Source organism: Sebaldella sp. S0638, from assembly GCF_024158605.1.
GTDB lineage: Bacteria > Fusobacteriota > Fusobacteriia > Fusobacteriales > Leptotrichiaceae > Sebaldella.
The window spans coordinates 1-54,525 of sequence record NZ_JAMZGM010000019.1 but is presented as its reverse complement, the minus strand read 5'-3'; the positions used below and the strand labels follow the sequence as shown (position 1 = coordinate 54,525).

The following is a 54,525-nucleotide window of genomic DNA, read 5'->3' as shown; positions in this document are numbered from 1 at the left end:
TTTTTAAGCATTTGTGCATAAGGTATTCTTGTAAGTGTAAGAACATAACTGTTCAGGTCTTTGTCAAAATACTTTTCTGCAAGAAAAGATACTGACTGTGATGTTAATCTTATTGTTTCCGTAGTCGGGTTATGCAGTCCGCCGAGAAGCTGTACATGATACATATCATAGTTATTTCCCAGTGTTGCTCCCGGACTAAGTATAATATGACCTGTTCCTGATATTCCGCCTACATTTATAGTTCCTGTTTTTCCTGGTGTTGTCTCCAGAAGGATATTATCAGTAAAATTAACTGTCCCTGTTATTTCTATTTTCCCTGTATTATTTATTGTAATTCCGTTTATTGTGGCAGTAGGCCCGTCTATAACTATATCCCCGATATTGGCAAGTGTTCCGCCTCCGTCAAGTACCACAGTCCCGCCTGAACTTATTGTAATTCCGGCAGTATTCACAAACGAACTTCCCATTCCTACAAATACGCCTATTCTTCCTGCTCCGTTTACATTTATCTGACCAGTATTTGTAAGTGTAGCGCCTTTTTCGATATATACTCCCTGTGCATTACTGCCATTTACGTTTATTATACCATCATTTATCAAATGTGCTTCATTTGTACCTACGATACCTTTTGCTCCTGTACCGTCTACATTTATAATTCCGTTTACGTCATTATATACAGTTGCCCCGTTTGTACCGAGCATTCCATAAGCCTTTAATCCTGTCACATCTATAGTCCCGTAGTTTTCGGCTCTTCCTGACGGTCCGAAAGTAATTGTCCCGTCGGGGTGTTTTACTTCCACACCGCTGGCAAACATACCTACTCCGGCTTCATTCCCCACTGTTATCAAGGCTCCCGGAGAATTTACTATTTTTCCTGTTTCTGTTGCCATTCCCACAGAGAATTTCCCTGCTGCCACATCTGATTTCCCTACAGTTATCACACTGTTATTTGTCATTATTCCAGACTGCCCGTACATTCCAACACTGTAATCCGTTAATGTCAGAGCTGTATTTGTCGTACCGTTTCCGGCTTTACTGTAAATATATGTAGTTCCTTCACCTGTAGACAGAAGTGTACTGTTATTTATTATATTTCCGCTTTCAGACGCCAGAATTACAGAATCTGATCCCGCACTTACAGTTCCTGAAATATGATTTATATCTGCTGTTCCTGAAGTAAATATTCCCGCTGACTTATCATTCCCCACAGTTATATTATTGTAGTTATTTACCAGACCGTTATCAGAATAGATACCGTTTGATGTATCTCCTAAAACTATAGTTCCTCTGTTTTCTACCATTGAACCTTTGGCAAATATCCCTGTTCCTTTTTGACCGCCGTTATTTGTAAGCAGTCCTCCTGCTTTATTCTCGATCAAAGATGTAATATTCTCACCGTAAATTCCCACAGCTTCATTTCCAAATTCTATTATTCCTTCATTTATAATATTATCTGAATTAAGTCCGAAAATCCCCACTCCTGATTTGCTGTTTGCAGAATCTCCGTCTCCAATTTTTATTATTTTTCCGCTGCTGTTCTTTAACTGGGCTATTCCTTCACCATACATCCCTACACTTGCTGCTCCTGATAAATCAATAGTTCCGGAATTTTCTATCCATGTTACGGCAGAATTTTTAGATGCTATTCCTTTTGCACCGTATGCCGCTGATATAATACTTCCGTCAAGCTTTATATTTCCCCCGTTTTCTCCGTATATTCCCGTTGAACCTATACCTAAATTTATTGTTCTTGACAATGGTGAAACTACATTTGTAAAATCAGCAAGGTATATACCTACAGCTTCATTGCCTACTGTTATATCATGAAGTGTATTATTCAGCTGTCCGCCGTTTTGAAGCATTATTGCTACAGACTTATTACCTGTTGTTATATTATTTCCGCCGAAATCAATTACACTTGCCGCTCCGTCTATCAAAGCTCCGTATCTTTCATCTCCGAGACTTATTGCACCAATTTGATAATTAATTTTCGCTCCGTTTGCTACTGCGAGCAGTGTAGAGTTTTTACCAATGCTGCTTATACCATTTACTGTCATTTCCCCGTTTATTCCGTCAGCATAATAAGCCACTGATTTTTCACCTATATTAACTTCACCTGTTGTAATTCCATCTGCATCTTTTACATACATTCCTATAGATCCGTCGCCGCTCAGGTTTATTTTCCCTTTATTTTCAATGTATGCTTTATCCAGTCCTGTCATTGCTACTGCATTTAGTGTTGTTGAATTTATAATACCAGTTGTATCATTTAATATTGTTGACGGTACCAGAGCCAGACTTTCACCTGTTGCCTGAAGTCCAGTTTTTCCTGTTGCTATTGTTGTCTGATTTACAAGACTTCCTCCAGAAGCTACTATTACATTGGCGTAATTAATATTTGTTCCTCCGCCTGTAAAAGTCATATTTCCGCCTTCAAGATAGGCAAATATCCCGTCCTCGGTATTAGTTACCGTTCCTCCTGCTACATTGAGGACTCCGCCTGATTCCACATAGAATCCTATATTATTTGTCCCGCCTATTTTGATTTCTCCGCCGGCAGTAAGATTAAACTGGCTCCCTGCCTTAGTATAGACTCCTATTCCCTGATCAGCTGCTGTACTTGTTCCTTTTAGATCTAATTTACCGGAATATGTAATATCAGTTCCGCTTTCCTGATAAATCCCTATTCCTCCTGAACCGGTCATATCTATACCAGCTGTGATTGTTCCTGTTCCAAATGATGATGAAGCAAGAATTCCTATTGCCCTGTATTTATTCAGGCTGTCATCATATACTCCGCCTTTCAGCTCCATTGTCCCAGTGTAACTCACTGCATTTTTCAGATATATTCCTATTCCGCCGTCTATATCGAATTCATATCCTGCTGATCCTGATATATCTCCGCCGTTTACATAGACACCTATCTTATCGTGTTTTCCGTTTATTCCTGCTATTTTCCCAATACCTGTTACTGCTGACCCCGCTTCTGTTACTATACCCACAGAATTGCTCCCAGCCAATGATAATAACTTTTTATTTTCCACGGTTGTGGTTGATACAGGTCCTTTTACAAAGATTCCTATACCATTCTGCGATACTTCCTGATCTGCATTATTTACAAGAGTTATATCCTGTGCATAAATATTAATCAGATTATTATTTCCCGCATGCTGTTTTATTGTTACTTTATTTTCCTGAGTTCCCCCGTCATAGAATATTCCCACACCTTTATTTGATCCGTGTGAGTATGCTGTTTCCAGAGTTCCTGCACTTATCGCCGTATCTTTATCAGCATATACCCCTGTTCCTTTTTCTCCAAGTGTAATTAACCCTGTATAACTGCTGTCTATATTTATATTTCCATTCATGGAATATATTGCAGTACCTTCTTTACCTACAGTTATATCTCCTGATTTTAGTTCCAGAACAGATTTATCTGTATTCAAAGCACTGTTCCCCAGTATTATTGCATTTGACTGGTCACCTGTAAGCGATATATTTGTTCCGTTCAGTAATACACCAGCCTTATCATAAGCCATTACACCTGACAGATTATTCGCAGTACCGTTTATTGTTCCGCCTGCATTAAGGTTTATCTGTGTTCCTGTATCTTTGGCATATATTCCTATACCGTTATTTATAGTTATAATTCCTGTATGATCAGCTATTGTTGATGAAGATGCCAGACTGCTGTCTTTTTCAGCATATAATCCTACATAATTTGATGTTATATTTCCTTTGTTTTCTGCGAGACCATTTTTTATATAAATTCCTACACTTCCCGGATTAGTCCCCGCAGCAGCAATAGTGGCATTTATATGTCCTGTTGTATCATTTATAAAGTTCCCCTGATTTGTTACATATACTCCCATAGAGCCGTTCTGTGCTGCATTTCCTCCGGCAGTTGAATTTATTGTACTTGTATTAGTCAGTTTGGCTTTATCATCAAGAATGATTCCTACTGCTTCTTTACTGTTAACATTTATCAACCCTGCATTAGAAGAATTTGTTGCTGTTATTCCGTCTGACTTCAGATAAAGACCGTATGCGCTGTCTGCATTTACAGTTACTGCACCGCTGTTCACGAGATTAGTATCTTTAAAATAGCCTCCGATACCTTTTGAATTTGCACTTATTGTTATATTTCCCGTATTTGTCAGGCTGTTAACTTTTTCTGCATATACCCCTATTGTTTCTTTATTCAGATTTATACCGTCATTTGTCAGGGTAATATTCACACCGTTATTTAAAGCTCCGGTATTTTCAGCATAAAATACACCTATTGGTCTCAAAGGATTCCCTGAACCATCAGTTGCTGTCCCTGTACTAAGCACAGTTATATTTCCCGCCAGTGCCTGAGCACCATTTTTCAGATATGCTCCTATTGCCGGTGTAGATAATGCTGTTGATTTCAATGTAAATCCGCCGTTAAATGCATTAACGGAATTTCCCAGTGTTGAAGCACCGTCAACATAAATACCTATGCCATTTTCACTGACTTTTGTCACTGATGAAACTGACGAAACGTTTATATTCTGACCCTTTGCATATACTCCTAACGGAATATTCGAATCTGTCAGAGGATCTGAAGCTGTTACATTTATTCTTCCCGAAGACAGATTTATATGACCTGTATCTCCGGCATTTGCTGTATCTTTTATTTCAGAATATATCCCTATATTTTTCAAACCGTTTACTTCTATCGTTCCGCTGTTTGTAATAAGAAAATTATCTGCTGCGGCATCATTTGATGTTACTGCATATATTCCTATATTTTGTGCAGCTGTGGTATTCTCCACTGACAATAAACCTGTTCCCTTATTTTCAAATCTGGAATTTAGCGAATACACCCCTATATTATTTTTATTTACTCTGATTATACCTGTTGATTCATTGGCAGTATCAGAATTTTTTAAATATACTCCTGTTTTTCTCAGAATTTCTCCGGGCAATGCCCCGGGTGTATTAGAATCAGCTAATTCTATTATCCCTCTGTTATCAAGTCTTGCTTTACCCTCAAGATACACTCCTATACCTTCTTCACCTGTTACTTCAAGCTTATTGCTTACTCCTGATGAAGTTATAAGAACATCTCTGTTATATGTTCCGTTTAAAGCTCCGGCATAGATACCGATACCATTGTCACCTGTTACTTTTATCTTATTATCTGCTGTTTCTACACGCCCTTCATCTGACAAAATCCCGATTCCGTTATCTTTTACTTCTATATTTCCTGTATTTATTGTGTAAATATTCTTTCCGTAAATTCCGTAATCATAATTACCCACTGAAATATTTCCGTTATTATACAGTTTTGTGATATTAGAAGCATTTGTCTCAGTTCCTGCCGCATAAATTCCCACAAGTGCATTATTATCATCAGATATTGCTCCTGCTGCCTGTAATACAAGATTCAGATTATTTGTTACTATTTCACCAACTTTGCCTGTATAATAAATTCCTGTCCCGTATTTTGGTGCTGTTGTTATTCCCAGATCGTTATAGTCGTAATTAACAGTCAGAACATCAGATGCACCGGCAGTGCTTACAGTGCTGTTTCCTGACAGATTCAGCGCCACACTTTCTCTGCCCATTTCCACAGTATAATTTCCGTCGAATTTCACATCAGAATAATCTGCTGATATCACAAATGAAGTTTCACCAACTTTTATATCCGGCCCGCTCACTCCTGTTTTATGTTTTAGTGTAAGAGTTCCTCCTTCTGTTATTCCTGCTGCTGCTTTTACTTTTATTCCCACACTTTCATTACCCAGAATTATTGCGTTACCTTCATTATATATTTTTACTCTGCTTCTTGCACCGCCTGTGTTATTTTCCGCGAATATTCCCGTTGCATTTGAAGCTGGTGTTGTTCCTGCTGAATATATATTTAATGTACCTCTGTTTATAATATCTACCAATGGCAGAGATGCCATCGCCGGATTTGAAGTGTTATCAGTCCCGTAATTTTCCGCAGTATCTACAGTACCGTCAGCTTTTACCTTTCTTGTAACACCTACCAGTCCTATTCCGCCCAGACCATTATTTGTTTTTGTAGAAACTTCCACTATTCCGTCGTTTATTATCTGACTTCCGTTTACTCCGTAAGCTCCCACACCTTTATCTACTTTTATCAAACCTGTATTTGTATTATTTATATGTCCGAAACTAACATAAACACCAACATTTTCTTTAGCTCCCGAACCTGTTACAGTAGGATCTTTTATATCCACAGTTCCTCTTATTGTGTAGCCTGTCTCACTATTGCTGGCCGCACTTGTATTGGAAGCCATTTTCAGTCCGTTTCCTTTATCAATTGACTCTGCGGTTACACCCGAAGATACAATTACTTTTGATCTTTCTATTGTTATATCATTGAATTTATCCGGTGTTCCTCCCAGATCATCAGAGGCATAATCCAGATTTACATCTCCGTTTATATTTACTATTGCCCCGTCTAAAGAAGACTTAAACCAAAAACCATTATCATTTATAGTTGCATTTCCTACTCTTGTCTTCAGACTGTTCAGATATGTGGAAATATTTGAACCTGTCCAGTTGATCGTTCTGTCTGTATCGCTTTCACTTGAATTATACTGGAAATATCCCAGATTTATGCCATTATCTCTTAGATTTACAGTTACATTATTCATTCCGAGATATCTTCCCGAAGTTCCGTTAAAATCATCTTTTGATCCGTAAAAAGCTATCCCCTTATACATTTCAAACGTTGTTGCACCTTTAAAATCTATGGTAGATACTGTTGTCCCTGCTTTAGCATCAGAATAAAAAGCTACTTTATCGTCTATCTTATGAGTAATTGTTCCTCCGCCAAATTCGACTTTTCCGCCTTTTTGGGCAACAAGACCTCCGTTTTCCCCTGTATTTATGACACTGTTTGTTCCCTGAACTTTTATTACGGCTTTATCTCCTTTAGCAAAAGCTCCTACTCCGTTAACAGTAAGGTTTCCTGTAGCTGTTACAAGAACACTTCCTGTACCCTTTGTAAGTTCGTCATTTGACATACTTAAAGCTGCTATTCCCACGTTGCTGTTACTTCCGTCATTTTTGTTAGCTGCCGAACCAAGTCCTGTTGCGCTCACATTTCCAAGAGTAATTGTTGTAGACGCCTGGCTTCCCGCACCTGTATTATTAGCTAACACTGTACTGCCTGCAGCAAGGTCATTTGCTCCGTATGCGAAAGCACCTATAGAACTATGCCCTGTCATGCTTACATTTTTACCTGTTATTTTTCCTCCGTTTTTAGCAAAAAAACTTATTGCTTCATAACTAGACATGGAAACATCATTACTTACATTTATTGTAGAATTAAAGTCGACTATATTTTTTTGTCCTGTCTGGCTTTCACCTCTACCGTATGCTTCCTTGTTATATACTCCCCCTGTAAGTGCTTTTCTCGGATTAAACCATACGCCCTCTGTATAGAACATAATTGTCCCTGTTGCTCTATCTGTTCCTGTTCCTGCATTATCCAGTATTGCAGAACCTTTATTTACATTAACCACACTTCCGTTTTTGGCTATAATTCCTATTCCCCTTTCGGAAAATTTACCAAATTCCAGATTGAAATTCGTTACGCTTAAGTCTTTTATCGGATCACTTGTCAGATACTGATATCCTATTTGTGTGTTATTGTTTATTCCCACAAGATTAGGAGTGACAGATTTATCAATTTTAAAATCCAGTGTGGCAGGAAAATATTCCTGATAAGCAGTATTAACTGTATTATTCATTCCGGCTCTCTGACCTGACGACACATAAAGTGCTACGTTATCTTCACTTTTTGTATTGCTGTTTCCGCTTATATTCCCTGTTCCTGTCTGTGCAGTTCCGCCTTTTCCGTCTATATCTGTCCCCAGTTTTACATTTACATTAATATTCCCCTGAAATATCCCGTTTGCATCTGGTCTTGTATTATGCGACGCTAGGTAAAAACCTACGTTTTTATCTCCCTGAAGTTTTACGGTTCCCAGATCAAGAGATGGTTTCAGCCCTGTAGCCCACTGTGTTCTGTCAGGAACATAACCTGCTACCCATATTCCTACGTTTCCGCTTCCTGTATACTCTACATCTCCGCCTGTATTCTTTACATTGACATTTCCCATTACAGGTGCAAACATATAGTATTTCTCAGAATTTATATCATAGACTTTAGGATCAGTTGTCCCGGGTAACGGTACCATTTGAGAATACCCAAGCCATCTGTGCATCTCTGACGGCGCTACATAAAATATGGTATTCTTGCTTCTGTCTGCCACAAGTTTTGTTCCGCCGAAATCCACTGCTGTGCTGCTTGCTGTATTATCAAGATAACTGGCTCCCCATGTCGTTCCATTTCTTCCATCATTAGACTGCCAGTATAAATGTGCATTAGGATAAACCTGTGTTGTCAAAAGACTGTTTGAATCTCCTGTTATATTTATATCCACATTTGTAAATTTTACGTTATAGGCACTTCTTATACTAAGCTGTCCTATTATTGTTCTTCCTTTCAGCTCTATTCCCACTCTGTTCATCTGAATTGAGCCTGTCTGTGCAAATAGTGCAGTGGAATATGACTGAGAACCTCCTACTATTATATCCATGTCCTCTACTATAGGTGATCCCTGAAAAATCCATGATTGTTGATATCTTGATGTACTGAATCCCTGCAAAGCATCATTATCAACTGCCGAAACCCATTCATTAGCCACATTAGACGGAAATGCCGCCGGGCTCACTACTACTGTAGGATATGGTATTGCACCATACTGGTTTGTCGGTTTTCCTCCAGCCGCAGCATTGCTCAGCTGGATATCAGTATATCTGTTATTTACTACTCCTAAAGAGTCTGTAACAGCATAAATTTTACTTGTCGTATTCTTTCCATGCCCTCTTATTGTTCCGCCAATATTAAACATAGGCTGGCTGTTTATTCCTCTTTGCGACGGTGCTGGTGATCCCTGTTCCCATGCCAGTATTTTTCTGTCAAAATTGTTTCTTCCTACAATAAAAGAGAAACCTCCCAGCCAGTCACCTCTTCCTCTGGTAAAAGCTTCAAAGCTTGGAGCCGGAGGAGAAACAGGAGCTGTTACTGTTGGTGTAGGAACCTTTATTTTAGGCGGTACCTGCGGAGCCACACTTAAATTCGGAGGCGTAAACGAAATAACAGGCTGGTTTACTGTGCTTATCACAGGACCGCTTACTTCATCCACAGATACATTTATATTAGGCGATATTGTACTTATGCTTACATCATTCGGCGAGTTCAATGTAACTGCCGGTACTGCCCCGGTAATAGTCGGAGCTGCCACACTTATGGAAATAGTCCCTATATTTACAGGCGTTAACGTTATCGCCGGTGCTCCCGGTACTACAGGTACATTAATACTCGGCAGATCCACCTGCGGTGACAGAGGAGTTGTTACTTCCGACACTTTTATCGTAGGAATTATTGTAAACTGTGCTGTATTATCATAGACTGATGTATTAACAGTCCATGCATTTCCGTTTCCGTCTCCTGTGTTAGTTTCAGTAATCCATCCTGTAGTTCCGCCGCTGCGCAGGCTCGACAGCCCGAAGAAACTTCTCAAAACTGCTCGGTCTATATCCTGTACAGTATCTTTTCTGTCGCCGTATTTCCACTCTTTACTCTGTCCGTCCATATCCTTATATCCGAACAATGTCGAAAATATATAGCTTTCCCATGGAGATTTTATTACCTGATCTCCTTCTTTTTCCAGACGTTCCAGTTCTAATCTGCTGTATTTCAGATTTTTTTTGTTTTCATTACGCAATTTCGTTATCTTTTTTTGCAGATTTTCTGCTACTTTTCCCATATCGGGATTTTCATTTGCGCTTAAAATTTTACCTGTCATCAGAAAAATCAATGGCAGGCTTTTTGAAAACTTTACCCTTTTATTCCTCTTAAGACATGATTTCAACTGTCTTTCAGTATATCCAAGTATATTTTTCATCTTTCACCTTCCTGTACACATTTTCTCATTACCTTTTTCAACATATTATCAGCCCGATCAAAATTAAGCCGTTTAATTAACAGCCGTTTCACAAGCAAAGAAAATATACCGAAATATTCTTAAAACCTCTTTTTATTAAATTCAAAATAAATAATTAATATGTGAATTTTGTTATAATTTTTGTTATAAATTTAAGAATACATAATTATTTATAACTAAAATTCTGCTTATTGTCAAGTGATTATTCACTCGTATGATCTTTTCCTTATTTTAATTTTACTAATTTACTTATTTCCTCATTTGTTTTTTTTGACAGCTTACTCCTGATATTTTCCCGTCACTAAAAGAATCTCTCACTGTTGTTTATCGCTTTTCTGTTTAAAAAAATATCACCTCCTATAAAATTAAATTTTATTCTGATTATTCCGGGAAATTATTTTCAAAATAAAATAGTCGCATTTATTTAATAATACGACTGAAATAATCATGTATAACTCTCTATTTCTAAGTATCAAATCAAAACTTATGCATAGTCATTACCTATTTTCAATTTTTAAAAAAATATATATTATTACTGTACTATAATCATTATATAATTTTCGTATTATTAAATTTATACGAATATTATGTCATACATTAACTTTATCAAAACATATAATTTTTAATTTACATTAAATAACATAACCTATTTGAACAATAAAAAATATAAATATTCTGAATCAAACCCCGGATATTTGTACTACATATTTGAAATTCTATGACCCACAGAATATTTCAATAAAAATATATATTTTACAACCAATAAATTATAACATAATTTTTTTTTAAAAACAATGTAAAATAATCAAAAAATTTCATATCCTTGTAAGTAAAAAATCTGTTATTTGACTTTTAGAAATAAATACTTTTTATAAATACGGCAAACAGAACCTCTTTCTGCTATTCCAAAAATACTGGCAATAACAAAACAAAGGTTCTGTTTTTTTTATAACTGTTTCAATTAAAATACTGCTTTAAATACTACACCTGCTCTGTAGTCATTTTCCTTATCATTTCCCTTTGAATACTCTCCTGTGAGGAATATTCCATATCTGTCCTCTACCTCTACCCCTATTGATGCTCTCGTTCTGAATATCCCTTCTTCATCCTGCGGTTTTGATAAATTATGATATCCGTCTTCTATTGCTACCAGCCTTGCTTTCTCTCTTTCGTTCAGATCAGCAAGTTCATATTCATAAGCCAGATCCAACACACCTTTCAGCTGCCATGCCGTATTTGCTCCAAGCGGTACCGCACCTTTTAATTCCACTCCTGCTCTAGGCTTAACGCTCCATGCGTCATTTCCTTCTACTTCCAGTGCTTCCAGACCTTTTTCACTAAATGCCGGTCTTGTTACATACATTGCTTTAAATGCTCCATATGGCATTATACTTGCTTTTTTCCCGAGTCCGAATTCTTTGCCAAGTATATTGTCACTTGTTATACTGTACGTCTCGTAAGTACCGTTCATTTCTGATCTTCCAAGAGGAGACGGCCAGTCTATGTTTCTGTCAATATTATGGAAGCTCACTCTTCCTGTAAGATCATTTCTTAACTGCCAGTCATTTGCTTTATATTTATTATGCACTCCGAGCTGTATTGTGTCCACCCATTCTTCACTGCTGTTACCGTCATTAAATTCAAATCCTGTATGCAGATATCCCAATGAATAACCAAATGTATGTCTGTATGTTCTCTCTACTTCACGTAAAGCCAATGCCCCTGTAGTGCTATAGTCATAACTTGTTACACCGTCTGTTTCTTCTTTATTTTTACCTTTTCCTGCTATTATATTTACTTTTACATTTTCTTTTGTATTATTTACTGAATTCTGCATTAAGTGTAATGAATTTTCAAGTGCATTTGCTATATCATTCTCTCTCTGATTTATGTTAGCATACACATTTCCTGCAAGACTTCCCATTATATTTCTAAAACTCTGTTCGTCTGCTATATACCCGGTTTTATTGTATATTGCTATCCCGTCCCCTGTTGCAGTAGCATAATTTTTTTCTAATGCTGTTCCAAAATCTTCAAACCATAAGCCGTCAGTAAAATCAGTAAACGACTTTCTTGACATATATATGTCAGCACCTGTTGCAGTTACTTTCGGAGTTGCTTCCCATAATAACGAACCGCTTACAAAATCATATCTACCCGCTGTTGCCTGTATCAACCCTTCCAGCTTATACACATCTGCATTTGTCCCATCTGCATAACCCGGCATTATTACTATAGGGTTTGATGTTAATATTTCATCTGCTATCAATGATGTCCCGGATACCACGAAATCATAATCAGGGTCACTTGACGGCTGCCTTGTGCTGATATCTGTTTTAATTAATATCTGAATTCCGTTCAGAGCAAGTACTCCGTCAGTTTTTATTATTCCTGCATTTATAAGCGTAGGCAATGCATATGTATTTCCAGTCCCCTGAATCACATTATCCGCTACTCCGTTTATAGTAGCAGTTCCTCCTCCTACACTGTGGGAAGTATTATCAGGTTCTGCCGATACAAATGCCTGACCGTTTCCTGAAATATTAATTATTCCTGTGTTTGTAATTATTGTTCCTGCATTACCATACATTCCTATAGTTTCATTACCTGTTATATTTATCGTTCCGTGGTTTGTTATATATGAATTAGCCCCTTTTCCTGCCATTCCTATTGCATTATCACCTGTTACATTAATTACTCCGCCGAGTTCATTGGTAACTGTTCCGCCTTCAGTAAACATTCCCACTGAATAATCCCCGTTTGTTGTTACCGTACCGAAGTTGCTTCCTGTTCCGCCTTTAGCTACTATTCCGTATCCTCCGTAACCAGCTGAAACTGTTGCTCCATTGTGGTTTATAATTGCAGCATTTTCTCCGTATATTCCTACTGCGTATTTACTCTTGTCAGTATCTACTGCGCCTTTTGAAAATACAAGATCAGAACCGCCTACAGATACTGTTCCGTAGTTATCAACTGTTCCGCCGTAATTATAGATTCCTACGTTATTATTTCCTGCGATCCCTGTTATAGTACCGTTATTAGTCATTACAGCACCGCCGACATTGTTTGAATCCTTATCCAGATAGAATCCTACATTATCTGTTCCTGTCATTGTGAGGTTTCCTGTATTTGTTACTGCTGTTCCCTGCTGGCTGTACATAAATACTGAATCTGTACCTATAGTACTGTTTGTCCCTGTATTATTTGCAAATGATCCGCCTTTTAGTATAAATCCGTAATTATGATCACCTACAGTAAAATTTGTTGAACTTGTTACTGCAGAAAATACACCGTATACACCCACTGCTCCGTTTGTTCCAATATTAAATGCCGAACTTCCGCCTAAATTAACCGTACCGTTCATTGTGTAGATTCCTACACCTGAATCACCTGTATTTACTACGCCGTTATTATTAACTATTCCGTTGCTGCTGTATATCCCTATTGAATTTGCTCCTGATGTTACAGTTCCTGAATTTGTTATTGTATCTCCGGCTGTTTCACTGTATATTCCTATTGCGGGATCCAGTGCATTTGCAGAAGCACCGACTTTTATCACTGCTCCTGTATCATTATTTATTGCTGCAGAGACAGCTCCTTTTGAATATATCCCGATTGATTTGTCACCGCCTAAATCAATTATTCCGCTGTTTGTGACATTCATTACTGTTGCAGCATTATTATCAGCAAATAATCCCACTGTTCCGGTTCCTGTACTTATGATATTTCCTGTTGCTGTATTGATTATACTTACTCCGTCTTTTAGATATATCCCCTGAGAACCTGTTCCCAGATTTATCGTTCCATTGTTTTCAGCGCTGGAACCTGTTCCCGAAGTCATTACCCCTGCTGATGCATTGGCGACAGTTATTGTCCCTCTGTTGATTAATCTTGAGCCGTTTTTACCATATAGACCTACTGAACTGTCTCCCAAAGTTATGATTCCGTTGTTATCACCGTCTGTTCCTGCTGTCATTCCCGCCGGAAGTATTCCTGTATACTGTCCGTCAAGGGCTACAGCAGCTACATTAGTGGAACCTGAAGCGGAAGTTATTGCAGAGCCGTCCAGATATATTGCAGAATTTTTTCCTGTTACCAGTGTTCCATTTGATGCAAGGTTACTGTTTCCTGTATATTTAAATGCTCCTCCTACTATATTCCCCAGAGTATATGATGATCCCGCAGTAATAGCTCCCACATTAAAGTTATTAGAAATCGTTCCGCTCGAATTCATATTAAATAATACTATATTTTGCCCGCTTATATTGACATTCCCTGTCCCTGTAAAACTTGTTGTTCCGTCAAGATAGAGTCCTAGTGCATTATCACCATATAAATTAATTGTAGCTCCTGTTAATGCTACATTACTGTCTTTGGCATAAAGAGCCACGCCGTTTTTACCTACAGTTATTATTGATCCTGTATCTGTTATTGTTCCTTTGTTTACATACACTCCTACTGCGTTTTCAGAATCGCTTACATCTACAGTTCCATTAGATAAATTAAGTTTAGAGTCACTAACAGCTGCTCCTGAATTATTATTAAGATATATTCCTATTGCATTAGCTCCCGTTCCTGACTTTATGAGTCCGCTATTCTTTATATCAAGTTTCCCGTCTCCAAAAACCTGTGCTGTTCCTTGTTTATATCCCTCTGCGAATATCCCTACTCCATTTTTACCTATATTTATCACTGTCCCTACTGCTGTATCTACTTTAGTGCCGTTTACTGCATAAATTCCTATTGAATTATCCCCTGTTGTATTTATCTTTCCTGTTCCATTATTATAAATTTCTCCATTGCTTGTATACATCCCTATTGAATTTGCTCCTCCAAGAGAAATTATTCCGTTATTATTTGTCAAAGTTACAGTTGATCTTACTAATGGCATTGATGTAAGGTCAAGTCCGTTTTCCTGTGCCATTCCAGTTTGACCTGCGGTAGTTCCCGTTATGTTAAATCCGTTATTTGTTATTTTTGAAGTCACTATTTCTAAATTATTATAATCATCTGTTGCTGAATCCAGATTTATTGCTTTATCTATTGTCAAATCACTCTGATATAACATAAATGTTTTATATGAACTTCCATTTATTATCGGTGCATTTGTCACAGAACCCATTGATATATTTGTACTTGATAGATTCATTGCCACATTATCCACAATAAACAGTCTCGAACCAGCATCCATATTAAGTGTCAAATTTCCCAAGCTTGCGTTGTATCTATTTGTAAAATATGTAGAAATATCAGTTGAATTAAATGTTCCATATGCTGTAGGGGACTTATAGTAAAATGCTGTTCCTCTGTCAGTTGCATTTGCAGCTCCAGTTATTTTGGCAGTAGTTGGTGATGTTATCTCTATTTTCCCTGTATTATCAAGGTAAAACATTAATGATTTTTGCCCTGTTTCTATATAGTTACCAGCATATTTAATAGTACCGTTATTAATAGCAGTCATTGCAAATGCACCATCCAGTGCTTTTATACTTGAACCTGTATTTTGTAATGTAACTGTCGAATTATCAGCATAAACAGCTATTGACTCCTTACCATAAACATCCGCTGTTATTAATCCCGTACTTGTTAATGATGAATTTCCCATTGCACCTATTACTACTGAACCCGTTTTTACATTTGATGAATCTGTATATACTCCTCCATTTGTAAGAGTTATCTTTCCGCTGATTGTTGCCTGTGCATTACTGTCAACAATTATTCCCTTTGCTCCGTTGCTTCCAGAGATTGTAATATCACCAGCACTTGTTATTTTAGCTTTTTTTTCTCCAAAAATAGCTGTCGATAAATCAGAATTTGTTATCATTATCGGAATATAACTTTCTATCTCTGATTGTGTTGATGCTGGAGTTCCTGTTGCTCCTGCATATATTGCTATATTGTTTATTCCGGTTTTTGAAGTACCTCCGTCTATTTTCATTCTGTTTGCTGTATCCGTACCGTCTAAAATTACTTTCCCCTTAACTATTGATACCAGTGTGGCTCTTTTTGCATATTCCAGAGCATCAAGCTGTGCATGCATTATTTTATAATCTTTCATTGTTCCGCTTGAATTATTGAAATACAAAGCTGTTGCTTCTTCTACCAATGCTGTGCTGTTTCCTAATATTGCAGTATCATTTGAATCTGCATCACTTGGATTAGATTTTTCACCTATTTTTATATTAAATACTGAATCCTGAACCTGAGCTCTTTCATAATTAACTACAGGTGCTGGTGAAGCCCCTGCTCCGGATGCTGCGTTTGTATTAAAGTTATATGTAAATGCAGCTCCGACACTTTTGTCCCCGTTCAAATTTAAAGCATTTTCAAATCTAACCCATGATCTTGTGTATTCTCTTGCAAATACCGCACCCATAGATTTTGTACCGTTAAGTTCTATTGTTCCTCTGTTCTCAAAATATGTTCCACCATAGCTAGTACTATCTTCAGAAGCAAAATTCATCAATGTATCTCCAGTTCCGTTAAGATAAATTTTCCCTCCTGATTCATTTTTAAAATATAAATATCTGTTTAATGTCCCAGTGGCAGCTATTGTAACAAATACATATCTATTCTTTGCTGCATAAGTTTTTGTACTACCATCATACAAAGTAGTATACGATGTGCTATTATCTGCTGTTAATGTTCCATTATCAAATACCATTCCTGAGTCTCCGCCGCTGCCGCCGCTGTGATATTGAACATCATACAAAATTGCACCTTCTCCTTTCAAAGTAACATTTGTATTGTTCAAATCCCATATAGAACTTCCGTAATTATTATGAGAATCTGTATGAAAAAGTGCGAGGTTACTTGTTCCTGACAGCCTTAATCCTGTCAAATCCATATTTGTAATAGGTATATATTCTCCACCTACCAGAAGCATACTGCCAAATGAAGTTGTTCCGCTGAATGTGTAACCATTTTCTGTATGTTCAGCTCCTGATTTATTCGTATGCCCTGACATATAACCTTGTAACGTTGTATTATTGATATATTGATTTACTGTTGATCCACTTGGAAACAATGTTTCAAAAACACCTCTTCCTCCTCCGGCACCTACCATAGATTGTTGGCTTATCGGTGCATTATTTCCACTTACGCCAAACCATGTGTTATCTCCATTTCCGCTTCCCGGAAATGATAAACTTATAGGATTCACGGAAATAGGTGTTGGAGCAGTTAAATCCGGAGCTAGCGGCTGAAATTCTATTACACTTACTTGTGGAATTGTCACACCTGATGGTACAGCAAAATTATAGGTGATAGGATTAACCTTTATTTCCCCTGTTGGCGCCAACACCAGATCCAAAGGCTCCTTAGTCATCCCTTTCATAGGAATACTGACCCCTAAATTTATATTTTTAGGCTGCTGCAAAGCCTGATAAGGTTTACCGTCCATCCCGTTTATTGAACCGCTTGTTGTCACATAATTCCCGTCTTCATCATAGTATCCCGATATCTGTGAATGATATCTTGCATTTTCCTTTGTGTTATCTACACCTTTTCCATGCTCTTCATAAAATGCACCGGCAAAAATCTGCCATTCCAGATATTCCGGTTTTACAATATAATCACTCTGCAGATACAAATTTTTTAATTCTTTATTTCTCTGATTCAGTGCTTTTTCTATAAGTTCATAATTTTTCCCGTTTGATTTTCCCTGTTCCAGATTTTTTGTCATATTATTATATAATCTGTCATAATTTAATGTTGCTGTATTGCCTGCACCTGCAGCATATCCTGGTAGTGCTGCATTCAGTGCTAGAAATGATAATAATAATTTTTTACTTCTTTTCATTTTTCCTCCTTGATCCACTATTAAAGTTATAATTTTTATTGTCTTTAAATTTATTCCCCCTTATCTTTTTTCTATATCTTTCAACATCCCAAAATTACACTTTTTTATTATTTTCTCTTCATTATAAAATCTTTCAATACATTCCGGTAAGTCCGGTAAGACAAATAAATGAAAAACTACAATACCTTATTTACACCTCCTTATTTTTATATAACTAAAATTTTACAATATCTTTTTATCTTCTGCCGATATTCTAACAAAATCATAATTTGTATGCATTTTAAATAATAGCTGAAAATATTAGAAAATCTCACTTTTCTAATATAAATTCTATATATCTATAAAACAAATCAACTTAAATGTTCTTACTAAAACTCCCTTACATTTTTTAACATAGCCGCATATAATAATTCTTATAAAATTTACAGACTATTAAAAAAAATCCTGTCAGAAAATTTTTATATTAGATTTTATTAATTGACAAAATTTTTACTTATCAAATTAAAAATATACAAACAAAATTCATCAGACTTAATTATAATTATACCAAAAATACATAAATAATCTAACGTTCATTTTAATTTTTTGATCTGTATTTCTTTATTATATTTTTTTTTATCAATATAATAATCTATTTTTATTGTAAAAAATTCAATTTATCTGACAATTTCATTATTTAAAATATTAGTATTAATTTATTATATATTAATTTATTTTATGATTTTCATTACAATTACAAATGTATATGCACTATATTTCAGATATAATCAAGAAAATAACATTAATATAAAATTATAAAATATCGCGATTTTGTCAATTAAATTTTAACAAAAATGATATTTGAATTATTTAAACTTTTCTTGAGTTTTTTATTCTGATCATTGTATTATAATTTTTTATAAAATAAAAAAGGCAGTTTTGAATAATCCAAATAACTGCCTTTCTATTTATTTCTTTAAAATACTGCTTTTAATGTTACTCCTGCTCTGTAGTCATTTTCTTTATCTTCTCCGGTTAAGTACTCCCCGGTAATGAAAACTCCATACTTATCTTCTGCTTCTATTCCCACTTCTGCTCTTGTTCTGAATGTCCCTTTTTCATCCTGTGGTTTTGATAATTTATGATACCCGTCTTCTATGGCTATTAATTTTGCTTTTTCTCTTTCATTCAAATCTGCAAGTTCATATTCATATGCCAGATCAAGTGTACCTTTTAATTTCCATGCTGATTTTGCACCCAAAGGCACTGCACCTTTCAGCTCCACTCCTGCTCTGGGTTTTGCACTCCATGCATCATTTCCTTCTACTTCCAGTGCTTCAAGTCCGTTTTCACTAAATGTCGGTCTTGTCACATACATTGCTCTGAACGCTCCATAAGGCATTATACTTGCCTTTTTGCCCAGTTCGAATTTTTTCCCTATAACATTGTCACTTGTTATACTGTAAGTTTCATATGTTCCGTTCATTTCTGATCTTCCCAGAGGCGACGGCCAGTCTATATTTCTGTCCACATTATGAAAACTTACTCTTCCAGTGAGATCATTTCTTGCTTCCCAGCCTTCTGCCTTATATTTATTATGTACTCCGAGCTGAATAGTATCTACCCATTCTTCACTGCTGTTCCCGTCATTAAACTCGAATCCTGTATGTAAATATCCCGCAGAATATCCAAATGTATGTCTGTATGTTCTTTCTACTTCCCTAAGTGCCAGTACTCCCGTTGTAGTGTAATCATAACCCACCACTCCGTCTGTTTCTTCTTTATTTTTCCCTTTTCCGGCTATTACACTTATCTTTACATTTTCTTTAGTATTATTTTTTGAATTTTGTAACAGGTGTAATGAATTCTCAAAAGTTTCCGCTATATCATTCTCTCTCTGATTTATATTAGCATATACATTTCCTGCAAGACTTGCTGTTATATGTCTGAAACTTTCTTCATTTGCTATATAGGCTGTTTTATTGTATATTGTCATTCCGTCACCTGTTGCACTAAGATAATTATTTTCCAGTGCTCTTCCAAAATCTTCAAACCATAGTCCGTCTGTAAATTCTGTAAATGACTTTCTTGACATATACACATCAGAACCTGTTCCTGTTGCTTTAGGCGTAGCTTCCCATAACAGCGATCCGCTTATAAAGTCATACTGTCCTGATGTTGCCTGTATTAGCCCTTCCAGTTTTAACACATTGGCAATTATTCCGTCTGAAAATCCCGGAAGTATCACTATAGGCTTCGATGTTGTTATCTGATCAGCTATTATTGATGTCCCCGATAATTCAAAATCATAATCAGGACTTGTTGAAGGCTGTCTTGTTGCAGGATCTGGTTTTATCATTACTTGTAATCCGTCTAATGCAAGTACACCATTTGACTTTATTATTCCTGCATTTATCAGTGTTGGCAATGCATGTGTATTTCCTATTGATTCTATTATATTCCCACTCATTATTCCATTTACGAATGTTGCTCCGCCGCTTACACTGTGTGATGAATCTGCAGGATCAGCCGATACAAAAGCCTGACCATTCCCTGTTACATTTACAATACCTGTAGAACTGTTAATAATCACAGTACCCACATTACCATACATTCCTATCGCTCCGTCACCGTCTATATTTATCGTTCCGTGATTTATCAGCTGTGAACCTATACCTTTTCCTGCCATTCCTATTGCATTTTTACCTGTTACATCTATAATTCCGCCGGCGAAGTTTGTAATTACCCCGTCTTCTGTATACATTCCGGTAGAATGATCTCCGTTTGTGATTATCATACCATAGTTATCCGCAGTTCCGCCTTTAGCCACTATTCCAAAACCGCCGTAACCTGCCGTTACTAATCCGCCGGCAAAGTTAGTGATTGCAGCATTTTCTCCATATATTCCCACTGAATATTTACTGCCTTTGACATCTACATTTGAAGTACCGTCGACAAATTTAAGCTCTGAGCCGCCTACCATAACTATACCATAGTTATCCACTGTTCCGCCGTAGTTATAAATCCCTATGTTATTATCCCCTGCTGTGCCTGCTATGACAGCTCCGGCATTGTTAATAATATTTCCTCCGCCTATACCGCTCACAGGATCTTTAGCCATATAGAAACCTACATTATTCGGCCCTGTCATTGTTATATTACCGTCATTAACTACTGTTATTGCTTCTGTACTGTACATATATACAGAATCAGTCCCCAGAATACTGTTTGTTCCGGCTCCGTTTGTGAAAGACCCGCCTTTTAGAATAAATCCGTAATTATTACTTCCTATATTCAAATTAGTTGAATTAGTCACTGTTGAAGAAGTCCCGTATACAGCCACTGCTCCGTTTGTCCCCATATTCATTGCAGAACCGGTATTCAGATTAACAGTTCCGTTTGCCGAGTATATTCCTATTCCTGCGTCACCTATATTAAATACTCCGTTATTGTCTGCCGTTCCACTGTTACTGTAAACACCTATTGAATCAGCACCTGAATTGATAGTCCCGTGATTTGTTATTACACTTCCTGCCACTGACCCGTAAATTGCTATTGCCGGATCTGAAGCATTTGTTGAAGCACCCACTGTTATTATTCCTGTAGAATTATTGTCTATTATAAAACTATTTGTTCCTGTTGTATACACTCCTACAGACTTATCTCCCGCTAAATTAATAATTCCGTCATTGCTTATCTGCATTATTCCGGTATTATTGTCTGCATATATTCCTATTGCTCCTGCACTGCTGCTTACTATATTTCCTGTTCCTGCATTATCTGCATTTGTTCCGTCTTTAAGATAGATACCCTGTGAACCGGCTCCCACATTTATCATTCCGCTGTTCAGAGCCTTTGATCCAGTTCCTGAAGCCATTAATCCCGCAGAAGAATTACCAACAGTAATTATCCCTTTATTACTCATTCTTGAGCCGTTCTTTCCGTATATTCCCGCTGAACTGTCCCCCAGAATAATAGTTCCGTTATTTTCTCCGTCAATTCCCGCTGTCATTCCTGACGGCAGAGGAGTTATCCCTGTGTATTGACCATCAAGTGCTATTGCTGCTACATTTGTCGAACCTGCTCTTGAAGTAATTGTTGATCCATTTAGATATATTGCTGACTGTTTGCCTGATACAAGTGTCCCGTTTGCAGTAAGTTCACTGTTTCCAGTATATTCAAATACTCCTCCTGCTATGTTCCCGATAGTATATGTAGATCCTGAAGCAACACTTCCTACTATGAAATTATTACTTACAGTTCCGCTTGAGTTCATATTAAATAAAGTAACATTCTGTCCGTCTATATTTATAGTATTTGTTCCGGCAGTTGTCATAGATGATGTCCCGTCCAAAAATATTCCGAGAGCATTGTCCCCGTTTAAGTCAATTGTAATTCCGTTTAATGAAACACTGCTGTCTTTGGCATATAATGCCACACCATTTTTACCTACTGTAATTCTTGAACCCGCATCTGTAACTGTCCCTTTATTTACATACACTCCAACAGCATTTTCAGAATCTTTTACATTTATTGTCCCGTTTGAAAGAGCAACAACAGCATCAGCAGCAGTTCCTCCAGTTCTGTTATTATCAGCATATATTCCTATTGCATTCGTTCCTGTTCCCGCTTTTATTGTTCCGGTATTTGTTATATCTATAAGTCCCCCGCCGTGTGCAGGAACAGTCCCCGGATTTTGATGTGATATTCCGTATATTCCTACACCGCCGTTACCTGTATTTATAGTTCCGGTATTTGATGTCACTGTCCCATTCTCGCTGAATATCCCCAGTGAATCGTCTCCCAAAACATTTATTATATTATTATTTGTTATCTTCCCGTTATTTGCATATATTCCAATTGATGAAAGACCTGTGAGATTAATTGTTCCGTTATTTTCCATTTTCACATGCAGAGCAGCTTCGTAAGAATTATCATCAGCTAAAGCTACCTGTCCGCCGTTTGTTCCTTTCACTGTCACACCGGCATTTACTGTTATTCCTAACAGGGCTTTATCTATATTCAGATATAATTCTGACGGACTATCTAAATCCACTAAATTGGAAGAAGGATTAAGTACCAGTGTTCCTTTAGTCAGAAAAGCATTTTTCCCGCCGTTATTATTTATCTGGCTGAATATTCCAGTACCAGCTGCCACAGTATTAACATCATCAAGACTTATAGTCCCGAACTCCTGTATTACAAATAAACTCGCATTTGAGCTTAAGTTTACAGTCATATTACCGTGACCGCTGTAATTATTGTTAAAATATGTCTGAATATCACTTGCAGCCACTGTTGTATTATTTCCTGTATATATAAATCCTCTGGCTCCGTCAGATAAATTAAGTGTTGTTCCGCCTGTATTTGTAAATTTTATCTGAGGGGAAGTCAGTTTATTTTCTATATATGAAAATAATCCTCCGTTTTTCACAGTAAAAACCGACCCTGATGTCTCTATGGAATTTGCTGCATTTGTAGTTTTATTATAGAACAAAACGCTGTTTAATCCGTCTGCCTCATAAGTACCTGTTCCTGTACCCGAAAGACCCAGTTTTACCACTCCTGATGAATTATATACCCCTACAGCTTTTTCGCCGACTGCTTTTATATTTATCTCACCGGAATCACTAAAATCAGCTGTTGCCTGATTTACATACAGCGCTATGCTTCCTTTTCCTTTTACTTCAAAACTATGATCCAGTCCTGCTGTGGTATTATTCAGAACAGAACCGCTCTGTATTATCACTGCATGGCTGTTTTCCCCGTATGTTTTTACACTGTTTGAAGCTCCGAAATGTATTTTTCCGTTATTTATTCCCAGAATTCCTATTGTTCCGTCTACAGGTTTTGCATCAGTTCCTATATTTAAGTCAGGATTCAGTGTCAGGTCTGAATCTGCTGTATCACTTATAAATACATAGTTATCTTTTCCTGCTGTTATATTTATAGCTGAAGTTTCTCTGTTATCCAGGTACAGGCTCCCTGCTTTCAAATACACCATTTTTCCGTATCTGGCATATTCCCCGAATTCAAATCCAAAATCTTTCAGTCTGTATGTTAGTCCGGATTTATTTACAAATAACCCCACAGAATCTTCTACATAGCTGCTGTCAAAAGAAGTTCCCGCTGAATTAGTTCCTGTACTGTTTCCGGCATATTTATTTTCTTCATTACCTATGATCACTCTTATTGCTGAAGGACGTGCATCATAAATCCCGGTTCCTCCGCTTGGATTCTCGCTTACCGGAGTTTCATACCCGTCATCCATCAATTTTGAAATTTCTACCCCTATACTCTTGTCCCCGTTTATTTCTACAGGTTTATCAAGAACTATCTTCGAGCCTTCCAGCTCACGTGTTGCTCCATTGGTAGAAATCCCTATATTTTCACTTCCGTAAAGAACAATACGCCCTTCGTTAAAAATATTATAATGCGGTGTTTTGTTGGTAGAATAAATATTTACATCGCCATAATAATATGCAATACTGTTTTTTGCCCGAAGTTCCACTAATGCTCCGGCTTTATTGTAAAATTCGAATCTTCTGTGATTATAGCTGTTTGCCTGCGCTGCTATAAAAGCATGTCCCACATGATTGGTAGAACTGCTGCTGTCATTAAGCCCTATCATTTCACCGTAATTTTCATAAATCGCACTTACAATTCCGTTATGAGACTGCAGACCTATGAGCAGTCCGTTGCTTCCTTTAAGCTGGAGCAGACCGTGATTTTCCAAAACATTATAATAATACTGTACTCTTTTATCTCCATCTGATTCCATATCCGAAGTATTTGTTCTTCCCGTTGCATTTCCATAATGGTCTTCTGCATATGCTGCATATTTTCTGCTTGTTCCCGTATGAGGATCAAACTGTATTAAATGCGGCATATCATTTCCTGTGGCTTTTGACTCTAATGTCATAACCAGATTATCTGCTGTTCCCCCTATTGGATTCCCGGGGATTCCCAATACTATCTTTTCAGCCGCTGTTATTTTATACAAAGCTGTTACACTGTCATAAACCACTTTTCCTACCCCTGGAGCTGAACTTACTGTAAGATTGGTCAATGTTGGATCTGTAGCCCCGTAATTAGCACCGTTACCAATTCTCCAGTCAATTGTTCCATTCAGATTTTCCACATCAAAACTTGTTAAACATCCTCCTGAAGTACAATTGCTTAATCCGCTGTATCCGCTTCCCGAAAAATGTGCTGTCATATTCCCGCTTGTAAGATTATACTGTGATATCATTGCTGTATAACCACGGTAATTAGTTCCTATATCAGTTGGTCTTAATGCTGTGTATGTCTCATCTCCGTTCCCTGTTCCCGGCGGCCTAACTGAAAACGGCGCCTGAACAGTAGGTGGATTAATTACTATAAGCGGTATGTCTATATTAAATGTATTGGTAGTAACTGCCGGATTAATTGAAAATACCGGCGGTGTTATATTTTGCGAACCGGGATTTATATTAATTTCCCCTGCCGGCGTTAGTGATAAATTCAGCGGATCTCTTGAAAGACCTTTCAGAGGAATACTTACGCCCAGATTTATATCCTTAGGCTGCTGAAGCGCTTTGTAGCCTTTGCCTGCAAGTCCTCCTGTGTTTCCGCCTGTAATTACATAATTCCCGCTTGTATCATAATATCCTGATACTTTTGAATGATATTCTGCATTTTCTGCACTGTTATCCACGCCTTTTCCATACTCACCGTAAAAGCCCGTAAAAAACACCTGCCATTCAAGGTATTCCGGCTTTACTATATAATCTCCCTGTAAATACAGATCTTTTAATTCTTTATTTTTTTTATTAAGTATTTTCTGTATTGCCTGGTGATTTTTTTCATTAGTCTTTCCTTGATTTATATTTTTCACCGTATTGTTATACATTCTGTCATACTTTGAAATTAGCGGGGTAGTTTCGCCATAAAGTGAGAATGCTGCGTTCAGTGCTAGAAATGATAATAATAATTTTTTATTTTTTTTCATTGCTCCTCCTCATTAGATTTTTATTAGACATTTAAAAAAAATGTTGTCTGATACATTGATAATATTTTATGTTCTTTTTTTAATATTTCAAAATAGCTTTTTTTACATAAAATCTTCTCTAAAAAATCTGCCTTTCTCCAGATCGACGACTCGTTCTAAAGCAGTTTAGAAAACTGTGTCTAATAATTTCTATTCTACTAGAAATAACTTTTGAAGTCAATTTTAATTGTAAAAAAATTCTATTTTAAAAAAATGTCAGACTTTTGTTTTTTTCTTATTTTATGCCATCCATACCTGAAGTTATTGTATTATGTAGAAAATACCATACTTTCAATATAATTATATCATAATTTTTAACATTGTCTAACATCTCTAATATATTTTAAATTAATATTTTTTTCTATTTCTAGTATAAAAAAAATAAAAAACCATCTCTAATCTGTCTGTTTCTGATCCTTCAATTTCCACAGCAGAATTTTGTCATCTGGTTTTATTATCTCAATTATTATTTTCAATTTATATTAAATTAATTATATTTATGTATTTTATTAGTTTTACAATTGTATTAGCAATAAAATTTATTTACATTTTAAAATTTATATTGTTTTCATATCAAATATAAAATACATCTTCCAAGGCTGTATATGAATATACAGAATTTTGAAGATGCATTTTATTGATTAGTATGAAAATCATTTTAGCAACTATAAACAGTCTTTATTTGTCTGCTATTATAGCAAAATTGGTTCTTTTTACTTTTATCGATAATTTATCATAATATTGTGAAGTTCGCATTCTATAAATTATACGAAATATAAATATACTTACATTTTACTAAAACTAAATAATAAAGTCAATTTTAATTTTTAAAAAATAAAATTTTAAAAATATGTCAGACTATAATTTACAGTTGAATCAGCATATAAATATGTTCGTATAATTTATAAAATGCGAACATTGTTAAAAAAAAATAAGAAAGGACGGAATAAAAAAATGAAAAAAAGCTTTTTGGATATAACATCACATTTTACCATATTTAAAAACCCTCTGTAATCCTCTCTCTTTTTCAAAATAATATTTAGTCTGTATTACGAGACAGCACTTAAGAGGGATGTAAAAAAAATAAACCCATTCTATAACAGTTCATGAAAACCCGGGGTGATTGTAATGAAATTATATAATAAGGAAAAAATAATCAAACAAATGATATCACATTATAATAAAAACAAAACAATAACCATGAAAAGCTTTAACGAAGACAAAAATGTCTGCTGCTCCACAACAGTAAAAAGATATTTTGATACATGGAATAATGCCAAGATAGAAGCAGGGTTCACTTCCGGTATAGAATATAACAGAGACAAACTGATAAAGCTGATAAAAGAAAAAATCAAAACAAAGGAAATAAGAAGAATTTCTGATATTGACAGAATAGAAGGACTTCCAAGTTATAAATATATAAAAAAACTATGGACCAAAGAAGAAATGGAAGAAATATTTAAGGTAAAAATAAAAAGATATACATATACTGCGGAAAATATATCAGAACAATATAACTGCATAAAAGAGAAGTATGAAAAAGTAACATTTAAGCTGTTAAAAAAAGAAACCGGAATAAGTGCCGGCACTATCAGAAAATACTTCAAAAGCTGGAATAAGTTTCTTGAATATATGGGTGAAAAACCAAATCATGTTATCACAAGTGTAATTCACAGCAATGAAGAATTAATAGAATTATACAGAAAAATGTCCATAAAAATAGGAAAAGAAATATACGGAGCAACTTCAAGAGATTTGAAAGAGTACAATTTCCCATATTCAAAATCAGTACTGGCGAGCAGATTTACGAGCTTGAACCATTTGAGAAAACTGGCGGGTTTTGAAATAAAAAGGGAAATTATTCCGAAATACAGCCGTCAGGGGCTAAAGCTCATGCTTTATACCAACTACAAAAAATACGGGAGAAAACTAACACAGACAGAAATAGCAGAAAATGACTCTCTTCCAAATCCGTCATCTATATTTTATCATTTTCAGACCACTAAAATATCAGATGTTTGGAAAGAAGTTCTAAATGAGAAATAAAATAATCTTATGATTTTTATATCAAAGAAATATCAACGTAATGTCAAAACTCTCGTGTCATATTCATAATAATAAATAAGACACTGGTTTTAATAGAAAATTTGAATGAAAGTTTAAAATATAAAATATTAAGAGACCTCTTAATACAAGTATAATATCAAATATTTTAAAACTTTTATTCATAATCAATAATCAGGCTTATTGACGGCCTGATTTTTTCTAAAAAAATTCAGAACCAGCGAGTTCTGAAAATTTTTTTAATTATTTAAAATATTAAACTCTTTTGTATAACTGATATAAAAATTTTGATAATATTATACTATTTTTCAGAAAAAATATACTCTGTTAACTCCTTTACACACTTATCTTCATCATCGTTGTTAAAGACTCTTTCATAGGTTTTCCCTTTGCTGCTGTAAGCTTTATCATAATATTTTATCATCAGGTCTTTAATAACCTTATCATAATCTTCATTTTTAACACCATTGACGAATTCCTCAATCTGCTTTCCATTTATATATTTTCTAAGACGTTCTATTGAACTGATTATTTCTTCTTTACTGACATCATCTTTGAGATATTCTTTTTTTATTATCTCAGTCCTTCTCTCAAGACTGGTTTCTATATATAATTTTCTGGAATTTATCAATACTTCATATAAATACGGAGGCATAACTATATTTCCGATTCTTCTGCTCTCACCTTCAGTTATTACAATATTGCTTTCGGCATTTGTCAGGCTCTCAAAAACCAGAGATTCAAAGTACTTCTGGCTGTATTTCTCCCCGAGACCGATATCTCCCAAGAGAGAGCCGCGGTTATTAGCACATGCTTCCAGATCCAATATATCATATCCTTCATTTTTCAGCCTTTTCAAAATATCTGTCTTTCCCGAACCTGTTTTCCCGTATAATGTTACAAACTGAAATTTTTTCACAAGTACGGGAAGATTATCATTAATATACTGTCGGTATCCTTTATAGCCGTTTTCAAGCTTAATCAGCGGCAGCGAAAGTTCCTTCATCAGAGCTGTTACTGCAGAAGATCTCATTCCTCCCCTTGCACAGTAAATAACCATTCTGTTTTTCCCCTTATGACATTCTTCAAACTGCAGATATAAATCAAGCACTTTTGGCCCGACGATTTTCAATGCTTCTTTTATCGCATTTCTCTTACCTTCCTGTTTATATATTGTCCCCACAACTTCACGGTCTTTATCGCTAAAAACCGGAATATTTACTGCTCCGGGTATATGTGCTTCCCTGTATTCTTTTGGTGTTCTTACATCTATAAATATAACTTTCCCTTTATTTGCAGATAGTTTTTCGTAACTTTGGGCTATTACCATTACTAGCCTCCTTTTCAGCTTTTATATTCTATTATATCATAATTTTATCATATTCTGTTTAATATTTCCTGCAATTCACAATTATTTGTTTATATTATGCAGATATTTTCTTTTAATTTCCATATTCGATCAAATGCTCAAACTAATTAAAGAAAAACTATCTGCCCTATGATATAATTAATTACATTCTACAAGGAGGTTATATTATGGAAAGAATATTAATGCAGATTTATGTTAAAGGAAGTGCAGAAGCTGTCGAACTATATCAAAAAGCATTTAATGCAGTTTTGGGCTATAATGTAAAAAATGAAAACGGAACTTTTTATCATTCAGAGTTGGATGTCTACGGACAAATATTATCTGTAGCAGAAAGATCAGATGATGACAATATTGTAACAGGGAATATAATGCAGTTTTGCCTGCAGTTTTCCAAAGAAGAGGAAGATTTGCTGAAAAAAGCATACGATACTCTTTCAGACAATGCCAAAATACTCTTCCCGCTGGGTCCTTGCGATTACAGTGCCGCTGCTGCGGATCTTATTGATAAATTCGGTGTGAGATGGTGCTTTTTTCTGGGATAGTCTATTTTTCAAATAAGGAAAATACTGATTAAATTCAAAAAATTAAAAGAAACTGCCGAAATATTCTCATTTTCTCTGATATTCCGACAGTTTCTTTTTTATTATTTTTAAAACATTAATTTTTACTCTTTAGATACGAACATACCACTATTCCTTATCTAAATCTCAAATTTTTACAGCAGCTAGAATACAGCTTTTAATATTACTCCTGTTCTGTAATCGTTTTCTTTGCTGTTCCCTGTTGAATATTCACCTGTTAAAAATATTCCGTATCTGTCCTCTACTTCAAGACCCAGCGATGCTGATGTTCTGAATGTTCCTTTTTCCTCCTGAGGTTTTGATAAATTATGATACTTACTTTCTATAACTGTCAGCCTTGCTCTTTCTCTCTCGTTCAGATCTGCAAGTTCATATTCATACGCTGTATTAAGTGCTCCTTTAAGCTGCCATCCCGATGCTGCTCCAAGCGGCAAAGCACCTTTTATCTCTACACCAGCTCTCGGCTTTACGCTCCATGCATCATTTCCTTCTATTTCCAATGATTCAAGACCTTTTTCACTAAATTTAGGTCTGGTTGCATACATAGCCCTGAATGCCCCGTATGGAATAATACTTGCTTTTTTACCAATTCCGAATTCTTTACCAAGTATATTATCACTTGTTATGCTGTATGTTCCATATATTCCGTTCATTTCCGATCTTTCAAGCGGCGAAGGCCAGTCTATATTCCTGTCTATATTATGGAAACTCATTCTTCCTGTGAGATCATTTCTCAGAATCCAGCTGTCGGCATTATACTTATTATGAACTCCAAGCTGAATAGTATCTACCCATTCTTCACTGCTGTTGCCGTCGTTAAACTCAAACCCTGTATGTAAATATCCCAGTGAATATCCGAATGTATGTCTGTAAGTACGTTCTACTTCTCTTAAAGCCAGCACTCCTGCAGTAGTATAATCATAACCCACTACTCCGTCTGTTTCTTCTCCGTTTCTGCCTTTTCCTGCTATTACGTTTACTTTTACATTTTCTTTTGTATTATTTGTTGAATCCTGTAATATATGTAATGAATTCTCCAAAACTTCCGCTATATCTTTTTCTCTTTGATTTATATTAGCATATACATCCCCTGCAAGGCTTGCCATCACTTCTCTCAGGATTTTCTCATCTGGTATGTATGCCGTTTTATTATATATATCAATCCCCTTACCTGATGCACTTAAATAATTTTCTTCCAATGCACGTCCAAAATCTTCAAACCACAGACCATCCGTGAATTCTGTAAATGCTTTTCTTTCCATATAAACATCTGAACCTGTTGCTGTTGCTTCCGGTGTTGCTTCCCAAAGTACCGATCCGCTGGTAAACTCATACTTCCCTGCTGATGCCTGTATCAGACCTTCCAGCTTATAAACATTCGCAATAGTCCCGTCTGCGAATCCCGGTAGTATTACTATTGGTCTTGATGTTGTTATCTTTTCTGCCGCAAGTGAAGTTCCTGTGAGTACAAAATCATAATCAGGATCTCCTGACGCCTGTTTTGTTGAAATATCAGGTTTTATCATTACCTGAACACCTTCCAAAGCCATTACCCCGCTTGTTTTTATCAATCCGGCATTTATCAGAACAGGAAGTGCATATGAATTACCTGTCCCCTGTATTGTATTACTTACACTGCCATTTACTGATGCCGTTCCTGACTCCACATTATGTGCAGAATTTCCTGCTTCTGAGGATACAAGTGCCTGACCGTTACCCGTAATATTTATTTCTCCGGTATTAGTTATCACTGTTCCCGGAAGTGCGTACATACCAGTTGCGTTATCACCTGTAATATTTATTGTACCGTGGTTTATTATCTGAGAACCAGAACCTTTTCCTGCCATACCAATAGTAGAATTACCAGTTACAGTTATCGTTCCGCCTGCTTCATTTGTTATCACTCCGCCGTCTGTGAACATTCCTGTTGAATAATCACCGTTTGTTGTTATAGTACCAAAATTGCTTGCTGTTCCGCCTTTAGCCGCTATACCGTAACCACCATAGCCTGCTGTTATACTCGCAGTTGCATGATTGACAATTGATGCATTCTCTCCGTATATTCCCACTGAGTATTTGCTGTTATGCACATCCACATCTGTAGTACCTGATATAAATACGATTTTCGAATCTCCGACAGAGATTGTACCATGGTTATCTACTGTTCCGCCGTAATTATATATTCCTACATTATTTTCCCCTGCTGTTCCAGATATAGTTCCATTATTAACTACCGCTGCTCCTCCGACACCGCCAGCAGAATCTTTATCCAGATAGAATGCCACATTATCTGATCCTGTCATTATAACATCGCCGTTATTAACTACATTTACTGCTCCGGTACCATACATATAAACTGAGTCATTCCCTGTACTGCTGCTTATTCCCGCAGAATTCACAAATGATCCGCCCTGAAGTATAAATCCATAGTTACTGTTGCCAATGTTCAATCCCGCAGAATTTGTCACTGATGAGTTCACCCCGTACACTGCCGCTGCTCCGTTTGTCCCCATATTTACTGCTGTTCCTGTATTCAGATTAATTATTCCGTTTAGTGAATAAATTCCTGTTCCTGTATCACCTATATTCAAAGTTCCGTTATTATTTACTGTTCCGTTGTTACTATAAATCCCGATTGAATTCACTCCTGATGTTATCATTCCCGAATTAGCAACTGTACTTCCTGCTGTTGCACTGTATATCCCTATTGCAGGACTGGAAATATCCGATGAATCCCCGACTTTTATTAAAGCCCCCGAAGCATTAGAAACAAAAGCAGTATTTGTTCCCACAGTATATATTCCTATTGATTTGTCTCCTCCCAGATCAATAGTTCCGCCATTTGTTAATGTTACCGGCGACACATTGCTGTCTGTATATATACCCGCTGTTCCCGCAGCATTACTAGTTATACTTCCTGTATTATTAACACTTAAACCATCTTTTAGATAAATCCCCTGAGAACCTGTACCTATACTTACAGTTCCGCTGTTCAAAACCACAGAACCGCTGCCAGAAGTCATTAATCCTACTGAACCTGTACCTACTGTTATTGTTCCTGCATTACTTAATCTTGAACCATTTTTTCCGTATAGTCCTGCCGAACTGTCACCCACAGTTACTATTCCATTATTTTCCCCGTCTATTCCTGCTGTCATACCAGACGGAAGGGTTCCTGCATATTGCCCGTTCAGTGCAATTGCTGCTACATTTGTTGCACCGGCAGCAGATGTTACATTGGAACCATTCAGATATACTGCTGAATTTTCTCCTGATATAAGTGTACCATATGATGCAAGACTAGTCGTACCCGTGTAACTAAATGCTCCGTTTATTATATTCCCTAGTGTATACGACGAACCGTCCGTAACATCTCCTACAGTGAAGTTATTTGAAACTGTCCCGCTTGTATTCATATTAAACAGCACTACATTCTGTCCGCTTATATTTATAGTACCGGCACCTGTAAAATCTGTATTTCCGTCAAGATAAAATCCTAGTGAATTATCACCTAATAAATTTATTGTAGTTCCTGAAAGTGTTACTTTACTGTCTTTAGCATAAAGAGCTATGCCGTTTTTTCCTACAGTTATCGTAGATCCTGAATCTGTCACTGTTCCATTCATTGCTAAAACTCCGGCAGCATTTTCTGAAGCTTCCAGATTTATTACTCCGTTTGTCAGATTTAAAAGTGCATCTGCCTGATTTCCTGTACTGTTATTATTTATATAAATTCCTGTGGCACCTGTTGAAGTATTTGCCGTTATTGTTCCGCTGTTAGTCACATTTATCTTACCGTCGCCAAAGTTCTGGGCTGTTCCCTGCTTATATCCTTCAGCATAAATCCCGACTCCTGAATCAGAAATATTTATTGCAGAACCTGACTGATTTTCAATTACTGAGCCATTTGCACCGTATATTCCTACAGAACCAGCTCCATTTGCACTTATTATTCCCGAATTTATATTTTTTAATTCACCGAAGCTGGAATACAGACCCACAGAAGACGCACCGTTTAATGTTATGTTTCCTGCATCATTTATCAGGCTTACTGTAGATCTTGCCAGTGCTGCCCCTCCTGTATCACGTCCGTTTTCCTGAGCCATTGCCACTTGTCCCGAACCGGTTCCCGTTATGTTCTGACCGCTGTTTTTTATGCTTGATGTTGATATTTCAAGAAGCTTATAAGCATCATTTGCATTATCAAGATTAATTCCCTGATCTATATCAAGTGAACTTTTATACATCATATATGTTTTATAATCACTGCCGTTTACTGCAGGTCCTCCTGCAATACTCCCCAGCGGTGTTGATGTGGTACTTAGATTTATTGACACGTTATCAACTATAAATAATCTCGACCCTGATTCCATCTCTAAAGTAAGATTTCCCGCTGTACCGTTGAATACTGTATTAAAATAATTGCTTAAACCGGTAGTTGTCAGTGACGGCAGTGTTCCTGTTCCTGTATAATAAAATGCCGTACCTCGGTTTACAGAATCTGTTCCGCCTTTTATTACAGAATTTATATTTGTAAGATTAAATGAACCGTTGTTTTCACTATAAAATAACAAAGATCCCTGCCCTGTTTCAGTTGTCATATTTTCCAGCGTAATTAGGCCTGTTGTTCCTTTGGCATATAAATTAAAAGCCTTATCTGAAGTTTTTATACTTCCCCCGTTAATATTAACAGTACCATTCTCTGCAAAAAGTCCCGTTGATTCCTGACCGGATACATCTATATTCACTGATCCTGCAGAAGTAAAAGATGATCCGTTTCCAATAACCGCTACTCCCACAGAACCGTTATTTTTAGTACCATCATTATATACTCCCCCTGTTAGTGAAGTAGTTCCTGTATTTATCACACTGGCACCGTTATTTACTATATAAGCAATTGATGCATCCCCGTTCATTGTAAGATTACTGCCTATACTCACAGATGAATTATTATCTGCAAGTACCCCTGTCTGCTTATTTCCGTTTTTTGCCTCTAAAGTTGTATTACCGGCTATTTTTATTGCCGAACTGCTCCCATCACTGACAAGAAGTATATTCCCTATACCTCCGTCACTCACTATACTGCTGGTTTTGGAATTATTTGCCAGATTTACTTCCCCGCTTTTTACTATTATTCCTATCCCGTCTTTTGAATATTTCCCAAGATTGATATCATAGTCATCAAATGTCAGAGAATAAGCCGAAGCATTATAATTTACAAAAATTCCCATAGTTTTATCCACATAACCGGCATCATATACTGACAGATTTCCCGTAGAATCCGATTGATTTGCAGAGTTCCCTATATTTAGCTTTATTACTGAGTTTTGAAAATTAAAATGAGGATTTAGAATCTGTATTCCCACAGATTCATCACCATTCATATCTAAAGCTTTATTCAGCAGTATTTTAGAATCTCCGTAATTCATGTGTCCTGTATTATATGTATCGTATCTATCTGTATAATCTGATCCGTTGTAATAAACTTTTGCATTTAATAATATTCCGTAATTTTGAGCTCCATTCATTGATATGGTACCGTTATTTGTAAAAACTGTTCCGCCTATGTCTGTCCCAGGAGTAGCATAATTTTCCAGAATATCTCCTGTTCCTTTTAAAGCTATCGATCCTGTATCTGAATTTGTGAAATAAAAATATCTGTTGTAACTATTTATTGAGCTGTCTGCATTTATTGTAGTAAATATTATTCTCTGGTGCGGATTCAATCCGCTGTATGATTCTCCTCTGTTAGTAACTGCTGCGGTATCAGCACTTGTTGTTACAGTTCCGTTATTTATCATCCCTGAACCTGTTGCATAGCTGGAATGTGACTGTACTCCGTAAAGTATTATTTTTTCCCCATGCATATTTATTTTGGTATCTGATCCTAATGCCCATACTGAATCTTCAGTATCAAAATTATGTGCATCAGTATGAAACAGCATCAGATAAGCTTCACTTTTATCTTTTGTTCCTATAAAATTCATTGTCATATTTTCTATATCTATTGTATGACTGCCTACGAGCTTCATTACCGCATGGCTAGAAGTCTGGCTTTTCCAATTGATATTCTGTAATCCGTTATTTGTTCCATCATGGGTTGTTTCCTCCAGACCGGTAGCATATGTATTTTGTATACTTAAATCAAAATCTTGACTTCTAACAGCAGAATTACTTACTACATCAAGATAACCTCCGCCGGCACCTCCTTTAAGTACCTGCTGAGCCACCGGAGCCACTGAACCGTTCTGTTTGATCCACTGCTCATCTCCATTGCCGGATCCGGGAAATGTTAGTGATATACTCACCGGATTAGGAGTTTCTACCACTGGAATACTAGGACTTACAGGCTGGAAGATTACCGGATCAATCTGAGGCACAGCCACTCCTGTAGGCGGTGTCACTGTTAAAACCGCCGGATTCACGCTAATTTCAGCTACAGGTGATAAATTCAAATTCAATGCTTCTCTTGTCATCCCCTTTAATGGTATGCTCACCCCAAAATCAATATTCTTTACTTTTTGCAGTGGATTGTAGGGTTTTCCTGCAAGTCCATTTACACCACCGCTTGTTGCCATAAAATTCCCGTCTGCATCATAATACCCTGATATTTTTGAGTGATATCTGGCATTTGCACTGCTGTTGTCCACACCTTTTCCATGTTCTTCATAAAATCCGCTTAAAAATACCTGCCATTCAAGATATTCCGGTTTTATTATATAATCCCCCTGAATATACAGATCTTTCAGTTCTTTATTTTTTTGTTTAAGTACATCTTCTATAATCTGATAATTCTTTTTATTGGATTTCTCTGTTTTAGTATTTTTTACTATGCTGTTATAGATTCTTTCATATTTGCCTGACATTAAATTATCGCTGCCGGCACTGCCGAATTTTGCAATAGCATTAAATACCAAAAATAACCATAACAATTTTCTATTTTTTTTCATTATTCCTCCCTGATTTATATACCACAATTATTGTTCCACTTTAAACAATTAATTTCAAACCATTTCCCCTCTAAATTCTCAAATCACCACACGCACAATTGTATATACCAATCATAATGATTATAATTATAAAAAATCTTTTATTCTCTGCATTGCAATATAATTTTAAAGATATAGACCAAATCTATATTTTTAAATAAACGTTTTTTTATTTGTAGAACAAAAGTTATTTGCATAATTTAGTATGAATACATAATCCGCCTGTTTATATATAGAAATATTTTATAACTCGAAATGACATTGAAAAATCATGGTATCATATTATTCCCCCTAAAAAACATAACGCATCTTATATCATTTAAAATATTGGGTATCTGAAAATATTTTTATGATATTACAATTTTATTATTTTTTTCTTATTGCATTTTTCAAAATTGTTACCTAACAAGTTTCTTATGATGTTATAATTTTTAAAAAATATTCTTTTATAAATACTTTTTATTTTAAAATAAATTTTCAAAATTCTAAGTACGATCTTTCATACTAATTAAATTTTGACTATACCAATATTTCTCACTTCCCTTCATAAATTCCTCTGAATTTTGTTCTACAATTTTTTTAGTTATTATATTTCCAATTAATTTCAATAACTATAAAAATAAAACTGTGATTTTATTCTACTAAAAAACTTCTGTATTGTCAATTTATAAAACACGTAAAAATATAAAATTTTTATTTTACTATGAGTATATAAAAATTTTAATTACTAAAATACTAAGTATATAATTATATAAATATAAAAAAATTTCATATTAAAAAAATTCTTACATGTAAATTATTAACAAAATACCCGCTTATTAACAGCATAAGATCAGCTGTAAGTACTATTCTTATTTTCTGTTTTTTTGTCAGACCATTCTCTTTAAAATTCAGAATATACTCTCTGTATATTTTAGTTTTTTTAAAACGTCTGTTTATTCTGTCCGATCCCTTTGCTAGGCAAAAAGATGCAAGCAGCACAAACGGCGTAGTCGGTAAAACAGGAAGCACTATTCCTATAATGCCGAGAAATAAAAATATTATTCCCAAAATAATATAAATTCCCTTAAATAATTTTTTCAAAATGACCTCCATATGCTTATATTATTATAATTATTCTCTTACTAATTCTACCATACTTTGTTCATCAAAGTAAATTTCATTTTTAGAATTTATATAAAAAAAGACAAAATAAAAAATCAGGGTCAGCTTTATTCCCTGATTACTTTATTAAAAACAACATATTCACTTATTATTCAGCCAATTTGTATAAATATCCAGTTTCTCGTCATTTTCTTCTTTTAATACCTTTACATAACGGTTATTTCTTATATCTTTAAAGTAATAATATTTGTAATCCGAATCCTTGTACTCCAGATATTGTGATTCCAGAGTAAACCTTGTGTGATCCAGCTTTTTAAAACATGTTATTTTGCGAAAAAATTTCATTAAAAATTTCATTTTTCTCCTTTTATCTCCCAGTGTTTATTTCTCTTTTTCAAGATACCAACATTAATAGTATATTTACAATATTTTTCATTACATAGAACCAGAAATATACGTACTCAGACTGCATCAAACGCAGCCGTATTTTGCAATTGTTCCGTTACAAATCCAACATACAAAATTTCCTGTTTTAGAACATACATTATACCCTAAAAAACAAAAAAAGTAAATAATTATTTACAGTTAAAATAACGCCCTGCAGTGCTAATTATCAATATCAAAAAGCTCTTTTTTCTGTATACTAAAATACACATATTTTTAGGTAAATTTCCGAAATGCTTTTCATTAATATCATTCTCAATATTGAATATGAAAAATATTATAATTTTTACTTTTTCAGCTAATTGTTCCATTCTTTTATAAGCTCTGCTGAAAATTTATACTTTTTTCAAAATATCAGGTTTCTTTATTGCTTTATCACTTTCAAAATTTTCAGAAATCTTACTTGATTTGTAAAAAAATTATAATTTCAATGAAAAAATTGAAAAAAGATTTATTTAATTATATCACATTTTTCAAACAATAAAAACTAAAATAAAGTTTTTTGTTTAATTATATATACAGTATTCTTATAATATTTTTCAAAAAATCCCATATAAAACAAAATATCCCGGAAATAATTTTCTCTTTTTTGAAAAAATTATTTTTCGGAATATCCTGTTATCTGTCTTAAATATCCAGCTGTCTGAAACTATGGTTTTGCTTATTAAACGGTATAAAATATGTACATGAGTAATCAATATCAATTATTTCACTGTATTCATAAACAAGACCATTCTCCAGTATACCTCTGTTTAATATTTTCATAGCCGGCGTACCTTTTTTACATTTCAGAAGTTCAGCCTGTTCTCTGTTTATAGACACTGCTTCATAAGTGGTTATATAATGAGAAATCTCCAGATTTTTATCCCTTACATATTTTTGTATGGAACTTTCTATATTTTTCTTATCTAAATCTCTGAATAAATGTACAGGAAGCTTTGATACTTCTATCTGTGTCATTTTATAATCCACTATTCGGACTCTCTGAAATTCCCATATAAATTCATCTTCCCCCAGATCAAAAATCTGCCGTTCTTCTTTTCCGGGCTTTTTATGAATAAAATATATTATTTTTGATTTTATCTGATTATATTTTTTTTCGGTTATTGAATTATAAATCAGGGGACTCTGGTGAAATTTTCTGTTTATAAATATTCCCGAACCCTGTACTATTTCTATAATTCCGATATTATTCAGCTTTTTCAGTGCTTCTCTTACTGTATGTCTGGAAACATTATATTTTAAAGCCAGCTCCCTTTCAGTGGGAAGCTTATAATCTTTATACAGATTCTGATAAATTTTTGTCAGCAGATCCTGCGCTATAAATTCCTTTTTCTTCATTCAAAACCTCCGCACATTCCAAACAATTATTAATCAGATTATATAACAGTCTTCTGCTAAAGTAAAGTCCGTGCAATTACGGTGTCATTATAACGCCGTTCGGCAGTCTGCTTTGTGTCCATTCATGCGGACGGTATTCCACCGGATATTTTTCTGCTTCTTCTTTAAGAAATTCCACACCGATCCCTGCTCTGTTTACAGGATACAAATATCCGTTTCTTGGCTTCTCCACTCCCTTAAATACTGTAAGTACGGTTTCCTCTTCCCCGACATATTCCTGAATTGCAGCATTATGAAGATATACATTCAAATGAGTATTTACCGCTGAACCTACAGGAGTTATATCAGGCGGTGTATGCCATGCTACCCTTATCCCAAAAGTCTGACACAGAGCCGCAAGCTTCAATGCAGGAGTAATACCGCCTATCTGGGATACATGACAACGCAAAAAATCTATCTGTCTGTTTATAATAATATTCCGCCATTCCATAGGATTATTGAATAATTCTCCTGTTGCCAGCGGTACAGATGACTGACTGCGTATCTGCGTAAGCCATTCATTCTGGTCAGGAGGCAGAATATCCTCTATAAAGTAAGGATTGTACTTCTCTACTTCCTTGGCAAAACGCAGAGCCTGACTTGGGTACAGACGCTCATGTATATCATGTAGTATATGAAATCTGTCGCCATATTTTTCACGTAATGATTTAAACATAAACAAAGTTGTTTTTATATACTCATCCTGATCGTAATAGGCACCTTTTGCAGGATTTTCAGCCATATGAATATCTTTTGAGTTTCCCCCGTAAAATCCAAGCTGACATCTTATATGACGATACCCCTCATTTAAAAAAGTGTCTACTTTTTCAAACAGTTCATCTATATTTTCGCCTGCCGCATGTGTATAAACAGGAACTGCATCTTTTGACTTCCCTCCAAACAGCTGGTATAAAGGCATTTCTGCCAGTTTCCCTTTTATATCCCACAGCGCCATATCTATTCCCGCTATTGCATTATTTATCACCGGACCATTTCTCCAGTACGAATTCACCATTAGCATCTGCCATATATCCTCTATATTATTGGCATCTCTCCCGAGAACCAAAGGCTTTATATATTCATCTACCATTGTTTTCACTGCAAGGGGTCTCTGCTGAAAGGTTGCACACCCGTATCCGGTGATGTTTTTATCTGTTTCTACTTTTACTATTGTTAGATTATGCCGTCCCGGCTTTGTTACAATACATTCTATGTTTTTTATAATTGTAGGAGTCATTATTTATTCCTCTTTTCTAAAAGTTATTATTCACCCATTTCTGATGTTATTAAAACATTTAATAATTTCATTGTCAATTTGGTTTCAAAAAATCATCAATAACAAGAAAAAAACATACCAATTTAATGTCCAAAACCAATATAACCCTTTATTTATAATATAAAAATAAATTTATTTCTAAAAAATGGTAAGTTTGCTTTTCTGAAAAGATATGGTATATTTAGTGTATGAAATTAGTAGCTGCTAAAATTTTAAAATAAAGTACACTTTGGAAGGAGAAAAATGGATAAAAGAGAGGTTATAAAATTAATTATCCAAAATGTTGGTGGGAAAGAAAATATTAATAATGTCTGGCACTGTATGACCAGATTACGGCTGAATTTAAAAGACAATAATAAAATAAATCAGGAAAATATAAACAAGCTGGACGGGATTATGGGGTCACAGCTTCAGAGCGACCAGTTTCAGATTGTTATAGGGACTAACGTAAAAGATTATTACGATATATTTTCCAAAGAAATAGACTTGAATAATGGTACGGAAATTCAGGACAACCAAAAAAATTCAAAAAAAGGAATAATATCTGTATTTATGGATATAGTATCAGGTGTTTTTGGTCCTATAGTTCCGGCTATTGCCGGAGCAGGTATGATAAAAGGACTTCTTGCCGGTTTTATAGCCCTGAAAATTATTTCTACTGACAGTGATACTGTAAAAATCATAGATATGGCTGCAAGCGGTGTATTTATCTTTCTTCCGTTTTTCCTTGCAGTATCTGCAGCAAAGATATTTAAGACAAACCAGTATCTTGCAGCAGCAGTTGCAGCATGTATAATGTCGCCGAATATGATTGCCGCGGCAAAGGAGGGAGCAGTTGCTTCTTACAGTTTTCTTGGTTTTATTCCTGTTCCTGTGTTTAACTACAGCGGAAGTGTTATCCCCATTATATTCGCAGTATGGGTTTTAAGTTATGTTCATAAAATGGTAGATAAAGTCATGCCTGAAGTTCTGAGAACTGTTTTTACTCCCACAGTAACATTGTTTATTATGTCTTTTCTTACACTGAGTGTTATAGGTCCTGTGGGAATTTATCTGGGGAAGGGACTTGCAGTAATTATACAGGCACTATTTAATATATCCCCTGTTCTGGCAGGACTAATCGTAGGAGCTATCCGTCCTGTAGCTATACTCACAGGAATGCACCATGCCATGACGCCTATTGCTCTTCAGAATTTTCAGGAACAAGGATATGATATGCTTATGCCTATGATGTTTATGGCAAATATGGCTATTACCGGTGCTACACTTGCTGTGTATTTCAAAGAAAAGGACAAGAAGGAAAAGTCAGTAATACTTTCTTCTGCTATATCAGGACTACTGGGAATCACAGAACCGGCTTTATTCGGCGTGCTTACAAAATACAAAAAAGCTTTCCTAGCTGCTACAATAGGAAGTTCAGCAGCATCTGCATTTATTGCATTTTTCGGAGTGCGTATTTATGGATACATATTATCCAGTATATTCAGTCTTCCTGCATATATAGGACCTTATTTCCCGTTTGCAGTGGCAGGAATACTTATTGCAATTATTCTTTCATGTATACTTTCTTATATGTTCGTAGTAAAAGAAAAATAAAATGCTTTTTGACTTTTTTAAAAATATATCGATGCATTAGTGCATCGATACTTTTATTTTTTATTGTTAGTTATATTTCTAATTCCTATAAATTTTATTATATAAAATCTTGCTATAGATAAAAAAAGATCTGCTTATTCTTATTTTTTAGATCAGCAGATCAAAATTCCATCACTTATAACCGAATTATTTATATTTGAGGTAAATACAAATCTTAAACTATTCAGAGACGGTTTACTTATATATCCCGCCTCTGCTATCAATGTTTATCACTATTATTTTTTTTATTTCAAATACTGCTCTGTATTTACCTATTCTCAATCTGAAAAAATCAGTATTTCCCCTTAATTTTACAATATCATATTTTATAAAACATTCTGTAATATTTTTTAAAATCTCTATAAAGGCCTTATAGAATCTCAAACCACACTCCTTGTTTTCTTTCAGTCATTTTTTCAGCTTTTTTCTGATAAAAACTCATCTAATCTAACAGCCTTCCCCTTATCTTTAGAATCAAGTTCCTTTATAGTTTTCAAAATTTCTTTTTCTTCTTCTTTCGAAGCATATTCACAATGTTCCAGTAAAAACTCTTTCAAATCCAAATTTTCCTGTATTTTTATATATTCCTTGGCTGCAAATCTAAGAAATTCAGAAAATGATTTACCAAATTTTTTACTAAATTTTTCTATTATTTTGAAATCCTCCTCAGGGATAGTTATATTTTTTTTTATTGATAATCCCATAGCTGACTCCTTCTACATCAAATTATATTCCTGCAATAACTATTATATCTATAATATACATTATGCGCATTATTTTATCAATATAATATTTACCGCAGTTTATAATAAAGCCGCCCGGGGTCGGGGCGGCTCATTTTTTCATCAATTGGGTTATGAAAAAATTATTCTTCTTATTAGCTGTAATAATTCTAACTCTTACAGCTTAGCATTAGCTTTTTTTACGCCTATTATTTGATTTATTTTACCTTTTTCATATATAAGATATTTCTTATGATATCTCTCCAGAGCGTATGAATCTTACTGCGATCCATATTATATAAACATACAGCAGATATTTTACGAGATTATTATGATGAAAAAACATTACCGCTATTATAGTAAGCACAATAATGACAAAAAGACCAAAACCATGCAGTATTCTTCTGAAAGTTTTCCTTTCTGTCCCGAATACCCTTGGTCTGCATAAATTATCTATGGGATTTTTGAATATATTCAGTATTAGTATAGAATATGACAATGTTTCAAATTCTATGCGGCTCATCCAGCAGAGTATCACTGAAACCCCGATCATACACCCGTAATAAATCTTAGCTGCAGGTGTAGTTGTACTGGTCGGCATATCTGTTGCCATATATATTCCGCCGAGAATTATTCCTCCCAAAGCTATTTTTATATCAAAACCAAGAAATGTAAAAATCATTATTCCCAAAAATATCACAGTAAACATGGAAAAAGGTATATGCCACGATATTCTTTCCCTGTATATGAGATAAATACCGCCTGCAGCCAGTAAAAGTATGGAATATTCACCAATAGCCCCGCTTGCAGTAAAAAATATCCTGTTTATATACTCTGCCCAGCCCGGAACTCCGGAAAAATCAAATATTTTTATGCTGTGATATTTTAATAAATTCTCATTTCCCCATATCATTCCTGATGTCATTGCAGCAGGAAAAAATACAGTCATAAATTCTCTCCCGAGTAATGCAGGATTAAATATATTTCTCCCAAGTCCTCCTGCGGCAATTTTACCAAATATTACAGCAGCCGCACCTCCGAAGGCCGCAGCATAAAATGGTGTAAAAGGAGCCAGCGTAAAAGACAGAAGCATGCCTGTTACCACAGCAGATAAGTCATTTACCGAACTTTTCCTTTTTAAAAAAAATAATGAAAAAAGCCATTCAGCCAAAACAGTACTGAATACACACACTGCACACAAAAGCAGCGGACGGACACCATATGCCAGAAAAGTAATCAACATACAGGGAAGCAGTGCTAAAATCACATCTCCCATTACTTTTGCCACGCTATCATTCACTCTGATATAAGGATTAAAAGTTTTTCCTGCGTTATCCATTAATTCCCCCGCCTTTCATCCTGCTTAGTTCTTTTTTGCCTGATTTTATGCTTTCTATAAGCGCTACACGTGACGGACATACATATTCACAGGCTCCGCACTCTATACATGAACTCAGATTATATTCCGCCAGTTTTTTATATTTTTTCTTTCTGTAAAACTCCTCAAATTTCATAGGCATAAGATAAACAGGACACACTTCGGAACAGTAACCGCATAAAATACAATTTTTTCTTTCTATCTTGTCTATTTCTTTTGACAAAAACAAAACTCCCGATGTTCCTTTCATTATCACTGTTTCCGGATCATTTACCTCATTACCCATCATAGGACCGCCGAATATTATTCTTATATTTTCCAGTGTATCTTTTAATGCTGATTTTTCGATAATATGACTTAGGGGTGTACCGATTTTCGCAGTATAATTCCCATATATCCCTGATTTCTCACCAGATACTGTCACTATTCTCTCAACAAGCGGCACACCGTTCACAAAAGCTTCATATACAGCCTTTACTGTTCCTACATTACTGACTATGATTCCCTCCTCTGAAGGAAGCTTTGATTTTGGAATTTCTTTATTAAAAATACTTTTTATCAAAAGCTGTTCGCTTCCCTGAGGATAAACATCCGAAACTGTGACTATCTTTACACCGTCTGTATTATATTCCGGAAATTTATCTGTAAGTGAAGAATATTTCTCATCAATTGCCAGAATTATATTTTCAGGTTTGAGAATTTCCGCAATTATTTTTATCCCGTCAAAAAGTTCTTTCCCGTAGTCTTTCATAAGAATATAGTCACATGTAAGATAAGGCTCACACTCAGCTCCATTTAGAATAATATTTTTTATTTTTTTATTTTTCACATCATATTTTATATGTGTAGGAAACTGTGCTCCGCCTTCACCGGTAATTCCGGCATTTCCTATTATTTCCAAAAGTTCTTTTGCTGAATATTCACCAATTTTTTTTATGTCTCTTTTTACCGTTTCCATTTCCGTATATTGAAAATCATTCTCAATCACTGCTGTTTTGGCTTTCATTCCGTTTGGAAGAATCTTTTCTGTTATTTCTTTCACTATTCCTGAAACAGGTGAATGAATTTTTGCTGAAATACTGCCCTGTGATTCTCCTATCAGCTGATACCTCTTTATGTAATCACCGGGTTTTACTATTTCTTTCGCTGGCTGACCAATATGCTGCTGAAACGAAACATAAAAAAATAACGGATCTTCCAGTTTCTCCGTTTTCTTCTCCTTAGTTTTATCCTTCATTGAAGCTATTCTCATTTTTTCATTAAATGTTTTTTTCAAATTTTCACCCCATTAATTCATAATTGACAATATGTCTTCTAAAACCCTCAGAATAATATGTTTTTCTATCTTTATCCATTAAAAATCCTTCTATATACATCTCTTTTTTCAAATCTTTTATTAATTCCAGAAACTTTTCCGGTTCACAGTTAAAAAGTCCCGTAGACAATATATCTCCGGCAAAACTGTCAGCTGTTATTATTCCCACAGCTTTATTTTCAGACGGATATCCCGTAAGCGGATTTATTATATGCCCGTATTTCTTATTATTTATCTCCACAAAGCTGTTTCCCTGTGCTGATGTAGAATACGACATATTCTCCAGCCTCAGATCAAATAAATCTTTATTGGAATTATCAGGATCAGAGACTGATATTATCCATTCCTTTTTCAGGCTGTTATTAAAACCCCTTATACTGCTTCCGCCGGCATTAATTACTGCATTACTGATCCCCAGTTCCAAGAGTTTCGCAGCAGCCATATCCAATGCAAATGCTTTTATAAAAGAGCCTGTAACTATCTCCTGTCCTGTTCCTGATTTTACTTTCAGATTAACAGGATCAATTTCTATTTTTTTATAATCTACTTTTTTCTTTATTTCTTCTATTTTATGAAATGATGGAATTGTGTAATGTTCTTTGCCGTAAAATCCCCATAGCCTGATCAATGGCATTATGGTAATATCATAAATACCGTCAAAAAAATCTGAGTATCTTTTCACTGTTTCCAGTATTTCTACAGTTATTTTATCTACATTTGTAAAATTTCCGGCATTTTTGTTTATAAGATCAAAATAAGAAGATTCTGAATATGAATTGTACTTTTGGTCTACCCGTTTCATTATCTCAAATAATTCATCAAAAATACCGTCTTCATAATTATCAGGTATTTTTATTTTTATATGTGAATGAAATAAGTATTCTGTACGGACTTTATATCTAAATTCTTTCATTTGCTTGCTGTTGCTCTTTCTTTGCCGTCAGGTTCCGTTGTTACTTCACTCTTTTTATTTTCATATTCTTCTGATTTCTCCTTGTTCAGTACCTCTTTATTATCCTTGTTTTTATTTTGGGCAGTAAAGTCCGAGTTTTTTTTATTACCTATTATTACCAGTAATACTGCACTTAAAAATATCAAAATTTTCTTTGCTTTTTTCATTTTCATCAGCTCCTTTTTAAGCAGATTCATATGTACAAGAATTTTTTATATACCATTTATAAATTTTCAAAATAATGTATTATTTATGTTTTGTTATTTATTTTATCATATTTTATTCGTATTTTCTATATGTAACATCTTATAGATATCTTTCAAAATGCTTATTATATACATACATAAATTTTCAAAAAAAATCTTGCAATATACAGAAAATTTTATTATAATGAAAATTAATTGTTTGACAAAATACAAAATTAAAAAACATAAAATTTATTATGTCAAAGATTATGCACAATAGAAAGGAGTGACCCAATAATGGAAAATTTAGTATCAATGATACTTTTTATCGTTATCGTCGGCGGAATTATGTTTTTGTTTAATATATATACAAAATTTTTAGCAAAATTAAGTTCAAAACAACTGCAGAAAAAGCTCGAATCAGGTAAAATCAGCGATGAAAAACTGATAAAATTATATAACTCATATAAAAAACAAAAAGACAACAAATTAATGGCAATTTTAATGTCTGGTATATTTTACAAATCTTATTTAAAAATACCTCAAGCGGCATTTAATTTGTATGAGCAAGAAATGATCAAAAGAAACCTGCCTTTCTAGTATCACACTTAATTTAGTATTTTATCAGCTTTATATACTGATAAAATATCCATACTCAGACTAATCTGAAAAAATACAAGTGTTTTTATTTGGAATATATCTTTCCATCATTATAATTTTTGGGAAAAAAAGAAGTTTCTTATAACCTAGTTTAAATATTTTATTCTTTACCACAAATGTATTTGTGTATACAATAACGTATTCAAATTAGCATAACCGAAATGTATTAAGACTGTGAGATCAGGAGTTCTTACGATCTTATAACAGACGGGAAATAGTAAAATTAACAAATGAAGGAGAGTAACATGCTTGAAATAATAATTCCGATTTTAATATTTGCTGTAATAATTATTGGTTTAATGTTTTTATTCAGTAAATATACAGAATTTTTAGCAAGAATAACTGTAAACAGAATGAAGAAAAAAATTGATTCAGGAAAAATCAGTGATAAAAAATTAATAAAATTATACAAAGGAACAAAATGGCAGAAAGATAATGTAATTTTTGCCATTCTTATGAGCGGTATATTTTATAAATTTTATTTGAGAGTACCTAAAGCAGCTTTTGCAATATATGAAGAAGAAATGACAAACAGAAATCTTCATATTTAATAAAAGAGACCTTTTAGACGAGGATTAGACAGGGGAAAATTTTAATTTATCATAATTATTTTAAAACATCCCCACGGATTACACATAGGAGAGAATAGAGGAGAAAATAAGTGTTTCATGTAATATTTTCAATTGTAATATTTATTATATTAATTGTTCTTATTATTTTTTTATTCAGTAAATGCTGGGATTTTTTGATAAAAATCAGTAATAAAAAAATAGAAAAAAGAATTGCTTCAGGAAAAATAAGTGATGAAAAGCTTGCCGCTCTGTGCCAGTTCTGTGCAAAACCAAATATACCCGTTGCATTTATAACAGGGGGTATTTTCTACAAAAAAGCATTAACGCTGCAAAAATCATCATATTATTTATATCGACGGGAAGCTAAAAAAAGAAATTTATTTATATAATATAAGCATAACAGGCTGTATTGAAAAGTGAAGATTTCAATACAGTTTTTTTGTGGTTTTTAATATACGGGTTTATATACTCTGTAAGTATCTATATCTATTACAAAATCAGCCGATATCTCATCAGAATATATAATCCGGTCATATCCGAACATAAGACAGAACAGCGAAGTAAAATGCCTGTGATCCTCTGTATGTTCAATAACTTTTTTCATCTGCCAGAGAAGTTGCCCTGCCGAACATTTTTTTCCGGAAACAAAAGCTTCTGTTTCATACCCATCAATTTCCACAATCATATATCATCCTTTCCTGTATATTCCCAAATTTATATAAAAAATAATAACATACTGAATCTTTAGATACAAGTCTGTTTGATAATTATATAAGCTTTTTTTGTCACGAAATAAAATTTCGTATAAATGACATAAAAACAAAACAAATACAATAAAATAATGCAAAAACAAAAAAATAAAATTTCGTATAACTATTGACAAAAAATTTTTATACGGTATAATGTATCATAAAGAAATTTTATTTCGCCATATACCGGTATATGAAATTTTATTTTTTAAAATTGAAAGGAGATTATTTTAATGAATTTCAGAAAATATGAGAATACAATTATAGAAGAACTTAACTACTCTCTGAATGCCGTGGATAGCAGCAGCTGTGCGGATGCAATAAATCTTATTAATAACGCGGACAAAGTTTTTGTATTAGGTCTCGGAAGAGCGGGATTTATGGCGAAATCACTTGCTATGCGGCTAATGCATATGGAAAAAGACTCATTTGTTATTGGTGAAACAATAACACCAAATTTTGAAAACGGGGATTTATTAATAATAACAAGCGGTTCGGGTGAAACAAAACAATTTTTGCAAATGGCTGAAAAAGCTAAAAATTTTGGCGGTAAGGTACTTGCATTTACTGGTGCTCCACATTCCTCAATCACTAAAACAGCTGATGTAAGTGTTATTATTCCTGCACCAGGAAAAATAAAATCAGAAAGTACATTCACATCAGTGCAGCCAATGGCTTCATTATATGAACAAAGTCTGCTTTTGATTTTTGACTCAATTATATTGGCATTAATAGATACTTCCGGTAAAAATAACGAAGAAATGTTTAAAAAGCATTCTAATTTAGAATAGAAAGGAATAATATGAAGTTAGAAGAATTAAGAAAAAATATGAGAATCAATATAATAAAATCTATTACTGAAGCTAAATCGGGACATCCCGGCGGTTCATTATCACTAATTGATATTTTGGCAGTTCTTTATTTTGAAAAAATGAACATTAATCCAAAAAATCCCAATTGGTCAGAACGTGACAGACTTGTTTTGTCAAAAGGACATGCCGCTCCGGCATTATATGCCGTTTTAGCTGAAAAAGGCTACTTCCCGCATGAAGAATTATCAAAACTACGAAAAAATAAACATATGCTTCAAGGCCATCCTGATATGAAATCTACTCCCGGAGTTGATGTATCCACAGGTTCACTGGGACAGGGATTGAGTATAGGAAATGGAATGGCAATAGCTGGAAAACTTAATAACAAGTCATATAATGTTTTTGTAATATTAGGTGACGGAGAAATACAGGAAGGACAAATATGGGAAGCTGCTATGTCATCTTCACATTATAAACTCAATAATGTAATAGCTATTCTTGATTATAACGGTTTACAGATTGACGGTACCAATGATGAAGTTATGGGAGTCTCACCTATTGATAAAAAATTTGAAGCATTTGGCTGGAATACTATCACAATTGACGGTCATAATACCGATGAAATTTCTTCTGCTATAGATAAAGCCAGAACTTCCAAAGAAAAACCGACAATAATCATAGCCAAAACAATTAAAGGTAAAGGGGTTTCATTTATGGAGAATAACGGTTCATGGCATGGTACCGCTCCTAATGCAGAACAATGCGAACTTGCATTAAACGAACTGAGAGGTGAAAAATAATGAATTTAGCTACAAGAGAAGCCTATGGGAATACACTTGTCGAACTAATTGAAAACGAAGATATAGTTGTTCTGGATGCCGATCTGGCACATGCAACAAAGTCTCTGAATTTTCAAAAAAAGTGTCCCGAAAGATTTTTTAATATGGGAATAGCCGAAGCAGATATGATCGGTACTGCTGCCGGATTATCCACATGTGGCAAAATCCCCTTTGCAAGTACTTTTGCAGTATTTGCTACAGGGAGAGCTTTTGACCAAATAAGAAATTCTGTATGTTATCCCGGACTAAATGTCAAAATAGTCGGAACTCATTCAGGAATAAGCGTGGGTGAAGACGGCGGAACTCATCAGGCTGTGGAGGATATAGCATTAATGAGAAGTCTGCCTAATATGACTGTAATTCATCCGTCTGATGATGTAGAAGCCAGACTTGCAGTTCTTGCATCTGCCGAATATAAGGGACCAGTATACTTACGTTTAAGCAGAGTTCCAACACCTACTATACATGATGAAAACTATAAGTTCGAAATAGGGAAAGGTGAAGTAATAAAAGAAGGTACTGATATAACAGTTATTGCAACTGGATTAATGGTAGCCAAAGCCCTTGAAGCTTCAAAAATATTGGAAAAAGATGGTATAAATGTTAAAATCATTAATATTTCCACAATCAAACCGCTGGATGAAAAATTAATTATCAAAGCAGCCAAAGAAACAGGCAAAATAGTTACTGTTGAAGAACACAACATTATTGGGGGATTAGGAAGTGCAGTGAGTGAACTGCTGTCAAAAGTTTACCCTGTTAAAATAGACATGATCGGGGTTAAAGATTGTTTCGGAAAATCCGGTACTCCTGAGCTATTACATCAAGAATACGGATTAACAGTAGACGCTATTGTTGAATCAGTGAGAAAAATATAACTCTTGGAGGTAATAAATGTTAACAAAAATAAGAAGAAAAATAAATTTTAAGCAATTACAAAAACTTTCCATGGCTCTTATGCTGCCGTTGGCTATTCTGCCAGCAGCAGGTATTTGTCTAGCTATTGGTATCAGTTTTAATATTCCTATTTTAGCACAATGCGGAGGTATTGTCTTTGGTAACCTCCCGTTATTATTCGGAGTGGGGATTGCTATTGGTCTCACAGACGAAGGCTCTTCTGCTTTGTCTGTTATTACAGGATATTTGATGCTGAATGTTGCTATGGGGGTTCATTTAGCAGTAACTCCTGAAATGGTTTCCGATGGCAGCGGAAGATACGCTGCTATATTGGGAATTGATACATTACAGACTGGTGTTTTAGGCGGAATGATAATAGCTTTGATAACAGTTGTTGTATTTAAAAAATTTCATAGAACAGAACTGCCTTCTTTTTTGGCATTCTTTAATGGAAAAAGACTTGTTCCTATTTTAGTTGCAGCTATATCACTGCTTCTCGGTTATATACTTCCTATTGTCTGGATGCCTGTGCAAAACGGACTCAGTACATTATCAAGTATTGTAACAGCTGACGGGGCGAATGCTAATATTGCTTCTTTTGTGTATGCTTTTGGTGAACGTTGTTTAATCCCGACAGGACTTCATCATATCTGGAATGTTCCTTTTTACTATAACTTCGGAGAATATGTTACTAAATCAGGTCAAATTGTTACCGGGGATATTCCTGTATTTTTTGCCCAGTTAAAAGACGGGGTTCCGCTAACTGCAGGGCTATTTATGACAGGACGTTTTCCTATTATGATGTTTGCACTGCCTGCTGCGGCATTAGCTATGTATCATGAAGCAAAACCGAAAAATAAGAGACTTATAAAGGGGTTACTGTTATCAGGAGCTTTGACTACTTTTGTTACAGGTATTACAGAACCTCTTGAATATGCTTTTTTATTCAGTGCTCCGTTATTATATGTTGTCCATTGCTTTCTATATGCCTCAAGTTTTGTCGTAATGAATATTCTCGGAGTTCATATAGGTCATCCTTTTGCTGCCGGACTAATTGACTTTCTGCTAAATGGTGTCTTTCCGGGCAGAACAGCATGGTGGCTTGTTATTGTTGCCGGTGCAGTGTATGCTGCTATTTATTATTTCTTATTTCGTTTTTTGATTCGTAAGTTTAATCTGAAATCGCCGGGAAGAGAAGACGAAACTATAGAACTTTCAAAAGACGGGACAGGTACTGACAGAGCATATCATGTGATTGACGCTTTGGGAGGAAAAGATAATATAGAAACAGTTGATGCCTGTGCGAGTAGACTGCGTGTTGCAGTAAAAGATGACACCAAAGTAAATGATAAAAGACTAAAAGAACTGGGAGCCGCCGGACTTGTAAAACTAGGCGGAGGCGGTGTTCAGGTAATTTTCGGCGGAAAATCAGCAAATATTCGTGATGAGATAAAAGAAGTATTATAAAAGTCTCTACATATTTAGTCATAAATGTAGTATAATACATAAAAAGGCAGAATTTTAAGGAGGTTTTCCATGTCACAAATAAATACTTTGTCCGCAGTAGAAAATATCTATCCCGATTTATTTGAACAAGAAAAAAAAGTTGCAGAATATATACTAAAAAATCATAAAAAGGTAATAGATATGAGTGTCAGTGATCTGGCTGACAGCAGTAACGTGAGTGAAGCAACTATTATGAGATTTTGTAAAAAGGCTGGTTTCAAAGGTTTTTACCATTTTAAAATTTCTCTTGCCAAAGATACAATTGACCCTGAGAAAGATTTTTCTACGGATATTGATCTTAATAATATGGAAGATTCTATTCATAATATTTTTATGTATAAAATGGAAGAAATTAAACGCTGCTCAAATCTGCTTGATCCTGAAACAGTGAAAAAATCTATTGCTGCTATCAGCAATTGTGAGACTATGTATTTATTCGGAGCTGGAAATACTAATCCTATTGCTATATTTGCCGCATATCAGTTTAATCAATGCGGAATCAAAACAATTGCCAATGTCACACCGGAAATGCAGATCAATTCGGCATTCTGTCTTAAGGAAAATGATGTCTGCCTGATAATTTCCAATTCAGGAAGTACAAATATGATAGTAGATGTTGCTGAAATTGCCAAAGAAAAAGGAGCTACCATTATAGCAATAACAAGTTATCTGAAGTCACCACTCGCCAAGTTAGCTGATTTCGTATTAACAAGTGTTACAAGTGAAAAAATATTTTTTGAGGCTTTCAGTTCCACAAGAATGTGTCATATGGCTATTATTGATTTACTGCTCTTGCTATTTTCAAAAGATGAAAAAAGAAATGTTTACAAGTATAATTCCGACCGTGAAGAATATCTTGCTAAATATAAATCCTAAATATACAGAGAGGTTTTCAGATTTTTGAAAACCTCTCTTTTTTCTTTAAAATAACAGCATTATTCCTTACAAATAAAAAACCGTATCAAGTCAGACTTTGTCTGTGATACGATTTTTCTTACTCAGGAAGAGAATATAGGAAACGCTGAAAAAATATTTTGTAATAATCTACTTTTTAGAGAAAAGAATTTTATTCAAATATTTTTCAGATGAATTATGCAATTAAAATATTTTAAATTAAAATTCTATAAATTTTAGAGAAAAAATATTATTTTAAAAAAATATACAAAACTATATCCAGCATTTCCCGTATTCTCCCGAGCCTGTGATAAAAAGTCTGTAAATAAAAAAATCTTTTTATGATAAACTAAAAACAGGAGGACTTTATTATGAAA

27 protein-coding genes are annotated in these 54,525 nt (G+C 34.8%); 11 read left to right on the top strand and 16 right to left on the bottom strand.

Annotation, left to right across the window (positions count from 1 at the left end; all coding sequences use genetic code 11):
• The 3 genes from NK213_RS07505 to NK213_RS07495 form a co-directional block, all read right to left on the bottom strand.
• Nucleotides 1-9,977: autotransporter-associated N-terminal domain-containing protein (locus NK213_RS07505; RefSeq protein ID WP_253348289.1), on the bottom strand; the 9,977-nt coding region annotated here is incomplete at its 3' end.
• Between the two features lie 1,000 nt (nt 9,978-10,977).
• On the bottom strand, nt 10,978-17,817 hold the full coding sequence (locus NK213_RS07500; RefSeq protein WP_253348288.1) for an autotransporter domain-containing protein: 6,840 nt from the start codon (nt 17,815-17,817) through the stop codon (nt 10,978-10,980).
• 955 nt (nt 17,818-18,772) lie between these two features.
• Entirely contained in the window at nt 18,773-25,786 is a 7,014-nt protein-coding gene (locus tag NK213_RS07495) for an autotransporter domain-containing protein (protein WP_253348287.1), read from the bottom strand.
• Nucleotides 25,787-26,953: 1,167 nt separating this feature from the next.
• On the opposite strand from NK213_RS07495, the gene NK213_RS07490 reads away from it, so the two are divergent.
• Nucleotides 26,954-27,871: a hypothetical protein gene (locus NK213_RS07490; RefSeq protein ID WP_253348286.1), complete on the top strand. Its 918-nt coding sequence runs from the start codon at nt 26,954-26,956 to the stop codon at nt 27,869-27,871.
• Between the two features lie 319 nt (nt 27,872-28,190).
• Here the strand turns inward: NK213_RS07490 and mnmH are convergent, their stop codons facing one another.
• On the bottom strand, nt 28,191-29,219 hold the full coding sequence (gene mnmH, locus NK213_RS07485) for a tRNA 2-selenouridine(34) synthase MnmH (RefSeq protein ID WP_253348285.1): 1,029 nt from the start codon (nt 29,217-29,219) through the stop codon (nt 28,191-28,193).
• Between the two features lie 206 nt (nt 29,220-29,425).
• Between mnmH and NK213_RS07480 the strand changes: the two genes are divergently transcribed.
• The gene (locus tag NK213_RS07480) at nt 29,426-29,800 is read left to right on the top strand and encodes a glyoxalase/bleomycin resistance/extradiol dioxygenase family protein (RefSeq protein WP_253348284.1); all 375 of its coding nucleotides are present in this window, start codon (nt 29,426-29,428) and stop codon (nt 29,798-29,800) included.
• A gap of 182 nt (nt 29,801-29,982) precedes the next feature.
• On the opposite strand, the gene NK213_RS07475 is transcribed toward NK213_RS07480, so the two are convergent.
• From NK213_RS07475 to NK213_RS07455, 5 genes are all read right to left on the bottom strand, one after another.
• Entirely contained in the window at nt 29,983-36,789 is a 6,807-nt protein-coding gene (locus tag NK213_RS07475; RefSeq protein WP_253348283.1) for a transporter, read from the bottom strand.
• Between the two features lie 807 nt (nt 36,790-37,596).
• Nucleotides 37,597-37,911 carry a YbaN family protein gene (locus NK213_RS07470; protein ID WP_253348282.1) on the bottom strand — a complete coding sequence of 105 codons (315 nt, stop codon included), beginning with the start codon at nt 37,909-37,911 and terminating at the stop codon, nt 37,597-37,599.
• Nucleotides 37,912-38,073: 162 nt separating this feature from the next.
• The gene (locus NK213_RS07465) at nt 38,074-38,289 is read right to left on the bottom strand and encodes a hypothetical protein (protein WP_253348281.1); all 216 of its coding nucleotides are present in this window, start codon (nt 38,287-38,289) and stop codon (nt 38,074-38,076) included.
• Between the two features lie 714 nt (nt 38,290-39,003).
• Nucleotides 39,004-39,717, bottom strand: a complete 714-nt coding sequence (locus NK213_RS07460) for a GntR family transcriptional regulator (RefSeq protein WP_253348280.1) — start codon at nt 39,715-39,717, stop codon at nt 39,004-39,006.
• 76 nt (nt 39,718-39,793) lie between these two features.
• Nucleotides 39,794-40,993, bottom strand: coding sequence for an enolase C-terminal domain-like protein (locus tag NK213_RS07455; protein WP_253348279.1), 1,200 nt, complete (start codon nt 40,991-40,993; stop codon nt 39,794-39,796).
• 282 nt (nt 40,994-41,275) lie between these two features.
• Between NK213_RS07455 and NK213_RS07450 the strand changes: the two genes are divergently transcribed.
• Nucleotides 41,276-42,628, top strand: a complete 1,353-nt coding sequence (locus tag NK213_RS07450; RefSeq protein ID WP_253348278.1) for a PTS transporter subunit EIIC — start codon at nt 41,276-41,278, stop codon at nt 42,626-42,628.
• Nucleotides 42,629-42,862: 234 nt separating this feature from the next.
• Here NK213_RS07450 and NK213_RS07445 read toward each other — a convergent pair whose 3' ends face one another.
• From NK213_RS07445 to NK213_RS07420, 6 genes are all read right to left on the bottom strand, one after another.
• Entirely contained in the window at nt 42,863-43,051 is a 189-nt protein-coding gene (locus tag NK213_RS07445; protein WP_253348277.1) for a type II toxin-antitoxin system RelE/ParE family toxin, read from the bottom strand.
• A 32-nt stretch (nt 43,052-43,083) separates the two neighbouring features.
• Nucleotides 43,084-43,371 carry a hypothetical protein gene (locus NK213_RS07440; protein WP_253348276.1) on the bottom strand — a complete coding sequence of 96 codons (288 nt, stop codon included), beginning with the start codon at nt 43,369-43,371 and terminating at the stop codon, nt 43,084-43,086.
• Nucleotides 43,372-43,639: 268 nt separating this feature from the next.
• Nucleotides 43,640-44,728: an RnfABCDGE type electron transport complex subunit D gene (locus tag NK213_RS07435; protein ID WP_253348275.1), complete on the bottom strand. Its 1,089-nt coding sequence runs from the start codon at nt 44,726-44,728 to the stop codon at nt 43,640-43,642.
• Nucleotides 44,721-46,043 carry an electron transport complex subunit RsxC gene (gene rsxC, locus NK213_RS07430; protein WP_253348274.1) on the bottom strand — a complete coding sequence of 441 codons (1,323 nt, stop codon included), beginning with the start codon at nt 46,041-46,043 and terminating at the stop codon, nt 44,721-44,723. Before rsxC ends, NK213_RS07435 begins: the two co-directional genes overlap by 8 nt.
• Nucleotides 46,044-46,047: 4 nt before the next feature.
• Nucleotides 46,048-46,995, bottom strand: coding sequence for an FAD:protein FMN transferase (locus tag NK213_RS07425; protein ID WP_253348273.1), 948 nt, complete (start codon nt 46,993-46,995; stop codon nt 46,048-46,050).
• Nucleotides 46,992-47,201 (bottom strand): hypothetical protein, encoded by a 210-nt coding sequence (locus tag NK213_RS07420; protein ID WP_253348272.1) that lies wholly within the window; start codon nt 47,199-47,201, stop codon nt 46,992-46,994. The genes NK213_RS07425 and NK213_RS07420 overlap by 4 nt, the downstream gene beginning before the upstream one ends.
• A gap of 315 nt (nt 47,202-47,516) precedes the next feature.
• On the opposite strand from NK213_RS07420, the gene NK213_RS07415 reads away from it, so the two are divergent.
• The 3 genes from NK213_RS07415 to NK213_RS07405 all read left to right on the top strand — a co-directional run bounded on the left by NK213_RS07415 (nt 47,517) and on the right by NK213_RS07405 (nt 48,840).
• On the top strand, nt 47,517-47,819 hold the full coding sequence (locus tag NK213_RS07415; protein ID WP_253348271.1) for a hypothetical protein: 303 nt from the start codon (nt 47,517-47,519) through the stop codon (nt 47,817-47,819).
• Between the two features lie 305 nt (nt 47,820-48,124).
• The gene (locus NK213_RS07410; RefSeq protein ID WP_253348270.1) at nt 48,125-48,430 is read left to right on the top strand and encodes a hypothetical protein; all 306 of its coding nucleotides are present in this window, start codon (nt 48,125-48,127) and stop codon (nt 48,428-48,430) included.
• A gap of 110 nt (nt 48,431-48,540) precedes the next feature.
• Nucleotides 48,541-48,840, top strand: coding sequence for a hypothetical protein (locus NK213_RS07405; RefSeq protein WP_253348269.1), 300 nt, complete (start codon nt 48,541-48,543; stop codon nt 48,838-48,840).
• Between the two features lie 59 nt (nt 48,841-48,899).
• On the opposite strand, the gene NK213_RS07400 is transcribed toward NK213_RS07405, so the two are convergent.
• Nucleotides 48,900-49,136, bottom strand: coding sequence for a hypothetical protein (locus NK213_RS07400; RefSeq protein ID WP_253348268.1), 237 nt, complete (start codon nt 49,134-49,136; stop codon nt 48,900-48,902).
• Between the two features lie 297 nt (nt 49,137-49,433).
• On the opposite strand from NK213_RS07400, the gene hxlB reads away from it, so the two are divergent.
• The 5 genes from hxlB to NK213_RS07375 all read left to right on the top strand — a co-directional run bounded on the left by hxlB (nt 49,434) and on the right by NK213_RS07375 (nt 54,130).
• Nucleotides 49,434-49,991: a 6-phospho-3-hexuloisomerase gene (hxlB, locus tag NK213_RS07395; protein WP_253348267.1), complete on the top strand. Its 558-nt coding sequence runs from the start codon at nt 49,434-49,436 to the stop codon at nt 49,989-49,991.
• 11 nt (nt 49,992-50,002) lie between these two features.
• Entirely contained in the window at nt 50,003-50,812 is an 810-nt protein-coding gene (locus NK213_RS07390; protein ID WP_253348266.1) for a transketolase, read from the top strand.
• Nucleotides 50,809-51,729, top strand: a complete 921-nt coding sequence (locus tag NK213_RS07385; protein WP_253348290.1) for a transketolase family protein — start codon at nt 50,809-50,811, stop codon at nt 51,727-51,729. The genes NK213_RS07390 and NK213_RS07385 overlap by 4 nt, the downstream gene beginning before the upstream one ends.
• 16 nt (nt 51,730-51,745) lie before the next feature.
• Complete coding sequence (locus tag NK213_RS07380) at nt 51,746-53,215, top strand: PTS transporter subunit EIIC (protein ID WP_253348265.1); 1,470 nt, start codon at nt 51,746-51,748, stop codon at nt 53,213-53,215.
• 69 nt (nt 53,216-53,284) lie between these two features.
• Nucleotides 53,285-54,130 (top strand): MurR/RpiR family transcriptional regulator, encoded by an 846-nt coding sequence (locus tag NK213_RS07375; protein WP_253348264.1) that lies wholly within the window; start codon nt 53,285-53,287, stop codon nt 54,128-54,130.
• Nucleotides 54,131-54,525 lie beyond the last annotated feature (395 nt).

What these genes read in the sequence shown, in the direction of transcription:
- NK213_RS07500 (WP_253348288.1), bottom strand. Translation starts at nt 17,817, where the DNA reads ATGAAAAGAAGTAAAAAATTATTATTATCATTTCTAGCACTGAATGCA.
- NK213_RS07495 (WP_253348287.1), bottom strand. Translation starts at nt 25,786, where the DNA reads ATGAAAAAAAATAAAAAATTATTATTATCATTTCTAGCACTGAACGCA.
- NK213_RS07490 (WP_253348286.1), top strand. Translation starts at nt 26,954, where the DNA reads ATGAAATTATATAATAAGGAAAAAATAATCAAACAAATGATATCACAT.
- mnmH (WP_253348285.1), bottom strand. Translation starts at nt 29,219, where the DNA reads ATGGTAATAGCCCAAAGTTACGAAAAACTATCTGCAAATAAAGGGAAA.
- NK213_RS07480 (WP_253348284.1), top strand. Translation starts at nt 29,426, where the DNA reads ATGGAAAGAATATTAATGCAGATTTATGTTAAAGGAAGTGCAGAAGCT.
- NK213_RS07475 (WP_253348283.1), bottom strand. Translation starts at nt 36,789, where the DNA reads ATGAAAAAAAATAGAAAATTGTTATGGTTATTTTTGGTATTTAATGCT.
- NK213_RS07465 (WP_253348281.1), bottom strand. Translation starts at nt 38,289, where the DNA reads ATGAAATTTTTAATGAAATTTTTTCGCAAAATAACATGTTTTAAAAAG.
- NK213_RS07460 (WP_253348280.1), bottom strand. Translation starts at nt 39,717, where the DNA reads ATGAAGAAAAAGGAATTTATAGCGCAGGATCTGCTGACAAAAATTTAT.
- NK213_RS07455 (WP_253348279.1), bottom strand. Translation starts at nt 40,993, where the DNA reads ATGACTCCTACAATTATAAAAAACATAGAATGTATTGTAACAAAGCCG.
- NK213_RS07450 (WP_253348278.1), top strand. Translation starts at nt 41,276, where the DNA reads ATGGATAAAAGAGAGGTTATAAAATTAATTATCCAAAATGTTGGTGGG.
- NK213_RS07440 (WP_253348276.1), bottom strand. Translation starts at nt 43,371, where the DNA reads ATGGGATTATCAATAAAAAAAAATATAACTATCCCTGAGGAGGATTTC.
- NK213_RS07435 (WP_253348275.1), bottom strand. Translation starts at nt 44,728, where the DNA reads ATGGATAACGCAGGAAAAACTTTTAATCCTTATATCAGAGTGAATGAT.
- NK213_RS07425 (WP_253348273.1), bottom strand. Translation starts at nt 46,995, where the DNA reads ATGAAAGAATTTAGATATAAAGTCCGTACAGAATACTTATTTCATTCA.
- NK213_RS07420 (WP_253348272.1), bottom strand. Translation starts at nt 47,201, where the DNA reads ATGAAAAAAGCAAAGAAAATTTTGATATTTTTAAGTGCAGTATTACTG.
- NK213_RS07415 (WP_253348271.1), top strand. Translation starts at nt 47,517, where the DNA reads ATGGAAAATTTAGTATCAATGATACTTTTTATCGTTATCGTCGGCGGA.
- NK213_RS07410 (WP_253348270.1), top strand. Translation starts at nt 48,125, where the DNA reads ATGCTTGAAATAATAATTCCGATTTTAATATTTGCTGTAATAATTATT.
- NK213_RS07400 (WP_253348268.1), bottom strand. Translation starts at nt 49,136, where the DNA reads ATGATTGTGGAAATTGATGGGTATGAAACAGAAGCTTTTGTTTCCGGA.
- hxlB (WP_253348267.1), top strand. Translation starts at nt 49,434, where the DNA reads ATGAATTTCAGAAAATATGAGAATACAATTATAGAAGAACTTAACTAC.
- NK213_RS07390 (WP_253348266.1), top strand. Translation starts at nt 50,003, where the DNA reads ATGAAGTTAGAAGAATTAAGAAAAAATATGAGAATCAATATAATAAAA.
- NK213_RS07380 (WP_253348265.1), top strand. Translation starts at nt 51,746, where the DNA reads ATGTTAACAAAAATAAGAAGAAAAATAAATTTTAAGCAATTACAAAAA.
- NK213_RS07375 (WP_253348264.1), top strand. Translation starts at nt 53,285, where the DNA reads ATGTCACAAATAAATACTTTGTCCGCAGTAGAAAATATCTATCCCGAT.